Source organism: Hymenobacter sublimis, from assembly GCF_023101345.1.
GTDB classification, from domain to species: Bacteria; Bacteroidota; Bacteroidia; order Cytophagales; family Hymenobacteraceae; genus Hymenobacter; species Hymenobacter sublimis.
Genome location: NZ_CP095848.1, coordinates 1,112,573 through 1,170,243, shown reverse-complemented (window position 1 = coordinate 1,170,243; position 57,671 = coordinate 1,112,573). Strand labels below are relative to the sequence as shown.

The window sequence follows — 57,671 nt, the reverse complement described above, 5'->3', positions numbered from 1 at the left end:
AGCTCAAAACGGACCGTTCGGGTCTGGCTGAGGTTGGCACAGGTAGCCTGTTCCTGCAGCCGAAACGTGACTACCATATCTGGGAACTGCTGGGCGGCGCAGGAGGCCTGCCACTGAAACGTGCCGGCCGCCTGGCCCCGCCCGTTCTGGGCCGTAAAGGTCATGCCGGCCGCCGCTAAGTCGAAGTTTTGCCCGGTGGCCGTTAAGGTCAGTGGGTCGCCGTCCGCATCCAGGCCGGCCAGCGTAGCCGAGTAGGTAGTGCCCACGGGTACCCGCACGGTTATCGGTGGAGCATCCTGGGCGTTAATACCGGGCGGGAAGGTAGTCGTCAGTTGGGGTGCCGCATCGGGTGGGGGCGCCGCCGTGAAAGCCACCCGCACGGTGTCGCGCTTGGGCAGGCTGCACCCGTCGTCGGCCACAATCACGTCCAGCAAATACACTTGGCCTTTAGAATCCAGGCACTCGGAAAAGCAGAAGCGGGCCGTGAGCGTGTCGGGAGTGCCGGGGCCCCGCACCACGCCGGTGGTGGCGGTAGTAAAGGTGGGCACCGGCGTGGTAAAATTGACGGGGCGCAGGGCTACCGTCAGGCGGGAGTTGGCATCGGGGTCCGTGAAGCGCACTTGCAGGCAGTGGTCGGCGCCGGGCACTAGCCGCAGTGTATCGCGGCCGGGGCGGTAGGGCACACCGGCCGAGGTGCGGAGCTGCAGGCTAGGCACGGTGTTGCGGGGGCAGTTAAGGACGTAGAGCTGAAAGTCGCGGCGGGTTTCCCCAATTTTCTGCCTGCCCCGGTACTCGGTGCAGCGCACCCCAAACACGAATAGGCCCAGCTGGGTAGGCCGCACCATGAGGCGGCCCGTACGGGCATCAATGCCAAGGGTAGGGTTGCCGGGAATCTGATTTTGGGTGCCTAACCCCGCCACCCACGAAATGGGCGCGTACGGGGCGGGTGCGGCCTGGTTGGGGCTGGAGTTGCCGGTGCTGGCGTGGCCATTCAGGGGCGTCACCATATCGTAGACCAGGGAGTCGCCATCGGGGTCCTGCCCGCCGAAATCGTAGTAAAATAGCTCGCCCCGGCAGGCGTAGTCGCCTAAGGGCGGAAAGATGCGCGGGGTAGAGTCAACGAAGGGGCGGCCGTTGCGCACGACGGCCGGAAACTCCAAGTAAAAGGCCTGAGCCGCACCCAAGGAGTTAATGATGTTGCTCAGCCCTTGGTTGCGGCAGCAACGCTCCACGGCCACGTAGTATCCGGCCGGACTGGTGTACGTGGCCGCGGGCAGCGTGATATTGACGGTATAAATGAGCTTGCGGGTGCTGAGCGAGGAGCTGGTGCAGGCCGGATTGGTGTAGCTCACAAACGTGTTGCTGGTTAGGGGTAGCGTCACGTTCTGCATGCGTTGGTTCGTGGCCTTGTCGAAGATGCTGGCCTGCATGCTGTTATCTAGGGCGCCGGGGCTGCCATTGATGGCATCGAAGTAGAGGTTGAGCGTGAGGGCATAGGAGCTGCCCGACCGATACTGCAAATCCAGCTCGCCGCCCACAATGTGGGTGGCGCGGGCGCTCGGCGCCACCAGCAACCACAACCCAGCCACGGCCAGCCACACTACCCGGGAAATTCGCGTACATCTTCTCATACCTGTCAGAAAAGCGGAAAGAATAAATCCATTACCCACGTACCACCAACTGGCAGCTGGCGGCACGTCCGGCCCCCGCTGAATTAGGAAGCACCGGTGGTTGTGGTGGTATCGGTGGCGGTTGTAGGCCGGCAGTTTTTGTTGCCTTTGGGCCCGATGTTCGGGGTTTCGCAGGCCGTAAGCAGGCCCAGCAGCACTGCGGCACCGGCCCGAAGGATTAAATACTTTCTCATAAGAAAGGAGGAAAAGATGAAAAAAGCTAACGGCAACTTCTTGACAAACTGCCGATTGCCACCCAAACAGCTCACCCCACTGCTACTCAGACCCGCCGCCAGGCGTGCGCCAGAACGAGCTCCGCAGGGGGCTACCAGCGCTAAAACTAATTTTCCCCTACCCCTCTCATGATTCCATCCGACCAGCCCCCGTAGAGAACCGACCGAAACCCGAACTGTATCGACTATTCTCCTATTATCTAGAACTTTCCTCTTACCTACCTTGCCATGAAGTAGACTGACCAGCAGCGGGTTCTGGTTGCCGTTAACGCCTTGTGCAGTGGTAGCGCCAAAGCATCGGGCGTGCTTCGGCGCTACCTTTTAAAATAAGGCAGAAGGAAGGAGGCCTTGACCTCGCTCAGCGTGACATGACTACCCGGCGTCAGCCCATGAGGTGCTTCATCTCTGCTCGATGCACAAAACGCTCGGCCTGACGGACTTGGAACTATGGTTTACTCGCTTTACTCAAACAGTTAAGTTTCCGCCCGGGCTGGCGAGCCGGCAGCGCCGAAGGCGGGGTGCTACCGCGTGAGGGGACTGAGGCGGTGATGGCTGCGGGCTACTTCCAGCGGCTGAAAAACTGGTCGAAGGATTCGCGGTACCCGTCGCTGACGGGAATGGTAACCTCCCCAATATGCACCGTGCCGCGCGTAACGGCGCTGATGTGGTTAAGCCCGACAATGTAGGACCGGTGCACGCGCATAAACTGGCGGGCCGGCAGGCGCTCCTCCAGCAGCTTCAGGCTCGACAAGGACAGCAAGGGGCGGGTTTCGCTGCGGCGGTACACCTTCACGTAATCCTTTAGCCCTTCAATGTACAGGATGTCCTGGAACGGCACTCGCACCAGCTGGTACTCCACTTTCAGGTAGAGGTAGTCCTCGGCCGGCGGCTCCGGGGCCGCCGGTACGGGAACCACAACGGGGGTAGCGGCGCGGGTTAGCTCGTAGTAGGCTTTGGCTTTCAGGGCCGCCCGCAGAAACTCATCGTACTCAAAGGGCTTGACCAGGTAGTCCAGGGCATCTACTTTGTAGCCATCGAGGGCAAACTGGTTGTAGGCCGTTGTGAAGATGATGCGCGGAGTGCGGGCCCCGCTGCTGCCTCGGTCCAGGGTGCGGGCCAGCTCCAGCCCGTTCAGGTCCGACATCTGAATATCCAGAAATAGCACGTCGATGTGGGCGCCGGGCTCGTGCAGACCGCGCAGGGCTTCCACGGCGCTGCTGTAGCGCCCTACCAGCTTCAGAAAGGGAGTCTGCTCGATAAAAGCCGATACTAGCTTCAGGGCCAGGGGCTCGTCATCAACGGCAATGCAATTCAGGATCATAGGCTAGCGCAACAATGTGATACACAACTAGAACCCATCAGGCAACACGCTGAGTGGGTGGGGCCACCGCGGCCGGCCAGGCGTTAGAGCTGAAGCGTGAGCAGTACGCGGTACTCTCCGGCTGGGGTTTGCTCCTGCACCATTAAGTGGTAGCGGCCGGCGTACAGCAGCTCCAGCCGGCGCCGGGTGTTTGTCAGCCCAATACCGCCGGCTTCCAGGGAACCGGGGCGCTCGGCAAAAACGGAGTTGCACACCTCAAACTCCACCATGTTCGGTTCGGCCTCAGACTGGCGCAGCGCCACCTGAATGCGGCTGGGCGAGCCGGCGCGCACTCCGTGCTTGAAGGCATTTTCCACGAAAGGGAGCAGCAACATAGGCGCAATGGCCGCTTCCTGCAAGGTTTCGGGCAGGTCCAGCGCCACGCTTACCTCTTCGGTCAGGCGCAGGTGCATCAGGTCAATGTAGTCGCGCAGGAAGGTGACTTCGTGGCTGAGCAGGGCCGTTTGGGCGGGCGTTTCATAGAGCACGTAGCGCATCATTCGGGACAGGCGATGCAGGGCCGTGCGGGCCTGGGTTCCGTCGATGAAGGTAAGGGAGTAGATGTTATTCAGCGTGTTAAAGAAAAAGTGCGGGTTGATTTGCGCCTTCAGCAAGGAAAGCTCGGTAGCCAAGCGCGCCTGCTCTAGCAGCTGACGGGTGTGTTCGTCGCGCTGGCTTTTCTGCACGGCGGCCACGCTCGTGCTTACCCCCAGCACAAACAGGGTAGTGAGCAGAATCCAGAGGTTGAAAAACCGGGCTTCGCCTTCCGGACCGGGCGGGCCAGGCGGGCGACCGGGCGCACCCGGCCCGTGGGGCCCGCCTGGCCGAAACGAATTAGGGGGCCTGGGCGGACCTGGTGGGCCCGGAGCCGGCCAGTCGCGGGCGGAAAAAGCCGCGTGCCGAGCTTCGGAAAGCCGGCGAGGCACTTCCAGCTCGGCATCCAGACGCCAATGTGCCCACAGCACGGCCCCGGCCACCGCCGCGCCCACGCCCAGGTAAGCCAGCACCTGCCGGCGGTAGAGCAGGCGCGGCACGGCCCAGTGCACATTGGCGTAAAATGCAACCACAAGTAAGCCTAGCACCGCTGCTTGCTTCAGCCAGAAAACCCCGGGCAAGGGACTGGGCTGGCCGGGGGGCGGAATAGACAAAATCAGCCCCACCACACTCCAAATCAGGGTGTGGAGCAGCAGGACGGGAGCAAACCGGGAGAGAACAACAGGCACGAGAAACGCGGACAAACGACAAAACCGCTGGTAAAGTACTACCGCCGCCGGTAGGCCGGCGCCCGGTTCCACCACCAGCCCGTATTCACCGACCAGCAGCCCGCTTTTATCGGCAGCAGCTCGTGGCAAACTGCGGGTTGCTACCCCCGCCAGAAAGGTAGTACCTCACAAGCAGCGGGTAACTATACCCCTAAAACGAGCGGACAGTGAGCAACAAAAAACGCTAGGCCGGGCATGCTGCACGTTAAGCAGCGCCGAAGCAACTAGCGGGCGGCTAACGTTAGACGCATTATTTCAATGCCAGTACACGAGCTGCCCTGATTCCGGCTCGGCATGACGCTCTAGCACGGCACTATGCGCCTTCTGTTCACAGGTCTCTAGCTCGACTATAACGCTGATAATGCATTTTCCGTACGTTTGTCTTGCCGGCCGTTACAGGTGTGTGTCTGCCGGCAAGAGCTACACCTATTGCATTTCAAGCCCCGGCTGACGAGCCGGGGCTTTTTATTTCTGCACGGCCCAAGCGGTGTGTAAAAAGACGGTAAGCCACGCCACGGACACGAAAAAAGCCCGCTTCCTTGAGAAGACAGGCCTTTTTTGTACCAACACGTAGGTAAACAGCTACCGGTTCTGGCGCACGATGGTCGTATTGCCATTGCCGGTTTGCAGTACGTCGCTGCTGTTGCCGCTGGCCCCCTGGTAGGTGCGGGCATCGTTGCTGTTTCCTACCTGTACTTGGCGGGCGTAGGAGTCGTTGGCTTCCTGGCTGATGTAGCCGTAGTTGCCCGAGCGAGTGGGGAAGCTGGCGGAGCCGCCTACCTGCTGGTCCTGCAAGGCCGTATTGCGGTTGCCCGTCTGCTCTACTACTGCCTCGTGATACTCCCCTTGCTGACTCTGGATAGCTGCGTTGCGGTTACCCTCCTGCTCAATGGCAGCCTGTACAAAGCCGGCGTTTTGCTGGCGCTGCGTGGCCGTGTTGTTGTTGCCCATCTGCAGAACAGTTGCCCCCGAAAATGCCGTATTGACCTGCGTTTGGGTGGCCTCGTTGCGGTTGCCATTCTGAGTAGCCGCAGCGCTTACTGACATTACGCCCGTCTGGCTTTGGGTAGCGGCATTGTTGTTGCCAGTTTGGGTAGCCGTGGCCGCCACGGTGCCAAAAGAACCGGAGTGGTTTTGCGTTTGCGTAGCGGCGTTGTTGTTGCCGGTTTGCTGAATGAAGACCGAAGAAGACGCACTGCCCTGGCTGCTCTGCGCCTGCGCTGCCGCATTGTTGTTGCCCAGCTGACCAATGCTGGCGCTCATGATGCCACTCAGGTTCTGCTGCTGCTGGCTGGCCGCGTTATTATTGCCCTGCTGCAGCACGCTGGCCGAGGCCGACTGGCCAGAGCTGTTCTGCTGCTGGCTAGAGGTGTTGTTAGCCCCCAACTGCCGGGCCGTGGCAGTACCTCCGAACACATTGGTATTCTGGTCCTGCGTGGCGCGGTTGTTATTGCCTGTGCTCTGAAAAATGGTAGCAAAAGCATTGCGGCCGCTTTGGTTTTGGGTGGCATAGTTGGCCCCGCTTGCCTGCTCAATGGAAGCACTATGGCTGAAGCCCCCCTGGTATTGGCTGGCGTAGTTGCCGTCGCTGTTCGCGGCAGTGGAGCCCTGCCGGATGCGGGCCCCATTAGCGCCCCGGCTCACATCCGAAAGCTGCACCTGCACGGCCTGCTGGCGGTTACCCATCTGGTCGGTTTGAGCCACATGCTGGCTGCCGACCTGGGTCTGGGTCACCTCGTTATTATTGCCACTGCTACTGCCCCCATTCACGGCCGCGTCGTTCTGGCGGGCAATGGCCGTGTTTGAGCGGCCCGTTTGCTCCACCGTCACGCGGTTGTTGCTGCCGTAGCTGGTGGAGGTTTGGGTGTTGTCCTGCGCAATGGCAGCGCCGCTGGTCAGGAGAGCGGCCATGAGTACTCCGGTTTTTTTCATGCGAATACGGTATAACTGGTGGGGAAATTGAACACGCCCGACGGGCACCTATTGAACAGCAATATGTATAAAGATTTATATAAATATTCATAATAAAAATTAATTACATCCATTTTTACCTCAATAACAGCCCAACATAATTTCCTGACTATCAACATGCATAAGTCAACCAGGCTTGTCCGCTGAATTGGAGTAGGTAGCGCAGCTTTTGGCCCGCAAATCCTCCCGGCGGCCTGCACTGGTTTCCCTCCCGCTAGCTTCGGGGGGCACGCGGCATGGCTCACCAGGCTTTGCCCGGACCTCTCGCCCGACGCCAGCGCCACTGGCCAAAGAAAATTTGGCAGTGTGGACCCAGCGGGTTTACCTTTGCCCCACTCAATTCTTTACCTGAAAGGATTGTTTTTATACAGAGGCGTGGAGAGACAGGCTCGACGAAACGCCGGCAACCTTCAGTAAGACTGAAACGGTGCCAACTCCTGACCATATAAAAACAACGTACCGTGAACCGCTTCCCGCACTTCGCCCCCGCTCCCGCCACCCCTGCTTCCGTACAGCATGGATGTTGTGGCACGTGTTGTTGGGCGGTCTGTACGCCGCTGGTTGGGTAGGTAAGAACCACTGGGTACTGCTTTTGCCGCTGGCTCTTTGCGCGCAACGCGCTGCTGGTAAAATTACTACCTAACTATTTCTTCCCTAAGTAGACCAGCCCAGTAGCGCTGCTACTTTTCCCGCGGGGCTTCTCTTCCTACCTCGTTTCGCGCACCCAAACTCCGGTTTCTCAGTTTGCCCGCGCCTTTCCGCCAGCCCCTACCCTGTCCGGGCTTGCCTGTTTTGCTGCCCAAATGAGGGCGGCAACATCCACTGATTTCTACTTTCTAGTTCTTCATTCTCCTCGCATGTCACAGTCTGTGAAGCCGATTGGCATTTATTTCGAACACCCCGAGTGGTTTAAGCCCCTGTTTGCCGAGCTGGACCGCCGCGGCCTGCCCTACGAGAAAATCGACGCCGCCCACCACCTCTTCGACCCGCTGGAAACCGAGAGCCGCTACTCCCTGGTAGTCAACCGCATGAGTTCCTCGGCCTACCTGCGCGGCCACGGCCAGGGCATTTTCCACACGGCCGGCTACGCTACCCACCTGGAGCGCATCGGTACCCGCATCATCAACGGCTCGGGCGCTACGGCCATCGAAACCAACAAGGCCCGTCAGCTCAGCCTGTTTGCCTCCCTGGGCCTGAAGTTTCCGAAGTCTTTCGTAATTAACCACGCCTCCCGCGTGCCCGATGCGGCCCGCCAACTGCAATTCCCCATTGTGGTAAAGGTGAACATCGGGGGTAGCGGCGCCGGCATCATCCGCTTCGACACGATAGAGGGTGTAGAAGCCGCCGTGGCCGCCGGGCAAATCGACCTGGGCATCGACCAGACGGCCCTGGTGCAGGAGTACGTGACGCCCCGCGGCGGCAACATTCACCGCGTGGAAACCCTGAACGGCAAATTCCTCTACGCCATGAAGGTGTACACCACCGGGGAGAGCTTCAACCTGTGCCCCGCCGAAATCTGCCAGATTCCGGAGGAGCCCGCCGCCGGCGACTTCTGCCTGACCGAAGCCCCCAAGAAAGGCATTCAGGTGGAAGCCTTCACGCCCCCCGCGGAGGTAGTGGAAGCCGTGGAGCGCATTGTGGCCGCCGCCAAAATCGACGTGGGCGGCATCGAGTACCTGATTGACGACCGCACCGGCGACGTACTATTCTACGACATCAACGCCCTGTCCAACTTTGTGGCCGATGCCGTGAATGTGGTGGGCTTCGACCCCTACGCCCGCTTCGTGGACTACCTCGAAACCCAGATTGGCGCCCCCAACCCCGGTAGCCAGCCGGCTCCGGCTGATGCCGTATTCTCCACCCAACAGCCGGTAGCGGCTTCTATTCACTAAGCCATGCGGTACGGATATTGGATGCCCGTTTTTGGCGGGTGGCTGCGCAACGTAGAGGACGAAAACATGCGCGCCGACTGGGACTACGTGAAGACGCTGGCCCAGCGCAGCGAGGACCTGGGCTACGACCTGTCCCTGATTGCCGAGCTCAATCTTAACGACATCAAAGGTGAGGAAGCCCCCTCGCTGGACGCCTGGAGCACGGCGGCAGCTCTGGCGGCCGTGACCAAGAAAATTGAGCTGATGGTGGCCGTGCGGCCTACCTTCCACTCCCCCGCCCTCCTGGCCAAGCAAGCCGCCAACATCGACCACATCAGCAACGGCCGCCTGAGCCTGAACGTGGTGTCGTCATGGTGGCAGGATGAGGCCAAAAAGTACGGCGTGCACTTCGAGCAGCACGACGACCGGTACGCCCGCACCGCCGAGTGGCTGCACGTAGTCGACAACCTCTGGAAGCAGGACCACTTCACCTTCGAAGGCAAGTTCTACAAGGTCACCGATTCCATTCTGCAGCCCAAGCCCGTGTCGCGCCCGCGGCCGTTCATTTACGCCGGCGGCGAGTCGGAAGCCGCCAAGAACCTCATTGCCGCCCAGTGTGATGGTTACGTGATGCACGGCGACGAGCCCGCCGCCATCGGCCGCCGCATCCAGGACCTGCAGGAGCGCCGCGACCGGCTGAACTTGCCGCCCATGAAGTTCGGGGTAGCCGCCTACAGCATCGTGCGCAACACTGAGCAGGAAGTAAAAAAGGAACTGGAGCGCATCACCAACGTGCAAGGCTCGGCCGCCGGCTACAAAAACTACCAGCAGTGGCTGGCCGGCACTCAGCTCGAAAACCAGGTTTCCTTACAGGATTACTCGGTTTCTAACCGCGGCCTGCGCTCCGGCCTCACCGGCACGCCCCAGCAAGTAGCCGACCGTATCGGTGCCTTCGAGGAGGTTGGCGTGGATTTGTTCCTGCTCCAGTGCAGCCCCCAGCTGGAAGAAATGGAGCGGTTCTCCGAAGCCGTCATTCAGGTGCTGGCGTAGAGGATTGTGTATGTATTAAAAAGGCCCCGCTGGTAGACAGCGGGGCCTTTTTGGTGACCCCACCCCAACCCCTCCCCGGTGGGGAGGGGCTTATTTTACCATTACAACGCCACCAGTTGACACCGTTGTGGTGCTATCCTAAGCCCCTCCCCACCGGGGAGGGGTTGGGGTGGGGTTTGCTACTTCACCATCGCCCCTACCTTGGCATACGTCAGCGCGTCTACCGTCAGGCCGGCGGTAGAGCGTAGCTTGAGTTGAGTAAAAGGCTGCTTGGGGAAGAAGATTTCCGTCATCGTGGTCAGGCCGCCGTCGGCGAACAGTTCCACGGAGGTAGCGTCGAAGAGGAGCGTCAGGTCGGCGGCGGGGCCGGTAGCCAAGCGTGGGGCCGGGTGGCGGCCGGCGAATTTGTCGCTGAAGGTGCTCAGGCCGGCCTTGGTGCGGTCGATGTAGTACTGGTTGGTCTGCTTATCGTAGCCAATAACCAGCTCCTCGCCTCCTGCATTCGACAATACCACGGCCATGTCTTGGAGCTGCTTGGTCGTGAGCTTGAGCTGAAACTGCGGGCCGGGGTTCTGAATCTGGTCGGCCAGGTTTAGCTCTGATTTTACCGTCAGGTTTTTCAGAGTTTGGGCGGCTTGCAGGGCGCTAGCTACCTCCTTGGCGGGCTGGGAAGTCAGGTAGATTTCCGAGCCGACTTGGCGCAGGGCCAGGTCTCGCGGGACGGTCATGGCGTTGCGCCAGGGCGAGGTGGGCACCTGGTTGGCGTACTCCCAGTTGCTCATCCAGCCCAGGAAAATCTTGCGGGCACCGGTATTACCCCAGGTTACGCCGGCGTAGTTGTCCTTTCCCCAATCAACCCACTTCTGGGTAGTTGTGGTGGGCGTGAAGGTTTTGCCGTCGAACTGGCCCACAAAGTACTGGGTAGCCGAGCCGCCGTTGGGCCCGCCGGGGTTAATACTCACCAACAGCACCCAGTAAGTTTTGCCGTTGAGCGTCAGCGGAAACAAATCGGGGCACTCCCACACACCGCCGTGGGCGCCTAGCTTCTCGCCAAACTCGCTGAGCTTGGTCCACTGCTTGAGGTTGGGCGAGGAATAGAACGTAATCCGGTCCTTGGTCGCCAGGGTCATCACCCACTGCTTGGCCAGCGGGTTCCAGCTTACTTTCGGGTCGCGGAAGTCCTGGATGCCGGGGTTGGGTAGCACGGGGTTGCCCTCGTATTTGGTCCAGGTCTTGCCCTCGTCGAGGCTGTAGGCCAGGCTCTGGTACTGGTGCCGGTTGGTTTTCTTTTTCTCCTCGGGGTCGTTGTGGTGGGTAAAAATGGCGACCATAGCATTCTTGCCAAAGCCCGCCGTATTGTTCTCGTCGATGACGGCGCTACCCGAGAATATCCAGCCCAGCTTATCCGGAAACAGGGCAATGGGCTGTTCCTGCCAGGTAATCAGGTCCTTACTCGTAGCGTGGCCCCAGTGCATGGGGCCCCACACCATGGCCTCGGGGTAGTGCTGGAAGAACAGGTGGTAGGTGCCCTTGAAGTACACCATGCCGTTGGGGTCGTTCATCCACATCTTGGCCGGGCTAAAGTGATAGGCTGGGCGGTACTGCAGGGTAGCGGGCGGGATGGGCGCAGCCGGTTGGGTTTGTCCCAGGGCGGTCAGGCTAACCAAGGAAAGCGCTAGAAGTAGGGTCTTTTTCATATCGGGTGGATGGGAGAGGAAGTTAAAGTGGACTGTTTGCTATGGATAGCAACGTCATGCAGAGCCGGAGGCGAAGCATCTCGCTCAAATCGTTGAATTAATTTGGCAACATCAGCCGAGCGAGATACTTCGGCTGCGCCTCTGCATGACGTTCTTCAAAAACTGCCGCCCTAACGTCTACACTGCCTGAACCGCCAGCAGCCTGGTTACATCGTGTTCCGTGAAGGTGGGGGTAGCGCCCTGGTGAGTAGCAACCAACGCGCCCGTGGCGCAGGCGAAGCGTAGGGCTTCGCCGGGTTCCTGGCCGGCCAGCCAGCCTTTGAGCAAGGCTGCCAAAAACGCGTCACCGCTGCCGATGGTGTCTTTAACTGTCACTGGTATACCAGCGGCGCGGTAGAGCTGGCCGCCGGTCCAGAGCAGGGCGCCGTCGGCTCCGCAGGTCACGCAGACGGCTTGCAGCTCGAACCGTTCGGCCAGCCACTGCATGGCGGTGGGGCGCGCCATTTCTGGCCCAAACCACGTTATGATTTCGGCTAGCTCATGGTGGTTCATTTTCACCAGACTGGCCTTTTCGAGCAGGTATTTGGTTACTTCCTTGGTGTAGTGCGGGGGGCGCATGTTCACGTCGAAGACCTTGAACTTGGCGTGCTCCAGCAGGCGGTAAAGGGTTTCGCGGGTGCCGGCCTGGCGGGCGGCCAGGGAGCCGAACACAAACACCTCGGCCTGCCCCACCAGCTGCTCCAGAGGCGTGTCGTACTGGATGTAGTCCCAGGCAACGGGCTGCACAATCTTGTAGGTGACCTCCTGGGCATCGTCGACGTTGGCTTTTACTACCCCCGTCAGGTGGGTTTTGCCCCGCTGCACAAAGTCGGTGCGCAGGCCCTTGGAAGCAATGAAGTCGAGCAGCTCCGTGCCCAGCTCGTCGTCGCCCACGCGGCTGATTAGGTCCACGGGCAGACCAAGCTGGTGCAGGTGCACGGCCACGTTGAAGGGCGCGCCGCCCGGCTGTTTGCCCGTCGGCAGCACGTCCCAGAGCACTTCCCCAAAGCAGACAATAGTTGGGGTCTTGGGGTCTTGGGGTCTTGGGGTCATGGATGCAAGATTAAGGTCGTAGGTGAGGACTTGGGGGTTTAGGATCTTGTGGGGACTTGTGTAAAGCTCAGGAGCATAACAGAACGTCATCCAAGACCCTAAGTCCCCAAGACCCCAAGCTCCTAATGCAGTACCAGCGTCTTTTCGAGCTGCTCCAAGCTGGTGCCTTTGGTTTCGGGCATCAGGCGCCACACGAACAGCAGTTGTAGTACCATCATGGCGCAGAAGAAGGCGAAGGTGTTGCCGCCGCCCAGCTTCTCGGCGAAATACGGAAACGTGAAGGCAATGATAGCCGCCATAACCCAGTGGGTAGAGGAGCCCAGGGCCTGGCCTTTGGCGCGCACCGTGTTGGGGAAAATTTCGGAGATGAACACCCAAATAACGGCGCCCTGCGAAAAGGCGAAAAAGGCAATGTACACGAACAGCAGCACCGGCACCAGCATCCCGCCCAGGGCGCTAAAGTCCTGACGGTAAAAGGCCCAGGCCACCAGCCCCAAGGTCACAATCAGCCCGTAGGAACCGATGAGCATCAGCTTGCGGCGCCCGAACCGGTCGATGAACTGGCGGGCCAGCAGCGTGAAGGCAAAGTTCACCAGCCCCAGCCCGGCCGAGGACAGCAGGGCCGAGCCCTTACCCAAACCGGTCATTTCGAAGATGCGCGGGGCGAAGTAGATGATGGCATTGATGCCTGACACCTGGTTGAACACGGCAAACAGCACGGCCAGCATCACCGGGCCGCGGTACTGGCGCGCAAACAGGGAATGGCCGCCACCCAGGGCTTCATCGGCGGCGTTGGTGGTCAGGATGCTGGCCACGTCCTGGTCGGCCTGGGCGGGGTTGATGAGCTGCAGCACCCGGCGCCCTTCCTCCACCCTACCCTGCCCGATCAGCCAGCGGGGGCTTTCCGGTACCTGGAACAGCAGCAGGAAGAACACCAGGGCTGGCAGCACTTGCACGCCCAGCATCCAGCGCCAGTCTTCGCTACCCATGCCCGTGAGCAGGTAGTTGGAAAGGTAGGCCACCAGGATACCCAGCACAATGTTGAACTGAAACATGCTCACCATCCGCCCCCGCGACTCCGGCGGCGACACCTCCGAAATATAGAGCGGCGCCGTCACCGACGAGGCCCCTACCCCCAGCCCGCCCAGGAAGCGGAACACCATAAAGGCCACCCAGTTACTGGTCAGGGCCGCGCCCAGGGCCGACACAAAGTAGAGCACCGCAATCCAGATTAGCGTCTGGCGCCGCCCCAGCTTATCCGACGGCAGACCACCGAAGATGGCCCCGAACACGGTGCCTATCAGGGCAATGGAAATGGTGAAGCCGTGCTCCACGGGGTTCAGGCTCCATACCTGCTGAATGGCCTTCTCGGCCCCGGAAATAACGGCCGTATCGAAGCCGAACAGGAAGCCGCCCAGCGCTACCACCAGGGACCAAAAGAACACGTTGCTGTTTTTCATAGTGAGCTGTTAGCTGATGGCTGCTAGCTTTTAGCATTTGGGTGAGAAGAAAAGAAACGGCCCTTAACACATAAGGCAAGTAGCTGGTTAACAGCTAATAGCCATCAGCCAACAGCTTCCGCTGTTACCAACCCGGGTTCTGCTGGTAGAGGCCTTTGCTGAAGTTAATCTGATTCAGCGGAATGGGCAGGTACTCATCGCGGCCCTTGGTGAAGCGGGCGTCGCGCAGGTACTGGCGCTTGGTTTTCTCCTTGTCGAAGTAGGTGTTCAGGTACTCAGCGGCAATGCCCCAGCGCACCAGATCAAAGAAGCGCTGCCCCTCCATGGCAAACTCCAGGCGCCGCTCGAAGCGCAGGGCCTCGCGGGCGTAGGCCTGGTTCCACTGCGCGGCCGGGTACTGCCCGATGTTGTAGTTCGAGATGTTGGCGCCGGTGGTGGTTTTCAGGCGGGCGGTGCTGTTTTTGGCCCGCTCCCGCAGCTGGTTGATGAGGGGCAGGGCCTCGGCCGGGCGGCCCAGCTCAATCAGGGCTTCGGCTTTCCAGAGCAGTACATCGGCGTAGCGAATCAGGGCCCAGTTCTTGGAGGAACTCATGAAGGGCGGCGTTTTCTGGAAGCTGGGATCCGAGGGCAACACGTTCTCCTTCATCGACATATACACCCCATAGGTGTTCTGGTCGCGCAGCCAGGAGGTTTCGAAGATGAAGGCCGGCGCGTACTTGTAGGGGTGCGACGGAATGCCCACCGTGTGGTCGAGGCGCGGGTCCACGGTGGTGGTCTGGAAGTCGGCCGGGGCGCTCAGATCCGAGTTGTTGAAGGTCGTGAACTGGGGTAGGCCCTGGGCGTCGGTTTTGAAAGCGTTGACCAGGTTCTGGCTGGGCTGGTGGAAGCCGCAGCAGCCGTAGTCGGGGTTCATGGGGTAGTTCAGCTGGTTGCCCCGGTCGGTGCGGCCCTTGGGCGTGCCGTCGTTGCGCGAGAACTGAATGGCAAACACCGACTCCCGCCCGTTGTCGCCGATGGTCAGGAAGTTCGTGGCAAAATCGGGGTGCAGGGAGTACTTGCCGGAGTTGATTACCTGGTCCGTCAGCGTCACTACCTCCTGCAATTTGCTCTGGTCGATGCTCGTGACGGCGTGGCTGGTATTCTGCACGTAGGCCTGGTAGAGCAAGGTTTTGGCCAGGTAGGCCTGGGCCGCCGACTTATTGGCCCGCCCGATTTCGGGTTGGTCGGCCGGCAGGTTGGCCACGGCGAAGCGGAAGTCGTCGGCAATTTTGGTCCACAGCGCGTCGCTGCTCAGCGCCACGTTCGACACCTGGGCGTACTGCTCCGTCGGAATGGTTTCGTCGATGTAGGGCACCCGGTTAAACAGCTCCTTGAGCAGGAAATAGTAGTGCCCGCGCAGAAAGCGCAGCTCGCCCTGGCGCACAGCCTTAGTAGGCATGGCGCTGGCATCCACATTATTAAGGCGGCGCAAAGCGTCATTCGTGCGCGAAACACCGATGTAAATCAGAAACCACAGCTCGTCGGTGTTGCCCACATCGACGCGGTTGAAGGTGAAGGTTTCGTAGAAGTGGAAGGCGTCCACGTCGGCGGTGCCGTTGCCGCCCTTATAGGCGTCGCCGGCGCGCACGTTGCCATAGGGCCACATGGAGGTGTAGGGCGCGCGGTACACGTCGTTGCCGAGCTGGGAGTAGGCGGCAATAACCTGTTTTTCGATGTTGGCGGGCGTATTCAGCTGCTCGTCGCTGAGCGCGCCGGTAGGAGCCACCTCCAGGAAATCTTTATCGTTGCAGCCAACGGAAAGGGCCAGCAGGGAAACGGCCAGCACACTGGTTTTGAGAAGTTTCATGGGAATTTAGATTAGAGCTTAGAACTGAGAGGTTAGAGCGTAGAGGCGGATTCTAAATGGTCGAAATCTTGGTTCTATGCTCTTCTTTCTAAATTCTGATCTTAAAAAGACACGTTGAGGCCGGTGGAGAAAATGCGGGGTACCGGGTACTGGTAGTTGGTTACCTCCGGGTCGGGGCCGGTAAACTCCTTGCTTTTGATGGTCAGTAGGTTCTGGCCCTGCACGTACACGCGCACGCCCTGCAGCTTGATTTTCTGCACGAAGGCTTCCGGCAGGGAGTAGCCCAGCTGCACGTTGCGCAGCTTCAGGTAGGAAGCGTTTTCGATGAAGTAGGTGGAGGCGCGGCCCTCGTTATTGTTGTTAATCAGAGTTAGGGCCGGAATGCTGGAGCTGGTGTTGGTCGGCGACCAGGCGTCGAGCAGGCGGGCGCCCCAGTTCTCACCCGACGCAATGGAGGCAAAATCGGTGCGGAACTTGGCGTTGTTGTAGGCCTCCAGGCCCTGCACGCCTTGGAAAAACAGCTGCACATCGAAGCCCTTGAAGCCCGCGCCCAGATTCAGACCGTAGTTGAAATCGGGAATGCCTTCCGTGAGCCAGGTCTGGTCGAAGTTGTCGACTTTGCCGTCGCCGTTCAGGTCCTTGTAGCGAATGCGGCCGGGCGCGGCGCCTACCTGCGTGGGCCCTTCCGTAACTTCGGTGGCGTTCTGGTAGAGGCCATCGGCTACGTAGCCGTACACGGCATTCACCGAGTGGCCCAGGCGCGTGACGTCCTGGCCGTTGCCGCCGTAGGCGTTGATTACCTCGTCGGGCAGGAAGGTAAGCCGGTTGCGGTAGCTGGCCAGGTTGGCTGAAATGTTGTAGATCAGTCCGTTACCCAGCCGGTTCTGGTAGCCGAGCTGGAATTCCCAGCCCTTGTTTTCCACCGAGGCCCCGTTCACGAACTGGTCGCCGCCCTCGCCTACCACCGCCAGGTAGGGCAGGTTCACGAGGATGTCTTCGGTCTTCTTCACGAAGTAGTCGACGGAGCCCGAGAGCTTATTCTGCAGCAGGCCAAAGTCCACGCCGAAGTTGGTTTGGGTGCTGGTTTCCCACTTCAGGCCGGGGTTTGCGCGCTGCACCCGCCGGTAGCCCGAGGGCAGGTTGGTGTCATTGCCGTAGATGTCGTAGGCCGTGCCCCGGTCGTATTCGAAGTTCGGGTCGCCGATGCCGAGCAAGGACTGGTAGAGGCCGCGCGAGGCGAAGTTGGCAATGTCCTGGTTGCCGGTCTGGCCCCAGCCGGCGCGCAGCTTCAGGTCCGAGAGCAGGGCCACGTTGTTTTTCAGGAAACCTTCCTCGCTCAGGCGCCAGCCCACCGAGGCCGCCGGAAACACCCCAAACCGCTGGTCTGCCCCGAAGCGCGAGGAACCGTCGCGGCGCAGGGTAAACGAGGCCAGGTACCGGTCGGCGAAGGAGTAGTTGAACTTGCCGAAGTAGGAAGCCAGCTTGTAGGCCGTGCCCGAGCCGCCGTTGTCCTTGTTGGCGGCGCCGGCGTCGAGGTAGACGTAGGTGGGGTCTTCGCTGGCAAAGTTGGTGCGCGAGGCAAAAAAGCTTTCGTCGTAGTAGCTGAGGCGCTCCGTGCCCACCACAAAGCCCAGCGTGTGCTGGCCGGCCAGGGTCATGTCGTAGTTGAGCGTGTTCTGCCACACCCAGTTGCCCCAGAACCGCTCATTGTCGGTTACGCGGTTGTTCTGCTCCGATAGAAAGCCCGCCTTGTAGGTTTTGTAAATCTGGCGGTACTTGAACAGGCTGTAGTCGATGCCGAAGCTGCTGCGCAGGTGCAGGCCCTTCAGGATTTCCGCGTCGGCGAACAGGTTACCGAACACCCGGCCCGTGTTGGAGCGGTTTTGCTGGTTGTCGGTGAGCAGGCGCAGGGGGTTGTCCCGGTCGCTCATGCCCGCCACGGGGCCGCCCCACCCTACCCCATCCACGGTGCGCACCGGCACAATGGAGGGCAGCTGTGTGGTCCGGTCGCGCACTAGGCCCAGGTCGTACTCCGCCCGCCGCGACTTCACCACCGTCAGGTTCTCGCCTACCTTCAGCTTGCCGCCCAGGAAGTTGTAGTCGGAGTTCAGGCGGGCCGTAATGCGGTTGAAGCCGGTGTACTTCAGCGTGCCGTCGTTGTCGTAGTAGTTCAGGGAAAACAAGGCCCCGCCCCGCTCACTGCCGCTGCTCACGCTCAGGTTGTAGCTCTGAATCAGTGCGTTCTGCTGGGTTTCCTTAAACCAGTCGGTGTCGGCGGCGCGCATGGTCTTGTCGGCGTCGATGAACTCCGGAATGGTTACCCCGTTCAGCACCAGGTTGCCGTTGGCGTCGCGCGAGGTCTGGAAGTTGTAGTACGGCAGGCTGGGCACCTTGCCGTCGTTGATGGCGGCCTGCCCGTACACCCGGCCGTAGTCCTGGGCGTTGAGCAGCTGCAGGTGCGGCCCGGGCGTCTGGAGGCTGAAAAAGGTGGAGAAGTCGACGCGGGTAGCGCCCTTCTTGGCCTTTTTGGTGGTGATAATGATAACCCCGTTGCCGGCCCGCGAGCCGTAAATACTGGCTGCCGAGGCGTCTTTCAGCACCTGAATCGACTCAATATCGTTCTGGTTGATCTGGTTGATGCCTTCCTTGGTGGGCACCCCGTCGATGACGTAGAGCGGGTCGTTGTTGCCGGAAAGCAGGGTGCCGTAGCCCCGGATGCGCACGGTAGCGGCGCTGCCCGGGGCCCCATCGGTGGTAATCTGCACGCCCGGCACGCGGCCCTGGAGGTTGCGGGTCACGTCGTTGGAGGCCATGTCGCGGATTTCCTCGGGCTTTACTACCGCCACGGCCCCGGTCAGGTCGGCCTTGCGCTGGGTTTGGTAGCCGGTTACCACTACCTCGTCCAGGGCCGCCGCATCGGGGGCCAAGGTCACTGTGAACGTGGTGCGGCCCGCCAGCGCCACTTCCTGCGACTTATAGCCCACGAAGGAGAACAGCAGCGTGGTGGCATTGTCGGGCACGGCCAGGGAGAAGTTGCCGTCGTTGTCGGTGGTGGTGCCCAGGGCGGTGCCTTTTACTACCACCGTTACGCCGGGCATCCCGGCGCCTTTTTCATCGAGGATGCGGCCGGTTACGGGCACGTCGGCGGGGGCTTCAGTGAGGGTGCGCAGGTGCCCCGCGGGAGCAGCCGGGGCCGGCACCGCAGCGGCCAGCGGCAGGGCGGAAAGCAGCGTCAGCCCAGCGGCCCCACGCAGCGAGGGTACAGTGTGTCTCATGTGGGAATTGGAATGGATGGAAGGATAGTCAAGCGCAAATCCGGCCTGGGAGCCGGCCCAACGCACCACCCCAGAATGGGCGAGGTAGCACGCACCGGGAAAGCCCCGCCGCCAGCTTCCGCCCTTCGTTTGGCAGCTACAACTTGGGGTAGCAGGGCGGCGGTACTGTAACCCAATCGGCCTGCCGTTGCAGCGCCGAGTAATGACCCAAATATCCCGCAACCGCCCAGCCCAGCCTTGCTCAATTCATCCAATCTCTTGCAGATTTGAATCAAACACGACTTTTTATCTAAATAATTATAAATCAACTTCTTACATCATAACCACAACCGCCACATGCGCCGCCATTATCATTTCTGATACCTGATTTTCAAATTTGATACATGCCTTTTTTCGCGCAGTGGCACGAAAGTAAAAGCGCCGGGCTGGCCCCCGTTGGCAGGAGTCAGCCCGGCGCTGAGTGCGTGCGTACTCAGAGTGGTTCCGGAGTAAGGGCACACGGCCTGTAGAGACGCGCCACGTGGCCGCCGACCTGCGGTTTGCGTCCTCCTCGCTGCTGCGGTTGAACAGTTACAGCTTGTGAATTATACAAGGCCGTCATGCAGAGCGCAGCGAAGCATCTCGCGTGCTGATGTTAGGTAGTAACGCAACGAAGCGGTAGAGATGCTTCGACAAGCGGACGCCAGAGCAAGCATGACATATAGTTTGGCAACGACACCACGCGAGATGCTTCGCTGCGCTCTGCATGACGGCCTTTGAGCTACCTGTTAACAGTTCCTAGTTCTATAACCGTTGTTCTGACACTGAGACGCGAACTGCAGGCCGGCGGAGCCACGTGGTGCGTCTCTACACGAATCATAAACTCTTACCCTGCCGCGGTGTGCAGGACCCGGAACTCGGAGGGCGACACCTGGTAGCGGGCCTTGAAGGAGGTAGAGAAATAAGACGGCGACGAGAAGCCCAGCTGGTAGGCCACTTCGGCAATGGTCAGGTCGTCGTCGAGTAGGAGCTGACGGGCCTTGGTCAGGCGGATGCCCTGGATGAAATCAGTAACGCCGGTGCCGAGCACAGCCTTCACTTTGCGGTAGAGCTGCACCCGCGAAATGCCTAGGCTGCGAGCCACGTCTTCTACGCTCAGCTCCGAGCGGCTGAGGTTGGCCTCCACAATGGCCGTGAGGTCGGCCAGGAACTTCTGATCCACCCGCTGCGGGGCCACCGTGGCCGTATTCACCGACAGCTCCCGGCGGAAATGCTCCCGCTGCTTGTCGCGGTTACGAAGCAAGGTGCGCAGACTTTCGAGTAGAAAGGCCGGATTGAAGGGCTTGGTGAGGTAGAGGTCGGCGCCGGCCTGTACGCCCTCCACCTGCTGCTCCGGGGCGTTGCGGGCCGTGAGCAGCACCACCGGAATGTGGGAAGTGCGCCAGTCGGCCTTGAGTTGGGCCACCACTTCCAGCCCACTCAGCTCAGGTAGCATCACGTCGCACACAATCAGGTCCGGAATGGTTTCGGCGGCCAGGCGCAGGCCAGCAGCTCCGTCGGTGGCGGTGCTGACTTGGAAGTGAGGCCGTAGCTTCTGGGCCAGGAAGGCATTGACTTCGGGGTTGTCCTCAATCACCAGCACCAGCGCTTCGCCGCCAGCACCCGCCGCCGCTGGTCCTACTCCCGCATCGGTAGCCGAAGCTGGGGTAGCAATATCTTCATCGAGGAGGAAGGCGGCCGGTACTTGAGTGGGGCTGATTCCGGAACGCAGCTCGGCGGGTAGCTCCAGTGGCAAGGTCACGACGAAGGTGCTACCCCGGCCCGGTTGGCTGATGAACGTAAGCTGGCCCTGGTGCAAACGGGTGAGGCCCAAGGCCAGGGCCAGCCCCATGCCGGAGCCCCGCGCCGCGGACTGCTGCCCCTGGTAAAACCACTCGAAAATGTGTGCTTTGTCGGCCTCCGAAATGCCCGTGCCGGTGTCCTCCACGCTTACCCGCACCATGCGTTCCGGCAGCAGGGGCTGGATACTGACGGTAATTTGGCCCCGGTCGGGCGTGAACTTTAGCGCGTTGCTGAGCAGATTAAAAAACACCTTGTCCAGAATGTTCACGTCAAACCAGACCGGGAGGGTAGGCTCGGCGGGCAGGAAGCGCAGACTGATGCCGCGCTGCCGGGCGGGCCGCTCGAACACGTCCATGATTTCGCGAACGAAGGCCACCAGGTTGCCCTCGGTGGCGCGCACCGGCATCTTGCCCACGTCAATCTTGCGGAAATCCATGAGCTGGTTTACCAGTTGCAGCAGGCGCTGGGCGTTACGCCGGATCAGGCCCAAGTCGTGGCGCTGGGCCGGGAGTAATGCGGGGCCGCTGGTGAGCATCTCCTCCACCGGCCCGAGAATAAGTGTGAGCGGGGTGCGCAGCTCATGGGAAAAGTTGGTAAAGAAGCGCAGCTTGGCTTCGGTTTCAATGCGGGCCTGCTCAGCGAAGGCCTGAATCTGGTTGCGTTGGGAGAGAATTTCCTGGTTTTGCTCCTCCAGCTGCCGATTAATGCGGCGGTTGGCCCGGAAGGCCCGCCACACCAGCAGCCCTAGCAGTGCCGCCCCTAGCAGAGCGGCAGCTAGCACGTACAGCACCGTTTGCTGGCTGGCATAGGTAGCACGCTGCTGGTGCAGGAGTTGCTGCTGGCGCTGAATGTCTTGCTGCTGACTAGCCAGCTTTTCAGTTTGCAGCTTCATGGTCAATACGTTGGTCGAGTCGATGACCATGGTACTGAGTATGTTTTCCTTGTTGAAGGGCGTGCGGCGCAGAATGCGCATTGCCGTGCGAATGGCCTCCTCCCCGCCGGGCGAGTACAGCAAGGTGGCCTTGATAATGCCGTCTTGCACCAGCTCAATACCACCGCGCGGGCCGGGCAGCCCGTCCACGCCCACAATCTTCACCTCCCGATCGAGCCCCAGCTGCTTGCACACCTGGTAGGCGCCCAGGGCCAGCCGGTCGTTGTGGGCGAAGATGAGGTCAACCTCGGGATGGGCGCGCAACATGGCGGGTAGCCGCGCCAGCACCGAAGGACGCTCCCAGTTGCTGTTAACCTGCGCTACCAGCCGCAGGCCGGGGTAGGCGGCCAGGGCTTGCGCAAAGCCTTGGTGGCGGTCGGTAGCCGGCGAGGAGCCTGGAGCACCCAGCACTTCCAACACCTGCCCCCGTTGCCCCAGCAGGTTGGCTACGTAGTTGCCGGCGGTGTGGCCCACCTCCACGTTGTTGCCGCCCACAAAGGCCGTATATAGCTTGGAGGTAGTCCGCCGGTCGAGGATAACGACTGGGATGCCCCGGTTGTAAACCTCTTCTACAATGGGAGTTATTGGCTCGGTTTCGTTGGCCGAAACAATCAGCAGGTCAATGCCTTCCTGAAGCAACTCCCGTATTTGCTGCTCCTGCAAGGCGCTGTTATACTTGGCATCCTTGAGGCGAAAATCCACCTCAGGGTAGAAGCTCAGCTCCTTTTTCATGCCGGCCAGCATCGCCTGCCGCCACGCGTCGCCGTTGGTGCACTGCGAAAAGCCGATTACATACTTGGGAGGCGGCGCTTTGCGGGCGCAGGCTACGCTTCCCAGCGCTAGGCCAACGAAAACGACAAAACGCGCAAGGAAAGACGCCGCGGGGGCAGGAATACGCATGGGCAACGGGCTGCATCGGGCCTCTACTTAGCGGCTCGGCAGGCTAAAGTTCAAGATATTCCGTGAACAATCCTTACTGCATTTACCCTCGTCTTCCTCTCGGAGCTTGCCGGCACTGGCCAGCCACTTCTGCCGCTGCCGGCACCCGCGGCTGGCGGCCCTACCTGCCCTTATTCGGTACTACTCTCAGGAACGAATAGTACAGTCTCGGGCCGCACGCGCACAAGCGAGTCTTACGCCGCGCACTTTGCTGAACCCAATTTAAAGCCCCGTGTGCGTGGGGGCTTCGGGTTATTTTGAAAGCAGGCCTGCAGCTACCAGCCAAAGCGCCAGACTAATGCGCCGAGCAGCAGCGTACCCAAGCCCAGCAGCAGCCAGCCAAGGGTTGAAGCGTCTAGTACCGGCGGTGGTTTGCGAGGATGGCGAGGCATGAGGGGAGGTAGTGGGTTCCTAACATACGCATATTAGTCTGCTCCCAGATTCAATGCCGCGTGTTACGACCCCTGCCCTAGCCTAACGGACAAGTGGTTACTACACCGGAAACGTCACGGTGAAGGTGGAGCCCACGTCCGGCGCGCTGGTCACGGCAATGGATGCGCCGGCGTTTTCAATCAACCGCTTAATCATGTACAAGCCTACCCCCATGCCCTCCACATGCGTGTGCAGGCGCTGGAACACACCAAATAAGCGTTGCTGCTGGCCTTCACTGAGCCCCAAGCCATTATCCCGCACGCTTACTACAATTGTATTGCTCAGTTGCTCAGTCTGCAGCCACGCGCGCGCGCAACACCTCTTTTCGCCTCTTGAGTTCCGTTTTTTGCTGGCGCAGCCACCCGGTAAATACGCTTTTTACTAGCTGTAAGACGGTGCAGCGAGTAATCTGGTGCTTGTCATCAGGCCCTACCCCACGGCGGGTGGCCCTACCCAACGGAAGCCCGGGTTTGCTTTCCTGATTCTGCCCACAGCTACCACCGGTTATGTTGCCTAGCCAACCCTAATGATTCTGCGGTAGGGTGCTACTGCCAGGCACAGCAGCAGCGACGTCTGGCAGCGTGCAACAGCCAGCTATTCAAGGCAATAAAAGCGAGCCACTACCCGCATAACTTTTTGGCAAAGCCACCGGGTAGGTCAACCAAGCAACGTTCCAGCGGGTATAGATAAACCGCCTGCTTAGGCTCACAACGCCAACCTAGCCCACTGCTTCCCTGCGCCCTGAGGCTAGGCCAGTTAGCTACTACCCAACCCTGCTTTTTTCACCTTTTCACCTACGTATACCTACCACTTCTATGCAAGCCCTCCCCACGAAAGCGTACGGCGCAACTGGCTCTATTTTTAATGGCCTGAAGCCCATGGAAATTGAGCGCACGCCGCCTCAGGCCGATGAGGTACACATCGATATTCTCTACTGCGGGGTGTGCCACTCCGATCTGCACCAGGTCAAAAACGACTGGCACAATACCATTTATCCCTGCGTGCCGGGCCATGAGATTATCGGCCGCGTGATTGGGGTAGGCAGCGCCGTAACCAAGTTCAAGGCCGGCGACGTGGTGGGCGTGGGCTGCATGATTGACTCCTGCGGCGCGTGCAGCGCCTGCCAAGAGGGCGAGGAAAACTACTGCGAAGGCCCCGTGAGCTGGACGGCTACCTACAACGGCTACATGAAACCCCAGAACAAGGACTTCAATACGTTTGGGGGCTACTCCACCAACATCGTGGTGAAGGAATCCTTTGTGCTGCGCATTCCTGAGGCGCTGGATATCAAAGCCGCCGCGCCCATCTTGTGCGCCGGCATCACCACCTACTCGCCCCTCAAGTACTGGCAGGTTGGCCCCGGTAGTAGCGTGGCAGTGGTGGGCATCGGTGGGCTGGGCCACATGGCCGTGCAGCTGGCCCGGGCCCTGGGTGCCACCGTTACGGCCATTACCCGCGACGCCGATAAGCAACCCGACGCCGAAAAACTAGGTGCCCATCAGGTCCTGGTTTCCACCGACAAGAAGGCGATGGAAGCCTACGAGTTGCAGTTCGACTTCATCCTCATCACCATCCCCGACGCCTTCGAGGTCAACGACTACGTGAAGCTGGCCAAGCGCAACGGCGTCATTACCACGGTGGGCCTCATTGGACCCTACAAGGCGCCACTAGACAACCAAGAAATAGCCATGCACCGCCGCTCGGTGGCTGGTTCTGTTATCGGCGGCATTGCCGAAACGCAGGAAGTGCTGGAGTTTTGCGCTAAACACCAGATCCTGCCCGAGGTAGAGATGATCCGTATGCAGGACATCAACGACGCCTACGACAAGATGCTGGACAAGGAAGTGCGCTTCCGCTACGTCATTGACATGCAATCCTTGAAGGACGCCGAGTAGCCTTGCTACCTCGCCCCTCCCTTTCTGAACGCATCCTAACTCCGCAGCAACGGGGTTACCCAGCTAGTTACTTCACCTTCCTCACCTTTTTTTCGCATTATGCCTACCTCCCAAACTGTGCTGATTACCGGAGCCTCCAGCGGCATCGGCTTTGAACTCGCCCGCTGCTTTGCCCGCGACGGCTACTGCCTTATCCTCTCGGCCCGCCCCGGCGGCGACTTGGAGCAGGCTGCCCAGCAAATTCAGCAGGAGTTTACCGGCGTGCAAACCTTCGTCATTCCCGCTGACTTGAGTACCCACGAGGGGCCGGTGCACCTTTTCGAGGAAACCCAGCGCCAGGGCCTGCAGGTAGATGTGCTGGTTAACGACGCGGGCTTTGGCGAAGCGGGCCTATTTGTGGAAACCGATTTGCACAAGGAAATGGGCATTGTGCACGTAAACGTGCTGGCGTTGATGACGCTTACCAAGCTATTTCTGCGCGAGATGACCACCCGCAACGCCGGCAAAATCCTGCAACTGGGCTCCGTGGTGTCGTTTTTGCCCAACCCGCGCCAAGCTGTGTACGCCGCTACCAAGGCCTTTGTGCTCAGTTTCTCGGAGGCTCTGCAACAGGAGCTGAAGGAAATGAAGTCCGACGTGACCATGACGGTACTTTGCCCGCCCGCCACCGAAACCGACTTCTTCCGCGTGGCCAATGCCGAGGACACCAAAGTGGGCCAAAGCAAGAAAGCCACGGCCCAGGAAGTAGCCGAGGGCGGCTACAAAGGCCTGCTCAACGGCGACGCCCGCGTGCTACCTACCTTCGGAGCCAAAATGAACTTCGCCTCCAGCGCCCTGTTCCCTGACTCCATGCTCGCCGCAATGATGAACATGCAAATGCAGCCCGAAAAGGAGTAGCTCAAGCAGTCGGAATCATAAAGAAAAAGCCCGGTCAGTAGCTGACCGGGCTTTTTCTTTGAGCACTACCTCAGTGCACCTCTTCTTTTTGCAATAGCTGGACGCCCTTAAGATGCACCGCGCTTATGCTGGCCGCGCCATGTCGTCGGGGCCCCGTGAAAGGCCAGGGCAAGTTGCTGAAGTTGTGGACTGTGTAGGCAATGATCTGAATACCAAGCCTGCACAGTTCACCTACCCGTAAGCCCAGGTTATATGGCTTGGCCTTACCCACGGATCAGCTTATTGAAACGCCGCTTTCAGCCGGGAGGCCGCAAAGTCCTGGGCTTCGATGGCCTTGGGCACGACGTCGTGGGTGCCGAAGAATTCGTGGGTAGTGCCGCTGTAGAGCATGTACTGAGTGGCCACGCCCACCTGCGTGAGCTTGTCGCGCAGCTGCTGGCCCTCGGTGAGCAGCGGGTCAATTTCGGCGGCAATGATGGTGGTTGCTGGCAAGCCGCGCAAATCGGCCACGTCTACCAGGGAGATAAGCCGGTTGTCGCCGTCGGCCATGGTACGGAAGTAGTTCATGGTGAAGTACTGCACATTCGGCCGGTTCAGCGGCTGGGCGTTAGCATATTGGTTGTAAGAAGCCGTGTTCAAGTCGTTGTTGGCCACGGGGTATACCGACAGAATGTGGGTGGGTAGCGTCAGGCTGCGCTCCTTAGCCAGCAAACTCACTCCTACGGCCATGTTGCCCCCAGCCGACTCGCCAGCTACGGCTACCTTGGCCGGGTTGCCGCCGAAGGAAGCGGCATTGTCGCGGGCCCATTTGTAGGCCGCATAGGCGTCTTCGTGGGCCGCCGGGAACTTGGCTTCGGGTGAAAGGCGGTAGTCCACGTTCACCACAATGGCGCCGGCTTTTTCCGCCAGAGCTTTAGCGGAGGGCTCATACACGTCTAGTGAGCCAATCACCCAGCCGCCGCCGTGGTAGTACACCACTACCGGGAACGGGCCGCTGCCGCTGGTGGGCGTGTAGATGCGCACCAAGATGCCATCCGGGGCCGACTGGGGCGTGTAGGCGCCCGGAATCAGGCGCTGGGTGGTTGTTACGGCGGCGGCGCGGGCTTCGCGGTTGTTTTTGCGCAGCAGGGTTTCTACCGCGTCCGTAACCGAGGGCGCCATGCGGGCCTGCCGAGGCGAGAGGGTGGGCAAGGGCGGCGTGCCAAACGCTACGAACTGCTCGATGACAGCGCGCATCTGCGCGTCCATGTTCTCGCTGAAGGGCACGCTGGGGCTGCCGGCGGGCTGAATCAGGCCGGGCTCGGGCTCCTCGTTGTTGTCGTCGTTGCAGGCAGGCAGGGTTGTTCCTAGCAGCAGCAAGCAGGCGAAAATGCGCCCCCAACGCTTGGTCAGCTGCCAGGAAAACAACGCAACGTGATGATGTGAAGCAGAGTGGTTTTTCATGAATGGGTATGAGTAGTGAAGTAGGTAAAGCAGAGGAAAGGGCCCGCAAGTGGCCTGATGACGTACCGAGCGGGTAGTTGGGGTAGACACTCACGGCCGGCTCGCGAGTAGCTTTAAGCCCTGCAGCTTTGGAACGTGACTGTAGCTTATGGCAACTGCAACATCCTCCTGATGCAGCCCTCGAGGTAGAGCGGGTCAAGTGCGGAGTAGTGCGGGCGCAGGTGCCGGGCCTAGTCAGCTACCCCGATGTGCTGAGGCTACACCCTACCCAGCGCCGGCGCTTCTAAACTTGTTGGCAGGGAATACATAAGGCCGCGGCGGCGCAGGCGTAAGATGAATTCCTGATCTGCCTGGTAACAGGTAGTAGGCTGCATAAGAAAAAGGAAGCGGCAAGGCGAGAATGAGGCCGTAGCCTGTCGGCCCGGACGTAGCCTGCCTACGCTACTTTCGTTCTGCACGTAGCTCGACAAGGGACGAGTAGGACTATTTGCGGGATGAATGGTACACTAGGCGCAAAAGCCTACTCCCCTTTATAGCGCGAAGCCCTTTAAGAACCGCTGAATATTATCGGCGTACCCGCGCGACGATGTTAGGTGGGTGCCATCGAGCAGGGTGAGCAGGTACTCGCCACGAGTCCAGGGGCGAAGCTCCTTGAGGTAGCGCGTGTTGACGACCACGGAGCGGTGCACCCGCAGAAATCCTTGCGGATCAAGCCGACTTTCCAACTGCGCGAGCGTGGCGCGTAGCTGGTGCTGCCGCCCGTCGGCGTGCACGGTTACGTAGTTGCCACGTGCTTCCAGATACTGCACCTGCTCGGCGGCCACGAAATAATAGTGGCCGGGTTGCTTGACCAGCAATTGCTCGGCGGGGGCTACTGCCGCTGCTTGGCGTTGAGTCAGCAAGCGGCGCAGGTGAGCCAGGCAGCCCTGAAACCGCTCCTCATCAATGGGTTTGAGCAGGTAGTCTACGGCATGAGTTTCGAAGGCCTGCAGGGTGTACTGGTCATAGGCCGTTACAAATACCACCAGCGGCCAGGGCCCCTCCCCTTCCAGCTGGCGCAGCACCTGCACGCCGCTTAAGTCCGGCATTTGCACGTCCAGAAACACTACGTCCACCGCCGGGCCCTGCTGCAGCGCGGCGAGGGCTTCGGCCCCATTGCGGCACTCCCCGCTGATGGTGAAGTCGGGGGCTTCACTCAGCAGCTGGGCCAAGCGCCGGCGGGCCAGGGGTTCGTCATCGACAAGCAGGGTACGGATGGGTTCCAAAGCAGAAGCGGCGAGGTTAGGGAGTAGTGCTGAAGGGTAGGTCCAGCCAAACGGTGAAGCCTTGCGCCGGGGCGGTATCGATGCGCAAGGCCGCGCGGGCACCGTAGAGGGTACGCAGGCGTTCTTCCGTGTTGCGCAGGCCAATACCCCAAGCTCCGTCGGGACCGGGGGCTCCCGGTCCGTCATCGTAGACGGCCAGTTGCAGCCGGTCGCCCTGGCGAGCCGCGCGCAGGCAGACGGTGCCGCCATCCGGATTGCGGGCAATGCCGTGGCGAACGGCATTTTCCACCAACGGTTGCAAGAGCAGGCTGGGCACTAGTGCGGGCCGGGCCTGTGCATCCACCTCGTAGCAAAGCCGAAGCCGGTCGCTAAAGCGGATCTGCTCAATTTCCAGGTAAAGCGCCGTGAACTGCAGCTCTTGCTCCAGCGTAACCTGCTGGGCATCTGAGTGGTCGAGCACCACGCGCAGAAATTGGCCCAACTTGCCCATCATGCGTTGCCCGGCCTTGGCATCGTCGCCGGTTAGGGCTGCAATGGCGTTTAGCGCGTTGAAAAGAAAATGCGGGTTCAGCTGCATTTTAAGTGCCTGTAGCTGAGCCTGCACCAGTTGAGTTTCCAGTTGGGCGGCTTCAAGGCTGCGGTTGCGGTACCGGTCGTAGTACTCCAGGGCATAGGCGGCCAGCAGCAGCATCCAATACATGGGCACCCACACGTTGAGGGAAGCCACTATGGCAGACCAACTTACTTCCGTGCCGGGCACGGCCAGCAGCCGCAACAAGAGCACATATGCCGCCCGGTACCCGAGCGTCAGCGCAATGCCTACCCCAATGTGCACCAGGAATTTGGTTAGCCAGCCGCGCCGGCCGGCCGTCAAATCAAACCGCGAGGCGAGGGCAAATACTACCGGCGTAAGCAGGGCCCAGAGCAAGCTGTGCAGCAAGGGCACCAGCACCACCGTCCGCCAGTGTACTGCCGCGCCCCGGCTAACGGCCTGGCCGTAGACAAGCCCCATCATGAACAAAGCGAACAACAGCCAAGCCAGCGCGATGCGTCCCCATTTAATGCGTTCCAGGTGCAGCATAAGCGGTTCTTTGGCACCGCGCAGGTGCTGTAGGGTAAAAACAACGGTCAGTTTCGGCCTGTAGCCAAGTAGCCTCGGTGGGCAGGCCCACCAGGAGCAGTAGCCCTACCCCATCGGGTACTACGTGAGTAAGCGGGCAGCTGGCTGATGTTACGGGGCTGCAGAGGCGGTTGGAGCGAAGTTGCTGACACCAATGGCTTTGATGCGGCCCGCGTTGTACAACTCTTCCATGGCGCGCCACGCACCGTGCACGTCGCCGCATGGCTGGTGAATCAGGTAGAGGTCGAGGTACTCCAGCCCGAGCTTCTGCAGGGACGTTTTAAAGGCCTGTTTGGCCCCTTCGTAGCTGGCGTCTTTACCCACAATTTGGTGGTGATGAACAGGTCTTCGCGCGGCACACCGCTCCGCCGGATGACCCGGCCCACAGCCTCCTCGTTCCGATAAGAAGCAGCCGTATCTATAAGCCGGTCGCCGGCTTTCATGGCTTCTCCTACGCTGTTTTCGCACTCAATAGGGTCAGGAACTTGGAACACGCCAGAGCCCAACAGGGGCATTTTCACTCCGTTGTTTAATTCTACTGTCTGCACGTGGCTGCCTGAAATGATGAGTTGAAACCCGTGCGCTGGTGTAGCGCCTTGCCTAGCGGCCGAGCTACACAATGAAAGCGCCTAGTAGTTGTTCTTGCGCTACCACAGGTGCTACCTTCCATACCCTCAATTATCCTATGATGCACAAACTTCTATTCTCCTTCCTTCTGCTCCTTTTTACCTTTCCTGTTGTGGGCCAGGACGAGTACTTGGCCCGGTTGCCCGTGGTCGGTGGGTTTTCCGAAATAAGCGTATCGCCGGCGGAAGAAGTGTGGATAGCTACCAAAGCTGGCAATATCTACTACACCAAGCAGGTAGGAGCCGTATGGAACTACGCCTCCATTACGGGGGCTACCACCGGGGCTGTTAGCCTAGGCCAAACCTATGAAAGGGTAACTCACTTTTCGGAAAACGTGCTGATGGTTTCCGGCTTTATTCAGGATAAGGGGGAGCAGGATTTCGTGTACTGGTCCGACAACCACGGTGCCTCCTGGCGCAAAGTCACCTTCGGCAAGAGTAGCTGGATTGATGCCTGCTACGCCACCCCTACCGGCAAAGCCTGGATGAGCGGCAGCTCCCAGCTCATTTACTGTACCGAAGACAGCGGCCGCAGCTGGCGCGAATTCAATAAGGTAGAATCCACGGGTAATCTGCGCTTTTCCACCATCCATTTTGCCCCGGACGAAAAAACCGGTCTGTTTGGCTCGCACTGGAATGTACTTTACCGCACCACAGACAACTGCCGCACCTGGGAAAAACTACCTACCCCGCTAAGTCAGAACAAATACCGCAAGCTATCCAAGGAACAACGGCCGGAGGTACGTAAGGCCCGGATCTTCGGCAAGTACTACCTACTCAACCAGGAAGGAAAAGTATTCATCACCCCCTCTAACCACGTTGATTGGCAACGTCTTCCGGAAGTTATAGACTTTGAGGTAAGCCCAGCGGGCCACCTGTATACGGTACAGAAAGACCTGACCATCCAACTCTACCAGCAGGATTTCAGCCCTATTTGGCACTCCACGCAGCCCCTTGACCAAGCTCCCCGCGCCCTTTTCGTCCGCAATGAAAAGCTGTTTGCCGTTACCCACGACAAGGTCTACCGCATTGAGCCCGCGCAATTCACCGCCGCCCGTTTACTAACCAACCAGATTGACATCCCGGACCCGGAGCTGACCATACGTTCCCACGGCGCGGAGTACGGCGTTGATGGCCAGGACATTGTACGTTATGACAAGGCAAGCAAACGGTGGGCGCGGTTTCTAACGGCTCCCTTCCCCATTGCCACTGCGGCCTTGTTCAATGGTCAACTCCTAGTAGCCGACCAACCCCTTACCAACTATTTCCGGGTAGATGAGCAGCGGAAAGTACTGCTACCGTTTACTCTACCAGCCAGCTTATTTGGTCAACAAGCAAATGCAGTGGCTGAATTTCACGTGGAAAGGGGCTCCCAGGGCTGCTTTCACGCGGACAATAGCCGCCGGTCTTTCGCAAGAAAGGGCAATCAGTTTGAGTTGATGACGCCCAAAAAACCGAATGCTTTCCTGCCGAAAATGGCTGAGCGCATTCCCGCTTCCGTCGTAGCAGAGCTAGTGGCTGCCTTGGACCAGTCTCGGACCCAAGCAGTACAGCTTTCTGACCTGGGCATCAGCAAGGACCACGTTGAGCATTTCCAGGCCTTTATCGACCGGGAAGCGGAAAAGATAAAAAAGCAGGGCTTCACCCCGTTTGACAGGGACAACCTGTATCAATTTCCAGGGGAGAATGCGGATTTTAGTTTTTACAAAAACACCGCCGGCAACCTTGCTTCTTTAACTGCCAGCCAACTCACTAGTGCGTTCGGGCAAGCCTACGGCAATTGGAGCACAACCCGGAATTGGAGTAGAGTTGTATTTGTTTTCGCAGATGGCAAAAGGCTGATCGTTGAGAATTCGGATGATAAGCCCACTTATCTGTATAGCCCTTGGCAAGGAGATTACGACGGATTGAAGTTTAGCTCCACCTCCATCCGTTTCGGTCAGTTGCTGAACGAACTCACTGAAGGGCAGTTCTTTCCCGCCACCGTACGGGACAAGAATTACGCCCTCTTTACAATCACGAACTACCTCTACAAGCAGAAACTACTCGCCGAAGAGTAGCTCCTATTCATACCCACCCCGAGGTTACCCTGCGCACCTTGGCATACACAGGTTTTACAAAAACTCTTGCGCAGACTGCAGCCGGCAGCTTTCCACAGACCGCGCGGTTTTCCCGTTATTTAGGGTACAGGCTGCCGTAGTTCTGGTCTTCCGGGCTCGTTTGTTTTCCTTGGATTCCAGCACTTGGGGCAACGGCGCGAACCTCAGACCGTAGGAAGTACGGTGCCTTCTAGGCGCCCGTCTCGTTCGACTACTCTTATACCCCGCAGATTACAATGGCCAAACAAGCCCCCGCCACCAAGGCCGACAAGCTTAACAGCCTCTATAAGGAGTGCGGCCTGATTAAGGAAGACGTGTTTCAGCACCAGCACTATACCATCCTGACCCGCTCCGGCATTGAGAAGGTGCAAGCTCACTACGGCATCCAGGTCAGCTATAAAGCCCTGAAGCTCGAACCCAAGTACGCCGTCATTAAGGCCGTAGCGAAGATGGACGAGGCCACGGTAGAAACCTACGGCAGCGCCGTGCCGGAGAACTGCAAGAACAGCTACTTTGCAGAAACCGCCGAGAAACGGGCGTTGAGCCGGGCGGTGCTCAAGCTAACGGGTCTTTACCAACACGGCTTCTTTGGGGAAGAGGAGTCCGAGCAGCTAACGGCAGAAGCCAAAGCCGCCCCGCAGAAGTCTCCCGAAGCCGATGGGCTCATCGAGGCCCTGAACCGCCTGCAGAACGGGGACGCCCCGGGCACCGTGTGGAAAGCCCATCCTGAACTGCACGGCAATGAAGACTTCAAGGCAGCGGTAAAGGCAGAGGCCGAACGTCGCAAAGCAGCGGCGGCCTAGTCACAATAAGCCTAAGTAATACCACGGTTACCGGTTCGGTAATTCAATCAGATTCCGCTAGGCTTCCAACAGCGCCCGGCGCGAGGACCGGACCAATTGCCTTACTTAAGTTTGGGCAAAGCAAGCGGGTTATCGTCCCGCTTGTAGAGGTAGCTCCCCCCGCGGAGTCCGGCGGCTGGACAAACCCGGTAACAACGTCACTCAACCGTTAGAAAACGAATGAAATCTACTTTCCTGCTCACGGCTGCGCTGGCCACGTTTACTCTTCAGGCCCAGGCTCAAACTGCTCCTACCGCCTCTACAGCACCCACCGCGGCCCCCGCACGGGCCGCTGCCGACCAGATTAAAACCAAAAAAGGTCCGCTCACAGTGCAGCCCATTACCCACGGCAGCGTGGTATTCACTTGGCAAGGCAAGACGATGTACGTGGACCCCTACGGCGGTGCCGCGGCCTATGCTGGGCTGGCGGCGCCTGATCTGATCCTGATTACGGACATTCACGGCGACCATCTGGATACGAAAACCCTGGCCGGCCTCTCCGTGAGTAAGGCTCTACTGGTAGTGCCTCAGGCGGTAGCCGATCAGTTGCCGGCCGAGTACCAGGCGCGGGTGCGTGTCCTGCGCAACGGCCAGCGACTCGACACGCTGGGGCTGACGGTGTCGGCCCTGCCCATGTACAACCTGCCTGAAACGGCCGATTCCCGGCATCCTAAGGGTCGGGGCAACGGCTACGTCTTAGGTCTGGGCGGTACAAACGTCTACCTGTCCGGCGATACGGAAGACATTGCCGAAATGCGGGCCCTCAAGGGCATCGACGTGGCCTTCGTGTGCATGAACCTCCCCTACACCATGGACGTGCAGCAGGCCGCGCAGGGCGTCCTGGCCTTTAAGCCCAGCATTGTGTACCCCTACCACTACCGGGGTCAGAACGGGCTGAGCGATGTGGAAGGCTTCCGGAAAACCGTGAATGCGGCCAACCAGAAAATTGACGTGCGGCTGCGCAACTGGTATCCGGCGGCAGCCCAGTAAGGCAGCCCCCGGTACAGGACGGACGGCTGAGCAGTTGGGTTGGGCTTGGGTAGGAGCACGATGTCGTGCACCTGAACCCGTAGAAAGCTGCAGGCCTGGTATTTTCCTGCTAGGAGCGCCGGTTGGAACCTAGTTACCTATATAGAGGTAGCAGCTGGGGTTCGACTTTATGCCCTCTTCAGCACCGAGCGGAGCCTGCGTACTGCATCCTTCCCCGGGCAACCCGGCCAGTAGTGCTACTTCTCAATTAGGTGCCTGGCTCCTGCCCATTGGTCTCCTGCAGCCACTGGCTGGCTTCTTCCAGGGTAGCGAAGTAGCGGGTGCAGATGCCGTAGAGCCGCTTTCCTTCCGAGCTGACATCCAAGGATTGTAAGCGCAGGTGCAAGGGCCGGGCTGTCACGACGGCAACCTGGGTGAGCAGTTGGCCCGTGCCCGCCCGGGGCAACCAGTCGACCAGCAGCCACCCCATGTATTCCTCCGTGGCCGGAACGCGCTGGCGCTGATCCGTCAGCAGCTTCCCGAAACCCGAAACTTGCAACAGGCGCAGCACTTCGTCGAACACGGCCCGGGCCGCCGCAGAATCCCCGGACCCCGGCCCCCATTGGAGGTGAACGTACCCGGCGGGGTCTACCCCCACGGTTCCGGCGGCCATCTGCCTTGCTAAATCCATTGCGTAAGGTACTACACTCGCGGGAAAGAGCGGAGTGGGCAACTCGGCGGCTAGCATGTCTTCCTCGGCATGACGCAGCTGCCATACGACCTACCCCTATTCTAGGCCCTAGCGCAGCGTTACGCCGCCCCGCAAGGTGAACGTAAGAGCGTTGATAGGCCGGCCGAAAACGATTTTATCCTACCGTTCCGGATCCGCAAAAGAGAAGCCCCAGCACTTTTCTGCCGGTTACAAGCTGACCGCCGCCAGTGTGGGGCGTTAAGTTGAACCGCCGTAGAAGGACTACCTTACGCACGAGTTGCTCCGCCTTGTTGGCTTTATTTCAATGGCTACCGTTCCTACTCCTCTCGCGTATGTTTGCGGGGCCTGAGCGCGGGTGATTTACTCATACTCCTTATCCTTTCCTCGATGCCTGTTTCATCAGTACCTACCCCATTGCGCTCCTTACCAGCTGACACCCTGCTGGGGGATTTGCTGGCAGTGTCGATGACCGGCGTTATTTACTATACGCCCCTCTATGACCCAGCGGGCTCAGGCGACATCGTGGATTTCCGCTTTGAGTACCTGAACCCCACGGCCCAGCGCATGATGCGCATGCCGGAAGTGCCTACGCTGACCCACAACGAGCAGTGGCCCCACAGCAAGGCCCACGGCACGTTTGCCTTTCACGTGGACGCCTTTGTCTCCGGTGAGCCGCGCGAATACAACATCAACTACCAGGCCGACGGGTACGACAACTACTACCGCCTGGCGGCCCGTCGTTCGGGCGACGGACTGTGGGTAAGTTTCACCGACACGGCCGACCAGCCCCGCTCCCCCGTGGAAGTGGCCCTGCGCGAGGCCCAGGCCCGCGAGCAGGCCGCCCACGCCGAAGCCGAAACCCAACGGGCCCAGCTGCACCACATGTTCGAGCAGGCGCCGGCCATGATTTGCATTTTTGAGGGGCCCCAGCACGTATTCCAGTTCGTCAATCCGCCTTACCAGGCCTTGGTAGGCGAGCGGCCCCTGGTAGGCCGGACCATTGCCGAGGCCATGCCCGAGTTGGCCGGCCAGCCCATCTTTGGCTTGCTGGACCGCGTGTACCAGACGGGCGAAACCTTCGAGGCTCACGAAATGCTCGTGCAGCTCGACCACCAGAATGTTGGGGCATCGGAGCTAGAGAAGCGCTACTACAATTTCATCTACCAGGCCCGCCGCGACCTAAAGGGCACCATCGACGGCATCCTGGTTTTCGCCTACGAGGTAACCCCGCAGGTAGTGGCCCGCCAGCAGCTTGAGCAGCTCAACCAAGAGCTGGAGGCCCGCGTGCAGGAGCGCACCCAAGCCGCCCTGGTGGCCCAAGCCGAGGCGTTGCGCACGGCCCAGCAGCAGGTACAGCAGCGCGAAGCCCTGTTTCACATCCTGGCCGATACTCCCGCCGCCGTGGCCCTGCTGCGCGGTCCGGAGCACCGCTTCGAGTACGTGAACACGGCCTACCAGCAGCTTTTTCCCGAGCGCCAGCTCACCGGCCGGGCTGTGGCCGAAGCCCTGCCCGAAACCGAAGAGGCCGGCTTCCTAACCCTCCTCGACGAGGTGTACCGCACCGGGGAAACCTTTTTCGGGACGGAGCTGCCCATGCACCTTGCGCCGGCCGGCGGGCACACCAGCCAGCAGGTGTACTACACCTTTACCTACCAAGCCTACCGCGAAAACGGGCAGGTGGCCGGCGTTTCCATCTTTGCCTTCGATGTCACGGAGCAGGTACAGTCCCGCCAGCAAGGCGAAGCCGAGCGCCAGCAGCTGCACACGCTCTTTATGGAAGCCCCGGCCCCCATCGTCATCCTCAGCGGCCCCAACCTGGTATTTCAGCTCGTAAACCCGGCCTACCAGCGCATCTTTCCCGGCCGCGCGCTACTCGGCCGGCCGGTGCTCGACGCTCTGCCCGAAATTGCCGACGCCCCCATTTACCATCACTTGCGGGAAGTGTACGACACGGGCACCACGTTTGTGGCCCAGGAACTGCCCCTGCAGCTGGCCCGCCACGACGATGGCCCCCTGGAAGACATGTACTGGACGTTTACCTACCAGGCCCGCCGTACTACCGAAGGCGCCATCGACGGGGTGCTGGTGTTTGCCCACGAGGTGACTGACCAGGTGCGGGCCCGGCAGGTAGTGGAGCGCAACGAGCAGTATCTGCGCCAGATGGCCGATAACGTGCCCACCATGATCTGGCTCACGGACGCCGCCGGCCAGTGCGTATACCTCAACCAGCAGTGGTACGACTACACCGGCCAAACCGAAGCCGAGGGCCTGGGCGTAGGCTGGCTTGACGCGGTGCACCCCGACGACCGAGCTGCCACGCACGCCACGTTTGCGGATGCCGCGGCCCGGCAGGCCCCGTTCAGCCTGCTCTACCGCCAACGCCGCCACGACGGGCGCTACCGCTGGGCCGTGGACACGGGCTTGCCCCGCTTCCACCGTTCCGGGCAGTTCGAGGGCTACGTGGGCACGGTGTTCGACATTCATGAGCAGAAGCAGGGCGAACAGGCCCTACAGCACCTCACCACCAAGCTACGCATGGCCCGCGACCGGGCCGAGGAGCTCAACGCCGACCTGCAAGCCAGCAACGAGCAGCTCACGCGCACCAACGTAGACCTAGACAACTTCATTTACACCGCTTCCCACGATCTGAAAGCTCCCATCAGCAACATTGAGGGCTTGCTGAACTTACTGCAGGAGGAGCTGCCCGCTCACCTGGCCCAGTCCGCGCAGGTAGCGCCTACCCTGCTGCGCATGATGGACTCGGTGGAGCGGTTCAAGCGCACGATTGACCACCTGACCGAAGTAACCAAGCTGCAGAAAGAGCACGACGCACCGGTTACCGCGGTTAATCTGGCCGCGGTAGTTGAGGACGTGCACCAGGACCTGCTGCCCCTGATGCAGGCCACCGGCGCCAAGCTGGTCATTGACGTGTCGGGTCAGCCGCCCGTCCGGTTTTCAGAGAAGAACTTGCGCTCGGTGGTTTATAACCTACTCAGCAACGCCCTCAAGTACCACTCCCCCGACCGCCCACCCCGGGTAGATGTGCGGGCCCACGTGCGCCTGGACCACACGGTGCTGGAAGTGCACGACAACGGCCTGGGCATCGAGTCGGCGTATTTACCCCGCTTGTTCAGCATGTTCCAGCGCTTTCACACCCACGTGGAGGGCTCGGGCATTGGCCTATACATGGTCAAGCGCATGGTAGAAAATGCCGGGGGCCATATTGATGTACACTCCCAACCCGGCGCCGGCACCACCTTTTTCGTACACCTGCCCCAGGCAGTAGAAACCGCCTGACCTGTGTACCCCTCTTTCGCTTCTGCATGACAGCCATATCCTGTACGTTGCTCGTTGACGACGACGAAACGACCAATTACCTCAACCAGACCCTGCTGCGGCGCATGGCCGTCACCGATACCGTGTTGGTGGCTACCAACGGCCAGCAGGCCCTCGACCTGCTGCACACGCACTGCGCGCCGGTAGCGTCCCCTACCTGTCCGGCGCTGATTCTGCTGGATATGAAGATGCCGCGCATGAACGGCATGGAGTTTCTGCAGGCCTATGCCCGCCGCCCGCCCACCGACAACCCGGCCGTGGTCATCATCATGCTTACTACCTCCCTGAACCCGGCGGACGTAGCAACCATGCAGAGCCTACCCATTGCAGGCTACCTGACCAAGCCCCTAACCCGGGACAAGGTGGACCAGATTCTGCAGGAGCACTTCACCTAGCTGCCCGTGGTACGGCTGACGGACCTTGCATAATTACAATGTTTCGTGCAGCAGCCCAGGGGCTGGGGTAGGACGGGTCTCGCTTCTACCCTAGCCCCTGGGCAAGCAGTGGTGTTACAAATTTTCTGTGATTCCTTGGGGTAAATGAGCCTATTGGGCGGGTACATCAGCACCTGATTGCACCCCAGAAAACTTAGTGCGCAGAATGCTGGCCCGCGGGTAGTAGCACGACGCTGCTCGTCTCTTACCATTCCACATAGCAAAGCTCACTCCTGCTTGAATGGCGGCTTCACCCGCTGCCAATCGGGCACGCACACGCCTCCAGTTCCTACTTTAGTTGTGCGCTTTATCGGCTTCTCACCTCCTGGCTTACCCCTAAAAACCCAAAATTTTTAGGAAATAAGGCTACCACCGGGAACAGAAGCAGCACAGCCGTGGTTGGCCCAACGCCATTCGATTTCCCTATGCCATGACCTCCTACTCTGCGGCCACCTCTGTACCGGACCTTGAACGATTCACCCAGGTACTGCACGAGATGGGCGTGCACGCCGCCCTGGGGTTTCTGAACAACCGCACCCCGCACCGCTATACCGGCATATTTCGATTCGAGGGGGAGTACTCCCGCAATATCCTGCTCTACGACCGGTATAATGTGCACCGCCACCAGGGCGACGATGTGCCTTTGGCCGAGGCCTTCTGCTCGCTGGTCGGGCGGCAGCAGGCTCCCGTGCACATTCTGGATGCGGCCCTGGACCCACGCTCCGAACAGGTAAACACGCTGGTCGTATCCTACTGCGGCGTGCCGGTGTACGACGCGCAGGGTCGCCTCTACGGTTCGTTGTGCCACTATGATTTGGACCTCTGCCAAGAGTGGGCTGTCAACGTCCCCTTGCTTGAGGCGGCGGCTCCGCTGTTTTACCAAGCCTTGCATTCGGCCCCGTAACGGAAGTAGCTGCTTGAAGATAACGGATAAGCTAACCCGGTGCCACTGGCGCCGTTAGCGGATAGTATCTTCGCCGGCTTGCTATCCGCCTGCTTATACTCGTTTTACACCTATTCCCGTCGTGGCGACTGATAATCCGCTTGATGTCTTCTTCGACCTGGTTCCCACCGGGGCCGTGCTCTACGCCCCGATCTTCGATGCGCGCGACGAGCTAGTCGATTTCCGGTTCGTGCGCCTGAACCCAGCGGCTCAGCGCCTACTGCACTTGCCCGCGCAGCCCGCCCGCACGTTTCGCCAGCAGTATCCGCACAGCGGGCCCACGGGTATTTTTGCCCAGTACCGCACGGCCTACCTGACGGGCCACGCCACAACGTACGACGTGCCCTACCAGGGCGACGGCCTCGATACGTACTTCCGGCTGGTGGCCCAGCGCAGCGGCGAGCTGCTGGTGGTCAACTTCACCGACCTGGCCGACCTACCCCGCTCGGCCGTCGAGCAGTCCCTACGCGACAGCCGGGCCCGCGAGCAGGCCGCCCGCGCCGAGGCCGAAACCCAGCGCCAGCGCTTTTACGAGGTGCTGATGGCGCTGCCCGCGCAGGTGGCCACCTACCACGGCCCCAACCACGTCTACAACTTCGTCAATACGTCGTACCAGCGCTACTTTCCTACCCAGGCCCTGCCCGGCCGCTCCCTGCGCGAGGTGCTGCCGGAGGCGGAGGCTCAAGGCGTGCTGGCCGTGATGGACCGCGTGTACCAGACCGGCGAGGCCAGCTACCAGCAGGAGTTGGAGGTGTGGCTAGACTTTAACGGGAGCGGCCAGCCCCAGCAGCTGTTTCTAAATCTGTTTTTTCATCCCCTACGCGACACCCAAGGCCGCGTGGATGGGCTGCTGGATTTTTCCTACGACGTGACCGAGCAGGTGCAGGCCCGCCGGCAGGTGGAGCAGCTCAACCAAGGGCTGGAAGCCCGCGTGCAGGAGCGCACCGGCGAAGTACAGGCAGCTCGCGCCGAGACGGAGGCGCAACGTCAGTTGCTGCAATCGGTGCTAACGCAGGCTCCGGTAGCTATTGGGGTATTTCAAGGAGAAGACTTGGTAGTCGCTCAGGCCAATATTTGGCTCTGTGCCATGTGGGGCTACGAGCCGGCCCAGGTACTGGGGAAGCCCCTGCTGGAAGGCGTACCGGAGCTACGCGGCCAGGGCTTCGAGGACTTGCTTCGGGAAGTGGGCCGCACCCGTATACCCTTTACGGGTACGGAATTGCCGGCTACGCTGCGCCAGGACAACGGGGAGCTTGAAACGCACTATTTCAACTTCGTGTACCAGCCTCTGTACGGCCCGGCCGGCGAGCTGCTGGGCGTGCTCAATATTGCCACCGACGTCACGACCCAGGTAGAAGCCCGCCGACAGGTCGAGGAAAGTGAGCAGCAAGTGCGCGCCTTGGTGGAAGGCGCCCCGTTTCCCATTGGTGTGTACGTGGGTCCGGAGTTCCACATTCAGCTGGCGAATCACGCCATCCTGGAGGGTTGGGGCAAAGGGCCGGACGTGCTTGGGAAGCGCTTTGCGGAGGTGTTGCCCGAGTTCGAGAATCAGGCCGTGTTCGAGCAATTACAGCACGTGCTAACCACCGGCCAGCCCCTGCACCTGCGCAACCAACAACTGGAGGTGGTCATCAACGGCGTGCCGCAGACGGTCTACTACAATTACAGCTTTACCCCGCTACGAAACACCCAAGGTCAGGTGTACGGCGTCCTGAATACGGCTGCCAACGTCACGGACTTGGTGCTGGCTCGCCGCCGCTCCGAGGAGGCCGCCGCCGAACTGCGTCAGCTCACGGCCCACGCCCCGGCCTTCCTCTTCCGCACTGACCCCACCGGCCGCCTCACCTACGTCAACGATGCCTTGTTTGAGTGGAGCGGGCTTGACCGCGCGGCGCTGGCTTCGCTCGATGAGGCCTGGGGCATTAAGCACCCCGAAGATCTGGCGACGTTGCAAGCCCCGTATGGTGCCGCCTTGGGCGCCGGCCAACCCTGGGAAAGTGTCCCCTACCGCATCCGCCGCCGCGACGGGCAGTACCGCTGGTCCATCACCCGCACCCAGCCCTACCTTAATCCCGACGGCACGGTGGCCGGCCATAACGGCATCACCCTCGAAATTAACGAGCAAGTGGAGCTGCAGCGCCAACTGCAACGCACCAACGCCGACCTGGACAATTTCATCTACACAGCCTCGCACGACCTGCGGGCACCCATAGCCAACGTAGAGGGCCTGCTGCAAGCCCTGCAACACGACTTGCCCGCGGCTGGCCGCGTCGGCGCCGTGCCCGAGATTCTGACCCTCATGCACGGAGCCATCGAGCGGTTTAAGCGCACCATTGCTCACCTCACCGACATTTCCCGCCTGCAGAAAGAGCACAGCCCGGCTCATCAGCCGGTATTGCTGGCGGAGCTGGTGGAAGCCGTCCGGCTCGACCTGCTGCCCCTGCTGCACGAAAGCCAGGCCCGGCTCACGGTGACCATCCCAGCCGACCTGACGGTGACTTTTGCCGAGAAGAACCTGCGCTCCGTGGTATACAACCTGCTCAGTAACGCCCTCAAGTACTGCCACCCCGACCGTGCGCCCCACGTACAGATCCGCTGCCAGCCCCAGGAGGGTTACCAGGTGCTGGAAGTGCAAGACAACGGCCTGGGCCTGAACCTGCAGCAAGGGCAGGACAAGCTGTTTGCCATGTTTCAGCGCCTGCACACCCACGTGGAGGGCTCGGGCATTGGGCTGTACATGGTCAAGCGCATGGTAGAGAATGCCGGGGGCCGCATTGAGGTGCAGAGTGAGCTGGGCCGCGGTTCCGTGTTCCGCGTCTACTTTCCCGGTTGATTGGTCCTGCCTGCCTGCCTGCCTGCCTGCCTGCCTGCCTGCCTACTCGGATGGCGGGCTGCTCCTGCCCTAGCCGGCACCCAGCTTTCAAGCTACCTCCATGCTTATGAGGGCGCGGCCGGGGCAGTTTATCATGGGCACGATATCAGCGCGGGAGGAAGCGAAAGGGACGGGGAAGGCTACGAGCCGCTTGATTCGGTTGCTGAGTCAGTTGCTGAGCGCGGGTATGGAGCTGCCAATCTTAGCAAATGATATGCTTACCCGATACGAAGCAAGAAGCCCCAACCATTGGGCTTGTCTTTACCCAAATCTTATTGCAAAAAAGCCAGCCTACCGGCTGGCCTTTTTTACTTGTGTGTTTTCGTCGGCATGAGTCTTTCCGAGCAGTTTTGCGATGCCATCAATGAGCCGCTACTCATTTTGGCCGGGTACAGCTCGGTGATGTGCGTCGTTGTCGGCGCGTGCGTACCCTGCTAGCCGGCTGGGTACTTATTTCTTTGCCTTGTATTCTTCTCTAATCCAGCGAATAGCACGCGTTACAACTTCGGTGGACTTGCACAGCTCGTCGGGTGCTATCGAGTGGCCATAGGGTACCAGGCGGCGGTCGGCGAATACAGCGGTTGTCAGCAAGAGAACGGACCCATCGGACAAATAAAAGCGGCTTCTGCTGGTAGACACTCCGCACGTGCCCGCTCCAAAGCTTCTGGTGTGCTTCCGAGCCTTGAAGGCGACTACCACGGCCTCGCCCGAGCTAGCCGTTAAGGTATCTGTCAGCACGGCCACGACCGGATTGGCGGACTTTAATGTGTAATAATTGGCTGCTTCTGCCTGTGCGTCACCGTCCAGCAATGCCTTGCCTTTTTCGTATCGCCAAGCCGTTTTAATATCATTCGAGGTAAAAAAATAGCCCAGCGTGTCTTCTCCCAAAATCGGTCCTGCTCCTACGAGCATCGGCCACATATTACCTCCCATATTGCCTCTTAGGTCCACGAGCCATCCTTTTAATTCTACCTTATCCCGCTCCTTAATTTGGGCTTGTACATGGGCTATATACGCGTCCATTTTTTGCTGATTGCCAACTACCCAAGGAATGCGGATGTAGCCGATGTCTCCGGGCACCGGCTCGTCAGGATATACCGGAGGTTGCTTGTCAGCGGGGGCTTGGGGGCCCTTTACCGGGCTGGCGGGCACGAAAGCGCTGTGCTTATCGCCCAGGGCAACGATGGCGGATACAACTGCTGGATACGCCTGCTCAATCGTTTGAGCGTCGCTTGCCTGCGCTAGTAGGTTTTGCCTGAATTCTACCCAGTTAATAGTCTTCCGGTTAATAGAGTTGGCTTGCATGATATCAACGACTTCTGCCAAATATTTCCGCACCACTGGGGAGGGCGGTTTACCTTCTGCCCGACAAGAAGTAATGAGAGAGAATAAAAGCCAGAGCCTAAGCGTCATGTGTAAGCGGAATGCGGAATAATGAAGCAAGGTCGATATGCAATAGCCAGCTCTGAAAGGTACACCTTCCTGAGCCACTACAGTTTAGGGTGGTACTGTTAGCAACACTCGAAGCAAAAAGCGCCAGCTGGTAGGCTGGCGCTTTTTGCTTCGAGTGTTGGGTAAAGACAAGTTACCATGACGGGGCTTCTGCGAGTACTACCCCTTAGCTGAACTCAGTTGCCGCGGTAGCTCACGCGCCAAACAACACCGGCCCCATCCTCGGCAATGAGCAGCGAACCGTCCGGGCCCGTAATCAGGCCCACTGGGCGCCCCCATACCTGCGGGGGAGCGGCTTGCCCCTCATTAAGCTGCCAGCCGGTCACGAAGTCTTCGTATGCAGCCCCGCGCCCATCCGGGCCGGCCGTTTCTGGCACTCCCGCGGCGTTCATGCGCACGCGCACCACCTTGTAGCCTGAGCCTACGGAGCGGTTCCAAGAGCCGCGCATGGCCAGGAACAAGTCGCCGCGTGCGTCCTCGGGAAACACCGATCCGGTGTAGAAGGTTAGGCCCAGCGCCGCCGCGTGGGCGCGCAGCAACACCTCGGGCGTGCGGGTAGTGGCAACCTGAGGCGGGGCGGGGTCCGTCACGCGCGGATCACGCTTTTCGGGCGAGAGGTAGGCCCAGGGATACCCGAAGAAGGCCCCGCGAGGAACCACCGTGGCATAGTCGGGTACCAGGTCATCGCCCAAGCCGTCCCGTTCATTCACTACCGACCAAATTTCTCCGCTACGGGCGGGGTTCACGGCCATGCCCTGGGGGTTGCGCAGCCCAGAGGCGTAAGTAGTGCCGCCCGTGCCGTCGAGGTTGTACTCCTGAATGGTCGTGCGGCGCGGGTCCTGCTCGACGGCCGCGTTCTGGGAGGAGCCAATACCCACGTAAAGCTTGTTGTTGTACAGGAGCAGGGAACGGGCCGGGTGCTGGCCCCCACCGGGCAATTCCACGAGTTGGGTTGGCTGGCCGCCGGCTTGCCGCTGGCCGCTGCTGTAGTCATAACGCAGAATGGCACCGGAACAGGCCACGTAAAAATAGTTACCGTTGAAGGCCATGCCCATCGGCCGGTTCAGCACTCCCCCGGTAGCCCACACACTACGCTCGTCGGCCCGTCCGTCGCCATTGGTGTCGCGCAGCACCGTGATTTGGTTGAGCATCATCTGGGCCACGAACACGTCGCCATTCGGCGCTACGGCCAGCCACCGCCCCTGGGGCAGATCGTCGGCGAAGGTGTTGACGGAGTAGCCCTGGGGAGCCCGCAGGCGGGCATCGTCAGGACGCTGAGCCAGCACTTGGGGGTAGTTGGTCACCGACTGACTGGCAAAGGGAGCGGGCACATCGGCGAGGCGGATCCGGGTAGGGCTGGGCGTCAGCGTCTCGGTCTGGATATCCTCGTTCTGCGGTTCCTCCTCCGCGTTGTTTTCGTTGTCGCAAGCGCCCAGACTCAGGGCAGTCAGCAGTAATAGCTTGGTAATGTTTTTCATCGGATACAGGATTAGCCTACCAGGTGCTACGAGTCTTGCTGTCAGACCGTTATAGATGAGGTTAAGCTTTCCTTCTTTCCCTAATGCATCCGGGTAGCACCGCTGGCGGCTAAGTCCCGGACCCTCATTATGCCTGCTGAAATACTGGCACTGGAAGGCCTTGCGCTTACGGCCAAGCTTATATTAGCCGAAGTCCTCGACCTCTATAAAGTCAAGAAGCACGTCGTCAGCTCACCCCTACCCTGCCGAACATTTCGTCTGCTGATCCGTCGGTACAGGTCCCGCCCGGCCAGGGTCGTGAAGAGGTACCCCGCACACTTTGTAGCAGTTGTTGGAGGTATGCGTTGGCAACTGCCGGAGTGTAATCAGCACCTCGGGAAAGGCAAGTACTTATTGATGGTGACTAAGGACCGATACCGCCCCGACTTGTCCAATCTAACCAAACCACCTTACTACCCATTGTACCGGCCTAAAATGAGGCAGCCTATGAACTACCAAGTGGTTTATGAGCTGCTTGCTACCGGGGGGGAGGTGGTGACTTGCCAGCTGAGACAAGCAGAATAAGGGGTTGAAATCAGGATGGCATGTGTTTGCAAAGCAGTGGGTCATGCAAGCCATGATTTTTTGATGGCGGAAAGCCGACAAAAGCTGCGCCGTTTAGCCCGCCGGCTATAAAATGAAATCTGAGAAAAGCACTGCGAAAAAAAACAGCATAGACGACGTGTTACCAGGCGCAATAATGCCGTAGTTTTGCATCATGCTTCAACTGAAAAACTTGTTGACGAAGCGTAGAACCCTGCTCAGCAGGGAACCGCGAGTGGACCGGAAGGTCTTCGCCATTATCGATTCTCCCGATTTTGCCGCTGGTATTTCCGTTGTTTTTTTGGGTATTGCCCCGCCACCGTTTCGGATTCCGAAACGGTTTTTTTATGTCCGTTGCGTTCGTCCCCTACTGCCCCGCAGCCAATGCATACCTCCCACGGACGCCAACCTTCTCGCCGCCACCTGTGGCGGCGTCCGGCGCCTTGGCCCACACCGGCAGCCAGTTTCTCCGTCACGGGTAGTGGCAGATAAGACTTCTTACCGTCCATTTTAGCTAGTCAACCTCACTTTTCCTCTACTCCGGTATGGCACGTAAAGATCTGCTCGACATCGCCTCCTTACACCGTGAGGAAATCGAGTTCCTGCTCGACCAATCCACGTCCTTTAAAAAATTATTCACCCACTCGGTGAAGAAAATTCCGGCCCTGGAGGGCAAGTCCGTGCTCATGCTGTTCTACGAGGCCAGCACCCGAACGCACTCCTCCTTCGAAGTCGCGGCCAAACGCCTCTCGGCGGAAGTGACGAATTTCGACGTCGCCCACTCCTCCATCACCAAAGGCGAGTCGGTGCGCGAGACGATTGAGACGCTCCAAGCCATGCGCACCGACTACATCGTCGTTCGCCACGGTCATCCCGGCCTGCCTGGCATGATTGCCCGCCAAACCACGGCCTCGGTCATCAATGCTGGCGACGGGGCCCACGAGCACCCCACCCAGGCCCTGCTGGACGCCTTCACCATCAAGGAGAAATTCCCCGACCCTCGGGGCAAAAAAGTCCTCATCATCGGGGATATCCTCCATTCCCGCGTCGCGCGGTCTACCAGCACCCTGCTGCAAAAGCTGGGCGTTGAAGTTGCTTACCTGGGCCCGGGCTCCCTGGTGCCCAAGTATGTCCCGGAAAGCATCCCCCGCTTCACCGACTATGAGGCGGCCATGGCCTGGGCGCCCGATGTGGTGTACCTGCTCCGCGTGCAGATGGAGCGCCAGGACGTGCAGTTTTTCCCCAGCGTCCGGGAATACCACCGAGTTTATGGCATCACCACCGCCCGGCTGGCGGAAATCCGCGACCGAGGCCTCTACATCATGCACCCCGGCCCCGTGAACCGGGGAGTGGAGCTCTGCGACGCCGTCATGGACTATGAGCGCAGCCTAATCACCAACCAAGTTGAAAACGGCATCTCCATCCGCATGGCCGTGCTCGACTGGCTCACGCCGGGCGGAGAATTTCCAAAGCAAGAATCGACGTATGCCACGCGGCAGCGAGCTGACTCAACAGTAATTGTGCCCTAAATGCCGGACGCGGCGGCTGGTTCCGCCGGTGTATTTTCATCTCCAACCGCCCGAATATTCTCACCCCCTTGCCAGTTAACAGCATTCCTACATTCATGCTTCTCCTTCAAAACGCCCGCATCGCCTCCGAAAACTCACCCGTACTGCTCGAAGGCGATGTCCTGATGGTCGAAGGAAAAATTCAGGACATCGGCAGCAACCTAACCCCGCCCGAGGGTGCCCGCGTCATCGACGCGCGCGGCCGGGTGCTGATGCCGGCCATGTTTGATGCCCACGTCCATTTTCGCGCCCCCGGATTTGAGAACAAGGAAACCATCACAACGGGTAGCGAAGCGGCCATCAACGGCGGCGTGACCGGCGTGGTCATGATGCCTAACACCCGCCCGGCCCTCGACTCGGCAACGGCGGTGGCTACCGTGCTGGAAAATGCCACGCACCGGTCCCGCATTCCGGTGTACACTTCCGGCTGCGTCACTAAGAACCGCGAGGGCAAGGAGCTGGCGGAAATCGAGGGCATGCGCGAACTGGGGGTGAAAATGCTCACCGACGACGGGGATACTACCAGCGACCCGGCGGTGCTGCTGCGGGCCATGCAGTACGCCACCGAATTTGGGATGTTTTTCGCCAGCCACTGTGAGGTGCCGGAGCTGGCTGGGCCCCGCGCCCTGAACGAAGGGGTAATGAGTTACCGGCTCGGCATCAAAGGCTCGCCGGCCTGCGCCGAGGAAATCATCATCGACCGTGACATTCGCCTGGCCCGGGCGGCGGGCGCGCACGTGCATATCCAGCACGTTTCCAGCAAGCTCGGCATGGAAACCATCCGCTGGTGGAAATCGCGCGGTGATGTGAAGGTGACGGCGGAGGTAGCCCCGCACCACCTGCTGTTCACCGACGAGCACATCGGCGACTACGACACCAACTATAAAATGAACCCGCCGCTACGCACGCAAGCCGATTGTGATGCCCTGCTCGAAGGGCTTAAGGAAGGCGTATTTGACCTCATTGCCACTGACCACGCGCCGCACACGCCGTTCGAAAAAGCCCAGGATTTTATCAGCGCCCCCAACGGCATCACCGGCCTGGATACGGCTCTGGTGTCGCTCCACCACTTCTTCGTAGAGCCTGGAAAATTCGGGTGGGACCTGGTGGTGAAGCGCTATTCGGCGGAGCCTCGCCGCCTGATGGGTCTGCCGGTACCTGCCATCGAAGTCGGCCAAGAAGTCAATTGTGTTCTGTTCGATACCGAAGCGGAAACGACTTTCACGCGGGACTTCATGAAATCTAAATCCCAGAACACACCCTTTATCGACCAGACATTGAAAGGCCGAGTGGACTTGGTGATTCTAGGCACAGAAATCCTGCTGGAGCGCTGATAGTTAGGACCTGACTAAAAAAAGAACGTCCTGTTGAGCTTGTCGAAGCATCTCTACCGCTTCGTTGATTTGTCTCACTTGACCCGTTAAAGCAATGGATGCGAAGCAATACAAGCAGCTGAAAAAACGCGGAGACGTTCTGGATTTTGCCACTCTGAATGCTACACGCAGAATCTTGGTGCAACGTGACCAAGCGCATCTTGCTGACCATATTACCCGCATTCTGTCAAACGACAAGATTGACAAACCCAGCTTGCACAACGCCCCACAGGAACGCTTTTCAGATTTCTATCGGGTCAGCCTAGCCGCTGAAGATATTGCGGCTATTGTTTCAATCCTGTTCGACTTCGAAGCCGAAGTAATTGATATTGATCCATCAGCAGCTGACTTAACTGACAAATGGAGTAACCTTGATGGGCTAACGAAGCGGTAGAGATGCTTCGACAAGCGGACGCCAGATCAAGCAGGACAACAAATATTTTTAATGAACACCCTTTCCACCTCCAACACCCCCGATACCCCTAGCGCCGCCTCGGCCACGCCCCTGATTGGCGTGGTCATGGGCTCCAGCAGCGACTGGGACACCATGCAGCATGCCGTGCAGATTCTCACGCAATTTGGCGTGGCCCACGAAGCGCGTGTAGTGTCGGCCCACCGCATGCCCGACGACCTGTTTGCCTACGCCGAACAAGCCGGGCCGCGGGGCCTGCAGGCCATTATTGCCGGCGCGGGTGGGGCCGCCCACCTGCCGGGTATGATGGCCGCCAAAACCACGGTGCCCGTGCTAGGCGTACCCGTGGCCAGCCGCCATTTGCAGGGGGTAGACTCGCTGCACAGCATCGTGCAAATGCCCAAAGGAATACCCGTGGCCACGTTTGCCATTGGCACTGCCGGGGCGGCCAATGCCGCGCTGTTTGCGGTAAGCCAGCTGGCCCTGCACGACGCGAACCTGGCGGCCAAGCTGCAGGCATTTCGCGCCGAACAAACCGAAGCCGCTCGCGCCATGACCTTGCCCATATGAACGCCGACAATCACGTTGCAGCTATGACCCCGATTTACCCGGGCAGTGTGGACGCCGCGGGCCAGCGGGCCACATTGGGAGTGCTAGGGGGCGGCCAGCTGGGTAGGATGTTTGTGCATGCCGCCCAGCGCCTGGGCTACTTCACCGCCGTGCTGGAACCCGACGCGCAAAGCCCAGCCGGGCTAGTGAGTCACCACCACATCCAGACCAACTACGATGACCCGACCGGGCTAGCGCAACTAGCTCAGCTTTGCCAGGCCATCACCACTGAGTTTGAGAACGTGCCGGCCCAGGCCCTGCAAACGTTGGCGCGGACCCGACCCGTGGCGCCGGGCGCGGCCGTAGTGGGCATTGCCCAAAACCGCATCGAGGAAAAAGCCCACTTCACCGCCTGCGCGGACGTGTCGGGAGTGAACTGCGCGCCTTATGCCGTGATTGAAACGCTGGCCCAGCTACAAGCCGTCCAGGCGGACCGGGCGGATTTGCTGCCCGGCATCCTGAAAACCGCGCGCATGGGCTACGATGGCAAGGGCCAGGTTCGCCTCAAGACCTCCGCTGAACTGGCCGCCGCCTGGGCGGAGTTGGGCGGCGTGGCCTGCGTGCTGGAAAAGATGCTGCCGCTCACCGCCGAGTGTTCGGTACTAGTGGCGCGCGGCTGGGACGGGCAAGTTGTCAGCTTCGCGCCCCAGCGCAACGTGCACGTCGATGGTATTTTGGCCGTTACCCACGCCTACGAAGAAAACATGCCGCCTGCCCTGGCCACTAGAGCCCGCGACGCGGCCGTTTCCATCGCGCACCATCTGGGCTACGTTGGCGTGCTGTGCGTCGAGTTTTTTGTGGTGGATGACGGCAGTGAGCACGGCGTGCTGGTGGTCAACGAAATGGCTCCGCGCCCGCACAACAGCGGCCACTATACCCTGGATGCCTGTGACGCGTCGCAGTTCGACCTGCAGGTCCATGCCATGGCGGGCTTGCCCTTGCCGCAGCCGCGCCAGCATTCCCCGGCCATCATGCTCAATCTACTCGGCGAGGTGTGGTTTGACGCCAGCGGGCAACTGCGTGAGCCGGACTGGCACGCCGTGCTAAGCCTGCCCGGAACGCACCTGCACCTGTACGGCAAGGTGCAGGCCCGCGCAGGCCGCAAGATGGGCCACCTGACCATCACTGGTCCAGATGTCGCCAGTGTCAAAACCGTAGCGCGCCGCGCCGCTGGTCTGCTTGGCTTGCTGGGGCTGGACGCCATTTAGATACTGTCGTCTGCACGTGACTGAGTTAGTCCAGCGCCGCGACGACAAGCGCCTGTGCTGCGCCGTGCAGTTGAGCCCGGTGGAGGCCACACTAGCCTAAAACGGAACATAACACGAAGACAAGTTGCCGAATTTCGGCGGAGGAAGGGTGCCTCAGAATACGCGCCTTTTTACCGCTTCTAGAGTCATTTGTGCCATATAAATTACCCAACCTGCATAAGGCTAGCTCGTGCTGGGCACTCTGCGAGGCACTGCTCTGCCCGACCCCGCGGAGTGCCTAACGGGCACTAGCAAGACCATACGGCAAGCAATAGGCAAACTATCCTTGTTCATCCGACCGGTGAACTGCTGCAACAGGCATTTCGCATGAAGCTTGAAGCTGGTTTCAGCCACTAACAGCAAAAAAAAACCGGACTTACCACGATAAAACGTGCTAAGTCCGGTTTGGTGGGCCCAGGTAGTGAAATATCGAACTATTGGCGCCAGGATTTAGAAGCTATAGCGGCCTTTAGCCGCCTCGTCAATCTTGACGATTTTACCATTTCGCAGCAGGAGGGCGTGGCGTAATGAAGACGACCAACCCCTCTCCTATTGCGGTTACTAAGCTCCGCGCCCTCATCGTACCCGCTGATGTGCTGGCCCTGGAAGGCATTACGCTGACGGCCAAACTCATCCTGGCAGAGGTCATCGACCTCTATAAAGTCAAGAAGCACGTCTTCGCCAGCGACGAACACTTCGCCGCCCGCCTCGGCATTGGCCTGCGCACCGTCGGCGACGCTATCAAGCAGCTCCACGAGCAGGGCTTGCTGGCCCGTACGGTTAACCCTAAAGCCCGACACAAACGCCAGCTCACACCTACCTTGCCCAACTTATTGACTGATAATCAATCGGCAAAGCTCCTGCGGAATTCGCAGGCAAGCGAAGCGCTAGTGGCTGCGGATTCTGCTGCTAGTGCCCGCGAAATCCGCAACGACTCCCTGCGAAATCTGCAGGAAGTGCCTGCGAAATCTGCCGGCATAAATACCAGGGTAAATTCCAAAGCAAATATTCATCTAACCCCTACCGGGGGTGTGGCAGCCGAAGCTGCGGCGCGCGCTCAATATGGAGAAATCGAGAAAGAAGGGGATGCTGCTTCGCCTCTGACGACTAGCCCTTCATCCCCCATCGTTGCGGCCGCCCCCCCTGCTTCCCGGTCACGGGCTGCCCGGACCAAACCCAAGTCGGCCCCGCAGCACCCCTTTGCCGAGAGCCCCTACGCCGATGCTGATGCTTTCGTCGAAGCGCTGCAAGGCACCGACTACGCCCACGCCGACCTGCACTACTACCACGAAGTCATTCGCACCTGGGCCGAAAGCAAGGATGCGCGCAACGCCAACTGGCTGCCGATGATGTGCAACTGGATGTTGCGCGATGCCAAAGACCAGAAACTCAAAACCACTTCTTCCTCTCCTGCCTCTTCTTCCCATGCATACGCTTCAGCCTCTTCCCATGCCAAACGCTCTCACCAACACGAAACCCTCGCCGACGTCGGAGCAGTTGTTGATCAATACCTTGAAGGAAAATACGGTCGTTAGCATCGCATCTGGCCAGAGCCCAGTCCTGACTCAGATGAAGCTGCTGCTCGTCGACATTCAATCGGGTCTTACCCCGGCCGTAGCTCACCACGCCCCCAAGCTGTTCCAGTTGCGCAAAGCCGACCGCCTCGGCGAGAAGCTGTTGCTGATGCTGGTTGTGTTCCTGCTCAAAACCTTCCAGGATTCGCTCAAGGTCAAGGACGGCATGGAAGCAGCCGACCTCATCGAAACAGCGGAAATGATCCTGCAGAAATATTCGCACGACAGCCTCAAGGACGTGATGCTAGCCCTGAAAGAGGCGAAATGGAGCGGGCAAAATTTCTACAACGCGCTGTCCGGGCCCAAGGTCATGGAGATGCTAGAGAAGTACTTCGACAGCAAGGCGCAGCGAATCGAAGCAGAACACCGGCAGCAAAAAGCCCAACCGGTGCCGGACCTGCTTGGCAGCTTGCCTATAGAGCTGTCCGCCAAGCTGCAGGACGCAATAGCCCTTCCCGCCCTCAATTTCGACGAAGAAGAATACCAACGCCAACGCGCCGCTTACTATGCCCACCGCCTCATGGAGGAAAGCCTAGTCGCAGAAATAGCAACAGATTCTGCACCGGAGGCACCGCAGCAGGACGCCGCTTAGTGGTAGCCTCCGGGCAGTATGCTCAACCCTTCTGCCAACGGGGGCTGTGCTAAACGAAGTTGTTTAGCACAGCCCCCATTTGAACAATACTGGAGAATCGTTTTTATAGTCAATCGAATGCGGATAATCACCTGGGAGTGTGCCCCTTCAGCCCGTACTACATAATGGAGAATCAGGTTGGCCCGGGTGTAGCTGAGCCAGAAGATGTTCTTTAGGCAGAAAATCAGGATGTCATTGAAATAGGTAATTGGGGTGGTCCAGTAAAAACGGACAGTGCGCTAAGATAAGCTGGTTTGGAAGTCGCGTTCGAATTGATGCGGTGAATAGTAGCCTAAGGCGGAGTGGCGGCGGTCAAGATTGAAGTAAGTGTCGAGGTAGTAGGCTACCTCCAAGCGGGCCTCTTCGAGGCTGGCAAACGCGCCGCCGTGGGGTAGCAATTCCGTTTTAAGCGTGCTCCACCCGGCCTCGGCCTGCGCGTTATCGTACGGGTTGCCCGGCCGGCTATAGCTAGCCAGCGCGTGGGCTTTTTCGATGCGCGCTCTGCAAGCCGCGCTGGTATATTGACTGCTGCAGTCGGCGTGATTAATTAGGCCAGGAGCCGGTTGGCGTAGCGTCAGGGCCTGCTCCAGGGCCATGAGCACCAGTTCGGTGGGCATGTGCTGGTCGAGGTGCCAACCGACCACGCGCCGCGAGTAGGTATCGCGCCACGTGGCCAGATAACACCAGCGCCCACCGATGAGCGGCAGATAGGCAATGTCGCCGACCCAGACCCGGTTCGGGGCCGTGGACGCGGGCTGGCCGAGGAGTAGGCTTTCGGCCACGACGGTCGCTGGGTTGGCCACAGTGGTACGCGGGCGTTGCAGCCGCGTGCTGAGCGCGTGCAAGCTGCGGCGACGCAGCCAAGTACGCAGGGCATAGCGTCCAACATTGTACCCTTCCGCCTGCAATTCTGCCCGCAGACGTCGAGTGCCGTAGCGCTGGGCGTGACGCGAAAAGGCGGCGGTGGCCGCAGGCTCCCAAGCGGGCATTGGGCGCGCTACCCGGCTCCGCCACTGATAATAGCCGGCCGGGCTGACGTGTAGCACGCGGCAGAGCACCTGTACCAGCTCGGCGGCCGCAACCTGCTCGATGAACTGGTAACGGCTCATGACGGAGGCGGTTGTGCAAAGATGGTCACGACTTTTTTTAACATATCGCGCTCCTGTTCCACGCGTTTGAGCTCAGCGCGCAAGCGCTTAATCTCGTCACGCTCCGCGCTGCTCGGCACAGCCTGACGTTGCCAGCGGCCGAGCAAGGCGGGCGACAGACCCTAAGGGCGGGCCACATCGGTTTGCCGGGCCCCAGCGGCCACTTGGCGCACGCATTCGGCTTTAAAGGCCGACGTATATTTCTTGCGGGTCAGCGGCGAGCCGCTTGGAAGTGTTTTGTTGGGTATGAGCAGTGGAAGATAAGACTTGCCACTGTCTGTTTTTACCCGACCACCTCAGAGCGTTCACTTCTAACGACCCATATGTAGCTGAATTGGCTAATGAAATTGAGGCAGCCTACCCGGGTCATGTCATCAGTGTTAACAGAAGTGTGTATCGACCTAATGGTCAAATAGCAACTGATTATGATATAGAAACGAGTAATGCTGTAATACAGGTTAAATCAGTAGGGAATGGCTTAGTAGATCAAATTTTAAGAACAGAACAAACCACTAGTAAGCCGGTTATAGGATATGGACCCAAATTAAAACCTTCTGTTGTAAAAAGCGCTCAAAGTAGAGAACTTCTTGTTACAAAAGACAAACAATTACTTATTGATGTATTAAACCCTTAATTATTAAACTTATGCAAAACTTCTTGTTGGCTTTTAAAGATCCCATTAATATTGAACAACTAAGTTCAGATTTGGGGTATAGTTCTGATTGTATTGATAAGGATCATTATGAATCAGGACGTTATATCTTGTCTAATTATGATGGGGTTATATGGATTAGATTTCATGAAAATATTAAACAAAATGATAGTATATCATAGTGGTTTGAATCAGAAAATTTAGAAATTATAGAACATTACGATTCATTTATTGAAATTCATTTTCAAACCCTCAATAATGCCAAAATTATACTTACTAATCTTTGTAGAAATAACAAAAAAATTTAGCCGTGTTTAATGAAGAAGTGCTTGAATGTGGTCAAATTATGCAAAAAATAAAAGATAATCCAGATTGGGATTGGAGATAATACTAAGCTACAGTAATTAACAGTTGATTATACTCTTTAATGACGAATTGAATGTCCATGTGATGCATAGCCAATAAGCGACTGAAGGAAAATATTTTGCACACGAACACGGCACATTTCTGGCGCAAGATGCAGCTGAAGCCTCAACGATGCTGTGGTTTAGCCGCTGTCTTTAGATCCAGGTGAAGTCCCTTATGTGGCGTTTCACCGCTAGTCAGAGCCAGACTTTGCGCTTTTTACTGCCGACGTTAGTACACGTTTCATCCAGTTCGAGTACCCGCGGCCGACCTGATTTGGACCATAGCTGCGGCATGAGCCGCCCTTTTTTGCCAGTTTGACAATGGTCAGGCGCTCAATGGCCAATTGCGAAACCCGCTCGAGAAGGAGTTTTCCACCTGAGCGTATTGCACGGCTTGTCGCTACCAAGCAGTGTTTTCGATCACTGCTTGGTAGCGACAAGCCGTGTATTAATACTTGGGTTGCCATTTTTGCACAGGGCCGTGTTGCTGCATTCACCTATACGAACGTCTTTTGGAACATACTTCCAAATAAGCATCGCCTACTACTTTACCACCCCCGTCTTGTCCTAAAATCTACTCGTTTTCTTGTACAAGTCAGGTAGTGAATGATAAGAGCAGATAACTCACGGAACTGGCAAAATGGGTTCAGTAAACTTGTTCAGGTAGCAGAGTACAGTGAAGGGTGCTTGTAGGATAAGAAACTTGTACTTTGCTGCCGAATATTAGCTATGCCCACGTCTCAATTCGCCCATTAAAATTTTGGCTAGCAACTAGATACCCTAACTAGAGCAGAGTGTGAGACAATTTTTCAGGAAGAAACCTTCAAACTAGACAGGTTGCTAGCAAGCTTGCGTAAAGGCGGCACCATGTATATCTGTAAGCTGAACCGATTAGAATACTGCCTTGCATATGGTGGTTGTATTTGAGTTTCGCGGCGTAAGCTTGATCTGGTTTACCGATTTTTGTAACTGATAAGATTATGACGCTTCTGTAACCGTCCAGCCGCAGCCGCGGGGCAGTTGGCCTAGCTCGGCCAGGCGGCAGTCGATGCCGAGGGGCTTGAGCTTCTCCCGCATCTTCTTCTCCATAAGTTGGCGCTTGACACGGTGGTTGTGCTCTTTCTTGAGCCGGTCGCTGATGATAGGAGAATACGGTAGTGGAGCTTCCTGTAGGAAAAAGACTAGCCTGATTTCGCTACAAGGCCTGAGAACAGCAGCCCTCAGGCCAGCATCCAGCAGCGCGTCGTGGGCGCGAGCCCCTAGGTAAAGAGCGCTACAAGTGTTGAGGGCCTTTTGGAGAATCTCCAGGGGGATTTCGCCGGATTCTACTTTCTCCTTGAGCCCTTTGGAGTCCAGTCGGAAGTCCTTGATTTCAATTAGAGTGAGGGTATCGAAAGCGGGGCGCTGGCCGGCGATGATGTCTACACCTTTCAGGCCGTCGATCCGGTCGATGCGCTGTCGGTAGTAGCCGGGCGGCGTGTCTTCGTCGTACTTGAAGGCAAACCAGGAATCAGCCGCGGGGAAATCGAAAATCAGATTACCCTCTTGTATTGTCGGCATCGTCGTTGGCCTGGTCTAATGTTTCCTCGTAGTCGAAGGTCTGGGTCAGCTCGGCATCCAGGGCGGTGATGTGCTGGAGCAACTCGAAGTCGTCGGTGGCTTCAACCTGGGTCTCGCCCTTGGGGCCGACGAACAGGCCGAAGTAGCGTACCGGCTTAGCCTGGGCACGGTGGCTAAGGATGTGCAGTTCCTTGAGCAGGAATAGACTGTGGGTAGCGATAATAATTTGGAAGCCCTGATCTGCTAGCAGCGTCAGCAGGCGAGCTACTTCCCGTATTAGAGCAGCGTTAAGATTAGCTTCTGGCTCATCCCAATAAAGAGTAACGCCTGCCGATAAACTACCATTGCCTAATAAATAAGCAAGTGCAGCTAGCTTTCTTACCCCCTCAGCTACCAAATCTATTTCAAATCGCTCACCCTTATCAGGATATAAATAAAATCGTCCATTTTCTACTTTAATTCTACCCTTCATTACACGCTCAAGAGCGTTTATAACTGCTGCTACACCTGCCTCAGGATTCCTTAGCAAAGGCACATTTAGTTGATCTACTAGATCTGCAAAAGCCCGATCAATAGGTAACTCATACCTTTTATATAGGCTACCTAAACCAGGAA

At 59.2% G+C, this 57,671-nt stretch carries 41 protein-coding genes, 2 pseudogenes and 1 riboswitch (2 of these 44 running past the window's edge); of the genes and pseudogenes, 21 read left to right on the top strand and 22 right to left on the bottom strand.

Annotation, left to right across the window (positions count from 1 at the left end; all coding sequences use genetic code 11):
• From MWH26_RS04980 to MWH26_RS04960, 5 genes are all read right to left on the bottom strand, one after another.
• On the bottom strand, window positions 1–1,631 hold the 5' portion of the coding sequence (locus MWH26_RS04980) for a T9SS type B sorting domain-containing protein (protein ID WP_247976300.1). 280 nt of this gene lie to the left of the window's left edge; the window shows 1,631 of its 1,911 coding nt (coding positions 1–1,631); it begins with the start codon at window positions 1,629–1,631; the stop codon falls past the left edge of the window.
• 83 nt (window positions 1,632–1,714) lie between these two features.
• Window positions 1,715–1,864 carry a hypothetical protein gene (locus MWH26_RS04975; protein WP_247976299.1) on the bottom strand — a complete coding sequence of 50 codons (150 nt, stop codon included), beginning with the start codon at window positions 1,862–1,864 and terminating at the stop codon, window positions 1,715–1,717.
• A 598-nt stretch (window positions 1,865–2,462) separates the two neighbouring features.
• Window positions 2,463–3,224, bottom strand: a complete 762-nt coding sequence (locus tag MWH26_RS04970) for a LytR/AlgR family response regulator transcription factor (RefSeq protein ID WP_247976298.1) — start codon at window positions 3,222–3,224, stop codon at window positions 2,463–2,465.
• Window positions 3,225–3,307: 83 nt separating this feature from the next.
• Window positions 3,308–4,615 carry a sensor histidine kinase gene (locus MWH26_RS04965; RefSeq protein WP_247976297.1) on the bottom strand — a complete coding sequence of 436 codons (1,308 nt, stop codon included), beginning with the start codon at window positions 4,613–4,615 and terminating at the stop codon, window positions 3,308–3,310.
• Window positions 4,616–5,107: 492 nt separating this feature from the next.
• On the bottom strand, window positions 5,108–6,457 hold the full coding sequence (locus MWH26_RS04960) for a hypothetical protein (RefSeq protein ID WP_247976296.1): 1,350 nt from the start codon (window positions 6,455–6,457) through the stop codon (window positions 5,108–5,110).
• Window positions 6,458–6,856: 399 nt separating this feature from the next.
• Window positions 6,857–6,948: riboswitch (SAM riboswitch) on the top strand.
• A 405-nt stretch (window positions 6,949–7,353) separates the two neighbouring features.
• Here MWH26_RS04960 and MWH26_RS04955 point away from each other — a divergent pair.
• On the top strand, window positions 7,354–8,388 hold the full coding sequence (locus tag MWH26_RS04955; protein WP_247976295.1) for an ATP-grasp domain-containing protein: 1,035 nt from the start codon (window positions 7,354–7,356) through the stop codon (window positions 8,386–8,388).
• Between the two features lie 3 nt (window positions 8,389–8,391).
• Window positions 8,392–9,417 carry an LLM class flavin-dependent oxidoreductase gene (locus MWH26_RS04950; RefSeq protein ID WP_247976294.1) on the top strand — a complete coding sequence of 342 codons (1,026 nt, stop codon included), beginning with the start codon at window positions 8,392–8,394 and terminating at the stop codon, window positions 9,415–9,417.
• A 179-nt stretch (window positions 9,418–9,596) separates the two neighbouring features.
• Here the strand turns inward: MWH26_RS04950 and MWH26_RS04945 are convergent, their stop codons facing one another.
• From MWH26_RS04945 to MWH26_RS04915, 7 genes are all read right to left on the bottom strand, one after another.
• Complete coding sequence (locus tag MWH26_RS04945) at window positions 9,597–11,114, bottom strand: glycoside hydrolase family 32 protein (RefSeq protein ID WP_247976293.1); 1,518 nt, start codon at window positions 11,112–11,114, stop codon at window positions 9,597–9,599.
• 177 nt (window positions 11,115–11,291) lie between these two features.
• Complete coding sequence (locus tag MWH26_RS04940; RefSeq protein ID WP_247976292.1) at window positions 11,292–12,206, bottom strand: carbohydrate kinase family protein; 915 nt, start codon at window positions 12,204–12,206, stop codon at window positions 11,292–11,294.
• A 122-nt stretch (window positions 12,207–12,328) separates the two neighbouring features.
• Entirely contained in the window at window positions 12,329–13,666 is a 1,338-nt protein-coding gene (locus tag MWH26_RS04935) for a sugar porter family MFS transporter (protein WP_247976291.1), read from the bottom strand.
• Between the two features lie 124 nt (window positions 13,667–13,790).
• The gene (locus MWH26_RS04930) at window positions 13,791–15,512 is read right to left on the bottom strand and encodes a RagB/SusD family nutrient uptake outer membrane protein (RefSeq protein ID WP_247976290.1); all 1,722 of its coding nucleotides are present in this window, start codon (window positions 15,510–15,512) and stop codon (window positions 13,791–13,793) included.
• 101 nt (window positions 15,513–15,613) lie between these two features.
• Entirely contained in the window at window positions 15,614–18,787 is a 3,174-nt protein-coding gene (locus tag MWH26_RS04925; protein WP_247976289.1) for a SusC/RagA family TonB-linked outer membrane protein, read from the bottom strand.
• Window positions 18,788–19,652: 865 nt separating this feature from the next.
• Window positions 19,653–22,439 carry a substrate-binding domain-containing protein gene (locus MWH26_RS04920; RefSeq protein ID WP_247976288.1) on the bottom strand — a complete coding sequence of 929 codons (2,787 nt, stop codon included), beginning with the start codon at window positions 22,437–22,439 and terminating at the stop codon, window positions 19,653–19,655.
• 531 nt (window positions 22,440–22,970) lie between these two features.
• The gene (locus MWH26_RS04915) at window positions 22,971–23,210 is read right to left on the bottom strand and encodes an ATP-binding protein (RefSeq protein ID WP_375374047.1); all 240 of its coding nucleotides are present in this window, start codon (window positions 23,208–23,210) and stop codon (window positions 22,971–22,973) included.
• 515 nt (window positions 23,211–23,725) lie between these two features.
• Between MWH26_RS04915 and MWH26_RS04910 the strand changes: the two genes are divergently transcribed.
• A complete protein-coding gene (locus MWH26_RS04910) occupies window positions 23,726–24,805 on the top strand; it encodes an NAD(P)-dependent alcohol dehydrogenase (protein ID WP_247976286.1) in 1,080 nt (359 codons plus the stop codon).
• 99 nt (window positions 24,806–24,904) lie between these two features.
• Window positions 24,905–25,702 carry an SDR family NAD(P)-dependent oxidoreductase gene (locus MWH26_RS04905; protein ID WP_247976285.1) on the top strand — a complete coding sequence of 266 codons (798 nt, stop codon included), beginning with the start codon at window positions 24,905–24,907 and terminating at the stop codon, window positions 25,700–25,702.
• Between the two features lie 279 nt (window positions 25,703–25,981).
• On the opposite strand, the gene MWH26_RS04900 is transcribed toward MWH26_RS04905, so the two are convergent.
• Window positions 25,982–27,145 carry an alpha/beta hydrolase gene (locus tag MWH26_RS04900; RefSeq protein WP_247976284.1) on the bottom strand — a complete coding sequence of 388 codons (1,164 nt, stop codon included), beginning with the start codon at window positions 27,143–27,145 and terminating at the stop codon, window positions 25,982–25,984.
• Window positions 27,146–27,273: 128 nt separating this feature from the next.
• Here MWH26_RS04900 and MWH26_RS04895 point away from each other — a divergent pair, with 128 nt between their 5' ends.
• Window positions 27,274–27,432 carry a hypothetical protein gene (locus MWH26_RS04895; RefSeq protein ID WP_247976283.1) on the top strand — a complete coding sequence of 53 codons (159 nt, stop codon included), beginning with the start codon at window positions 27,274–27,276 and terminating at the stop codon, window positions 27,430–27,432.
• 243 nt (window positions 27,433–27,675) lie between these two features.
• Here the strand turns inward: MWH26_RS04895 and MWH26_RS04890 are convergent, their stop codons facing one another.
• From MWH26_RS04890 to MWH26_RS04880, 3 genes and pseudogenes are all read right to left on the bottom strand, one after another.
• Window positions 27,676–28,410 carry a LytR/AlgR family response regulator transcription factor gene (locus tag MWH26_RS04890; RefSeq protein ID WP_247976282.1) on the bottom strand — a complete coding sequence of 245 codons (735 nt, stop codon included), beginning with the start codon at window positions 28,408–28,410 and terminating at the stop codon, window positions 27,676–27,678.
• Between the two features lie 16 nt (window positions 28,411–28,426).
• Complete coding sequence (locus tag MWH26_RS04885) at window positions 28,427–29,491, bottom strand: sensor histidine kinase (RefSeq protein WP_247976281.1); 1,065 nt, start codon at window positions 29,489–29,491, stop codon at window positions 28,427–28,429.
• A gap of 150 nt (window positions 29,492–29,641) precedes the next feature.
• Window positions 29,642–29,973: pseudogene (locus MWH26_RS04880) on the bottom strand (aldo/keto reductase).
• 242 nt (window positions 29,974–30,215) lie between these two features.
• On the opposite strand from MWH26_RS04880, the gene MWH26_RS04875 reads away from it, so the two are divergent.
• From MWH26_RS04875 to MWH26_RS04865, 3 genes are all read left to right on the top strand, one after another.
• Complete coding sequence (locus MWH26_RS04875) at window positions 30,216–32,216, top strand: WD40/YVTN/BNR-like repeat-containing protein (protein WP_247976280.1); 2,001 nt, start codon at window positions 30,216–30,218, stop codon at window positions 32,214–32,216.
• A gap of 275 nt (window positions 32,217–32,491) precedes the next feature.
• Window positions 32,492–33,058, top strand: a complete 567-nt coding sequence (locus tag MWH26_RS04870) for a hypothetical protein (RefSeq protein WP_247976279.1) — start codon at window positions 32,492–32,494, stop codon at window positions 33,056–33,058.
• 219 nt (window positions 33,059–33,277) lie between these two features.
• Window positions 33,278–34,087, top strand: coding sequence for an MBL fold metallo-hydrolase (locus MWH26_RS04865; RefSeq protein ID WP_247976278.1), 810 nt, complete (start codon window positions 33,278–33,280; stop codon window positions 34,085–34,087).
• 247 nt (window positions 34,088–34,334) lie between these two features.
• Here MWH26_RS04865 and MWH26_RS04860 read toward each other — a convergent pair whose 3' ends face one another.
• Window positions 34,335–34,757 carry a hypothetical protein gene (locus tag MWH26_RS04860; protein WP_247976277.1) on the bottom strand — a complete coding sequence of 141 codons (423 nt, stop codon included), beginning with the start codon at window positions 34,755–34,757 and terminating at the stop codon, window positions 34,335–34,337.
• Between the two features lie 408 nt (window positions 34,758–35,165).
• Between MWH26_RS04860 and MWH26_RS04855 the strand changes: the two genes are divergently transcribed.
• From MWH26_RS04855 to MWH26_RS04840, 4 genes are all read left to right on the top strand, one after another.
• Complete coding sequence (locus MWH26_RS04855) at window positions 35,166–38,075, top strand: PAS domain-containing sensor histidine kinase (protein ID WP_247976276.1); 2,910 nt, start codon at window positions 35,166–35,168, stop codon at window positions 38,073–38,075.
• A 26-nt stretch (window positions 38,076–38,101) separates the two neighbouring features.
• Window positions 38,102–38,509, top strand: a complete 408-nt coding sequence (locus tag MWH26_RS04850; protein WP_244695499.1) for a response regulator — start codon at window positions 38,102–38,104, stop codon at window positions 38,507–38,509.
• A 469-nt stretch (window positions 38,510–38,978) separates the two neighbouring features.
• Window positions 38,979–39,452, top strand: a complete 474-nt coding sequence (locus tag MWH26_RS04845) for a GAF domain-containing protein (protein WP_247976275.1) — start codon at window positions 38,979–38,981, stop codon at window positions 39,450–39,452.
• A 121-nt stretch (window positions 39,453–39,573) separates the two neighbouring features.
• Window positions 39,574–42,324, top strand: coding sequence for a PAS domain-containing sensor histidine kinase (locus tag MWH26_RS04840; RefSeq protein ID WP_247976274.1), 2,751 nt, complete (start codon window positions 39,574–39,576; stop codon window positions 42,322–42,324).
• Between the two features lie 489 nt (window positions 42,325–42,813).
• On the opposite strand, the gene MWH26_RS04835 is transcribed toward MWH26_RS04840, so the two are convergent.
• Both MWH26_RS04835 and MWH26_RS04830 read right to left on the bottom strand, forming a co-directional pair.
• Entirely contained in the window at window positions 42,814–43,806 is a 993-nt protein-coding gene (locus MWH26_RS04835; RefSeq protein WP_247976273.1) for a S41 family peptidase, read from the bottom strand.
• A 185-nt stretch (window positions 43,807–43,991) separates the two neighbouring features.
• On the bottom strand, window positions 43,992–45,293 hold the full coding sequence (locus tag MWH26_RS04830) for a PQQ-dependent sugar dehydrogenase (RefSeq protein WP_247976272.1): 1,302 nt from the start codon (window positions 45,291–45,293) through the stop codon (window positions 43,992–43,994).
• 1,127 nt (window positions 45,294–46,420) lie between these two features.
• Here MWH26_RS04830 and MWH26_RS04825 point away from each other — a divergent pair.
• The 7 genes from MWH26_RS04825 to MWH26_RS04795 all read left to right on the top strand — a co-directional run bounded on the left by MWH26_RS04825 (window position 46,421) and on the right by MWH26_RS04795 (window position 53,250).
• Entirely contained in the window at window positions 46,421–47,404 is a 984-nt protein-coding gene (locus tag MWH26_RS04825) for an aspartate carbamoyltransferase catalytic subunit (protein ID WP_244695494.1), read from the top strand.
• Window positions 47,405–47,499: 95 nt separating this feature from the next.
• Entirely contained in the window at window positions 47,500–48,777 is a 1,278-nt protein-coding gene (locus MWH26_RS04820) for a dihydroorotase (RefSeq protein ID WP_247976271.1), read from the top strand.
• Window positions 48,778–48,871: 94 nt separating this feature from the next.
• Complete coding sequence (locus MWH26_RS04815) at window positions 48,872–49,210, top strand: hypothetical protein (RefSeq protein ID WP_247976270.1); 339 nt, start codon at window positions 48,872–48,874, stop codon at window positions 49,208–49,210.
• A gap of 51 nt (window positions 49,211–49,261) precedes the next feature.
• Window positions 49,262–49,798, top strand: coding sequence for a 5-(carboxyamino)imidazole ribonucleotide mutase (purE, locus tag MWH26_RS04810; protein ID WP_311136882.1), 537 nt, complete (start codon window positions 49,262–49,264; stop codon window positions 49,796–49,798).
• Between the two features lie 23 nt (window positions 49,799–49,821).
• Window positions 49,822–51,045 (top strand): 5-(carboxyamino)imidazole ribonucleotide synthase, encoded by a 1,224-nt coding sequence (locus tag MWH26_RS04805; protein ID WP_247976269.1) that lies wholly within the window; start codon window positions 49,822–49,824, stop codon window positions 51,043–51,045.
• A gap of 566 nt (window positions 51,046–51,611) precedes the next feature.
• Complete coding sequence (locus tag MWH26_RS04800) at window positions 51,612–52,619, top strand: helix-turn-helix domain-containing protein (protein ID WP_247976268.1); 1,008 nt, start codon at window positions 51,612–51,614, stop codon at window positions 52,617–52,619.
• The gene (locus tag MWH26_RS04795) at window positions 52,534–53,250 is read left to right on the top strand and encodes a hypothetical protein (RefSeq protein WP_247977115.1); all 717 of its coding nucleotides are present in this window, start codon (window positions 52,534–52,536) and stop codon (window positions 53,248–53,250) included. The genes MWH26_RS04800 and MWH26_RS04795 overlap by 86 nt, the downstream gene beginning before the upstream one ends.
• A 278-nt stretch (window positions 53,251–53,528) precedes the next feature.
• Here MWH26_RS04795 and MWH26_RS04790 read toward each other — a convergent pair.
• Window positions 53,529–54,431: pseudogene (locus MWH26_RS04790) on the bottom strand (IS3 family transposase); the annotation flags it as partial.
• A 259-nt stretch (window positions 54,432–54,690) separates the two neighbouring features.
• Between MWH26_RS04790 and MWH26_RS04785 the strand changes: the two are divergent.
• Both MWH26_RS04785 and MWH26_RS04780 read left to right on the top strand, forming a co-directional pair.
• Window positions 54,691–55,071, top strand: a complete 381-nt coding sequence (locus MWH26_RS04785) for a hypothetical protein (RefSeq protein WP_247976266.1) — start codon at window positions 54,691–54,693, stop codon at window positions 55,069–55,071.
• Between the two features lie 11 nt (window positions 55,072–55,082).
• Window positions 55,083–55,271 carry a hypothetical protein gene (locus MWH26_RS04780; protein ID WP_247976265.1) on the top strand — a complete coding sequence of 63 codons (189 nt, stop codon included), beginning with the start codon at window positions 55,083–55,085 and terminating at the stop codon, window positions 55,269–55,271.
• 1,203 nt (window positions 55,272–56,474) lie between these two features.
• On the opposite strand, the gene MWH26_RS04775 is transcribed toward MWH26_RS04780, so the two are convergent.
• Together MWH26_RS04775 and MWH26_RS04770 are read right to left on the bottom strand one after the other, a co-directional pair.
• On the bottom strand, window positions 56,475–57,056 hold the full coding sequence (locus MWH26_RS04775; protein ID WP_247976264.1) for a hypothetical protein: 582 nt from the start codon (window positions 57,054–57,056) through the stop codon (window positions 56,475–56,477).
• Window positions 57,034–57,671 carry the 3' portion of an AAA family ATPase gene (locus tag MWH26_RS04770; RefSeq protein WP_247976263.1) on the bottom strand. Its footprint extends 466 nt past the window's final position, so the window shows 638 of its 1,104 coding nt (coding positions 467–1,104); the start codon falls outside the window, past its right edge; its stop codon occupies window positions 57,034–57,036. The genes MWH26_RS04775 and MWH26_RS04770 overlap by 23 nt, the downstream gene beginning before the upstream one ends.

Coding starts and splice junctions, on each gene's coding strand:
- MWH26_RS04955 (WP_247976295.1), top strand. CDS start 7,354: ATGTCACAGTCTGTGAAGCCGATTGGCATTTATTTCGAACACCCCGAG.
- MWH26_RS04950 (WP_247976294.1), top strand. CDS start 8,392: ATGCGGTACGGATATTGGATGCCCGTTTTTGGCGGGTGGCTGCGCAAC.
- MWH26_RS04910 (WP_247976286.1), top strand. CDS start 23,726: ATGCAAGCCCTCCCCACGAAAGCGTACGGCGCAACTGGCTCTATTTTT.
- MWH26_RS04900 (WP_247976284.1), bottom strand. CDS start 27,145: ATGAAAAACCACTCTGCTTCACATCATCACGTTGCGTTGTTTTCCTGG.
- MWH26_RS04860 (WP_247976277.1), bottom strand. CDS start 34,757: ATGGATTTAGCAAGGCAGATGGCCGCCGGAACCGTGGGGGTAGACCCC.
- MWH26_RS04865 (WP_247976278.1), top strand. CDS start 33,278: ATGAAATCTACTTTCCTGCTCACGGCTGCGCTGGCCACGTTTACTCTT.
- MWH26_RS04905 (WP_247976285.1), top strand. CDS start 24,905: ATGCCTACCTCCCAAACTGTGCTGATTACCGGAGCCTCCAGCGGCATC.
- MWH26_RS04795 (WP_247977115.1), top strand. CDS start 52,534: ATGCCAAACGCTCTCACCAACACGAAACCCTCGCCGACGTCGGAGCAG.
- MWH26_RS04815 (WP_247976270.1), top strand. CDS start 48,872: ATGGATGCGAAGCAATACAAGCAGCTGAAAAAACGCGGAGACGTTCTG.
- MWH26_RS04800 (WP_247976268.1), top strand. CDS start 51,612: ATGAAGACGACCAACCCCTCTCCTATTGCGGTTACTAAGCTCCGCGCC.
- purE (WP_311136882.1), top strand. CDS start 49,262: ATGAACACCCTTTCCACCTCCAACACCCCCGATACCCCTAGCGCCGCC.
- MWH26_RS04975 (WP_247976299.1), bottom strand. CDS start 1,864: ATGAGAAAGTATTTAATCCTTCGGGCCGGTGCCGCAGTGCTGCTGGGC.
- MWH26_RS04970 (WP_247976298.1), bottom strand. CDS start 3,224: ATGATCCTGAATTGCATTGCCGTTGATGACGAGCCCCTGGCCCTGAAG.
- MWH26_RS04960 (WP_247976296.1), bottom strand. CDS start 6,457: ATGAAAAAAACCGGAGTACTCATGGCCGCTCTCCTGACCAGCGGCGCT.
- MWH26_RS04780 (WP_247976265.1), top strand. CDS start 55,083: ATGCAAAACTTCTTGTTGGCTTTTAAAGATCCCATTAATATTGAACAA.
- MWH26_RS04825 (WP_244695494.1), top strand. CDS start 46,421: ATGGCACGTAAAGATCTGCTCGACATCGCCTCCTTACACCGTGAGGAA.
- MWH26_RS04935 (WP_247976291.1), bottom strand. CDS start 13,666: ATGAAAAACAGCAACGTGTTCTTTTGGTCCCTGGTGGTAGCGCTGGGC.
- MWH26_RS04855 (WP_247976276.1), top strand. CDS start 35,166: ATGCCTGTTTCATCAGTACCTACCCCATTGCGCTCCTTACCAGCTGAC.
- MWH26_RS04805 (WP_247976269.1), top strand. CDS start 49,822: ATGACCCCGATTTACCCGGGCAGTGTGGACGCCGCGGGCCAGCGGGCC.
- MWH26_RS04870 (WP_247976279.1), top strand. CDS start 32,492: ATGGCCAAACAAGCCCCCGCCACCAAGGCCGACAAGCTTAACAGCCTC.
- MWH26_RS04930 (WP_247976290.1), bottom strand. CDS start 15,512: ATGAAACTTCTCAAAACCAGTGTGCTGGCCGTTTCCCTGCTGGCCCTT.
- MWH26_RS04845 (WP_247976275.1), top strand. CDS start 38,979: ATGACCTCCTACTCTGCGGCCACCTCTGTACCGGACCTTGAACGATTC.
- MWH26_RS04940 (WP_247976292.1), bottom strand. CDS start 12,206: ATGACCCCAAGACCCCAAGACCCCAAGACCCCAACTATTGTCTGCTTT.
- MWH26_RS04875 (WP_247976280.1), top strand. CDS start 30,216: ATGATGCACAAACTTCTATTCTCCTTCCTTCTGCTCCTTTTTACCTTT.
- MWH26_RS04820 (WP_247976271.1), top strand. CDS start 47,500: ATGCTTCTCCTTCAAAACGCCCGCATCGCCTCCGAAAACTCACCCGTA.
- MWH26_RS04945 (WP_247976293.1), bottom strand. CDS start 11,114: ATGAAAAAGACCCTACTTCTAGCGCTTTCCTTGGTTAGCCTGACCGCC.
- MWH26_RS04925 (WP_247976289.1), bottom strand. CDS start 18,787: ATGAGACACACTGTACCCTCGCTGCGTGGGGCCGCTGGGCTGACGCTG.
- MWH26_RS04775 (WP_247976264.1), bottom strand. CDS start 57,056: ATGCCGACAATACAAGAGGGTAATCTGATTTTCGATTTCCCCGCGGCT.
- MWH26_RS04850 (WP_244695499.1), top strand. CDS start 38,102: ATGACAGCCATATCCTGTACGTTGCTCGTTGACGACGACGAAACGACC.
- MWH26_RS04830 (WP_247976272.1), bottom strand. CDS start 45,293: ATGAAAAACATTACCAAGCTATTACTGCTGACTGCCCTGAGTCTGGGC.
- MWH26_RS04885 (WP_247976281.1), bottom strand. CDS start 29,491: ATGCTGCACCTGGAACGCATTAAATGGGGACGCATCGCGCTGGCTTGG.
- MWH26_RS04920 (WP_247976288.1), bottom strand. CDS start 22,439: ATGCGTATTCCTGCCCCCGCGGCGTCTTTCCTTGCGCGTTTTGTCGTT.